This window comes from Rathayibacter sp. AY2B7, assembly GCF_002931635.1.
Lineage (GTDB): Bacteria > Actinomycetota > Actinomycetes > Actinomycetales > Microbacteriaceae > Rathayibacter.
This window is the reverse complement of the sequence record NZ_PSUC01000006.1, coordinates 1-57,100: the sequence shown is the minus strand read 5'-3', so window position 1 is coordinate 57,100 and position 57,100 is coordinate 1. Positions and strand designations below refer to the sequence as shown.

Here is a 57,100-nt window from a genome sequence, read left to right as displayed (position 1 = left end):
CAGCGCGACGGGTTCCCGGCCTTCGTCGTCACCGTGGTCTTCGCCGCGTACGCGGTCGGAGTCGTGGCGAGCCTCTTCCTCGCCGGGCACGTCAGCGACTGGCTCGGCCGCCGCCGGGTCCTGCTCGCGTCGATCCTCGTCGAGGTCCTGGCGGCCGCCGTGTTCCTGCTCTGGCCGGACGTGCCCGGGCTGATCCTCGCCCGCCTGCTGACCGGGCTCGGCGTCGGCGCGCTCACCGCGACGGCCACCGCCCACCTCTCGGAGCTGCGCGCCGTCGCCCGCCCGGAGGAGGGCCCCGGCACCTCCCGCGCCGTCTCCGCCCTCGTCAACATGGGCGGGCTGGCGCTCGGCCCGCTCGTCGGCGGGGTGTTCGCCGTGACGGTGCGCGAGCCCCTGGTCGTCCCGTACGCCGTGTTCCTCGTCCTCCTGGTCGTCCTCGGGATCGGCGTCGCGCTCGTCCCCGAGACGGTCGAGCGGCGCGAGGTCCTCCCGGCCTACCGTCCGCAGCGCCTGGCCGTGCCGGCCGCCTCCCGCGGCGTCTTCCTCTCGGCCGCGGTCGGCGCGTTCGCCGGGTTCGCCGTGTTCGGCCTCTTCACCTCGCTGGCGCCGACCTTCCTCGCCGCGCGCTTCGGCGAGACCTCCCACCTCGAGGCGGGCGAGGTCTCCTTCGGGGTCTTCGCCGCCGGAGCCGTCGCGCAGCTGGTCTCGATCCGGCTGTCCTCGCGGACGGCGCTCCGCCTCGCGGCCGTGGCGCTGACGGCCGGGCTGCTGCTGGTCGCGACCGGCGCCGTGATCGTCTCGGTGTCCGCCTTCATCATCGGCGGGGTGCTCGCGGGAGCGGGCGTGGGCCTGCTCTTCCGCTTGGCGCTCGGAGTCGCCGGCTCGCTCGCCACCGACGAGACCCGCGGCGAGGTGCTCGCGGCCGTGTTCCTCGCCGCCTATCTCGGCCTCGCGGTGCCGGTCCTGGCGATCGGTGCCGCGCTCGCGCTCCTGCCGGCCGTTCCGGTCCTGCTCGGCTTCGTCGCCGTCGTGCTCGTCCTGGTGCTCGCGGCGATCGCCCGCATGCGGCGCACCGCCTGACGCGAGCGGGGGAGGGGCCGCGCGCTGGACAATGGAGGCATGAAGCTCTTCTCGTTCGGACGCGGCGACGCGAACCCCCTCCCCTCCGACGACCGCGGCTCGGGCAAGCTCGACGACTACGACTACGAGCTGCGCCCGAAGTCGCGGCGCGGTGAGACCCTCCTCCGCCTCGCCGACTCCCGGCCGCACCAGGACGAGATCGCGCGGGTGCTCGCCCTCGGCGAGGACGAGGTCACGGCCGTGATCCCGCGCCGCACCGCGGAGGAGGAGCGCGTGGACGCTCCGATGCCGGTCCGCCTGTTCGCGGCCCAGCGCCCCTCGGGGCTCGTCGGCCAGGTGCCGCGCGGTCTCGAGAACGTGGTCGAGGCCGCCCTCGCCCGGCTCTCGGAGGCGGGGAGGTCGCCCCGCGTGCCGGCCCGCATCGTGACGGTGAGGGGCGGGCTGCGCGTCGAGCTGCTGATGCACGAGACGCGGGGCTGACGGGCGGAGGGCCCGCCGGGTCGGCGCGGTCCATGGAGGAACCGCACCGCGGCTGATAGCATGAACCGGTTCCGAATCCGAAAGCGACCGCCGGTCGACCCAGGATTCGAGCCACGGAGCAGGCCGGCAGGAAGCTGGTCCTCGGTGGTGGAGTCCCGGACGGCGGCAGCGTGCGACAGAGCACGGGCCGCCGCGGCACGAGTCGCAGGCGGCACGTCCCGCTCGCGGCACAGGTCGCGACAGCCCGGAGCTCTTCTACTGGTGGCCAGCACGAACGCCCTCCACACGACGGCACGGCGCGAAGCCCTGCCGTGGGATCGTCTCGATTCCTGACCGGACCGCTGCTCCGACGAACGCCGGCGCCCAGAAGGGGCGCCGCTGCAGACGTTAAGGAGACAGACCTCTTGGAAGGTCCTGAAATCACATTCGCCGAAGCCGTTCTCGACAACGGCTCGTACGGCACCCGCACCGTCCGCTTCGAGACCGGCCGCCTCGCGCAGCAGGCTCAGGGCGCCGTCGCCGCCTACCTCGACGAGGACACCATGCTCCTCTCGGCCACGTCGGCCTCGAAGAACCCGAAGGACAACTTCGACTTCTTCCCGCTGACCGTCGACGTCGAGGAGCGCTCCTACGCCGCCGGCAAGATCCCCGGCTCGTTCTTCCGCCGCGAGGGCCGCCCCTCCACCGAGGCGATCCTGGTCTGCCGTCTGATCGACCGGCCGCTGCGCCCCTCGTTCGTCGAGGGCCTGCGCAACGAGGTCCAGATCGTCATCACGGTCCTCAGCATCGCACCGGACGAGTTCTACGACGCCCTCGCGATCAACGCCGCGAGCGCGTCCACGCAGATCTCCGGCCTGCCGTTCTCCGGCCCGGTCGCCGGCGTCCGCCTCGCGCTCATGTCCGACGGCTCCGGCAACGACCAGTGGGTCGCCTTCCCCAAGGCCTCCCAGCTGGAGAACGCCGTCTTCGACCTCACCGTCGCGGGCCGCGTCGTCACCAACGAGGACGGCTCCTCGGACGTCGCCATCATGATGGTCGAGGCCGAGGCCACGGAGTCCTCCTGGAACCTCATCAAGGCGGGTGCGACCAAGCCCAGCGAGGACGTCGTCGCCGAGGGCCTCGAGGCCGCCAAGCCCTTCCTCCGCGCACTCGTCGAGGCGCAGGCGAAGCTCGCCGCCGAGACCGCGAAGCCGGTCAAGGACTACCCGGTGTTCCTGCCCTACGCGCAGGAGACCTACGACAACGTCGCCGAGCTCAGCTACGACGAGCTCGTCCGCGTGTACCAGATCGCCGACAAGGTCGAGCGTCAGGACGCCGACGACGCCCTCAAGGCGCGCGTCAAGGAGCAGATCGCCGAGCGCATCGCCTCGGGTCAGCTGTCGGCCGAGGCCTACAACCAGGTCGGAGCGGCGTACAAGTCCGTCACGAAGGTGGTCGTCCGCGGCCGCATCCTCCGCGACGGCGTGCGCATCGACGGACGCGGCCTGGCCGACATCCGCCCGCTCGACGCCGAGGTGCAGATCATCCCGCGCGTCCACGGCTCGGCCATCTTCCAGCGCGGCGAGACCCAGATCCTGGGCGTCACCACGCTGAACATGCTCAAGATGGAGCAGCAGATCGACTCGCTGTCGCCCGTCACCAAGAAGCGGTACCTGCACCACTACAACTTCCCGCCCTACTCGACCGGTGAGACCGGCCGAGTCGGATCGCCGAAGCGTCGCGAGATCGGGCACGGCTTCCTCGCCGAGCGCGCCCTCGTGCCGGTGCTGCCGAGCCGCGAGGAGTTCCCCTACGCGATCCGCCAGGTCTCCGAGGCGCTGAGCTCCAACGGCTCGACCTCGATGGGCTCGGTCTGCGCGTCGACCCTGTCGCTCCTCAACGCCGGAGTGCCGCTGCGCGCCCCGGTCGCGGGCATCGCGATGGGCCTCGTGTCCGACGTCGTCGACGGCCAGACCCGCTACGCGGCGCTGACCGACATCCTGGGCGCCGAGGACGCGCTCGGCGACATGGACTTCAAGGTCGCCGGAACCGCCGAGTTCGTCACGGCCATCCAGCTCGACACGAAGCTCGACGGCATCCCGTCGTCGGTGCTCGACGCCGCGCTCAAGCAGGCCAAGGACGCCCGCACCACGATCCTCGCGGTGCTCACGGCGGCCATCGACCAGCCCGACGAGATGGCCCCGACCGCGCCCCGCGTGATCTCGGTGCAGATCCCCGTCGACAAGATCGGCGAGCTGATCGGCCCCAAGGGCAAGACGATCAACGCGATCCAGGACGAGACCGGCGCCGACATCTCCATCGAGGAGGACGGCACCGTCTACATCGGAGCCGTCGACGGTCCGTCGGCCGAGGCCGCGCGTGCGCAGGTCAACGCCATCGCGAACCCGACCAACCCCGAGGTCGGCGAGCAGTTCCTCGGAACCGTCGTCAAGCTCGCGACCTTCGGCGCGTTCGTCTCGCTCCTCCCCGGCAAGGACGGACTGCTGCACATCAGCGAGGTCCGCAAGCTCGCCGGCGGCAAGCGCGTCGAGAACGTCGAGGACGTCCTCGGAGTCGGTCAGAAGCTGCTCGTCCAGATCACCAAGATCGACGACCGCGGCAAGCTGTCCCTCGCGCCCGTCGTGGCCGAGGAGGCCGAGGTCGAGGCTCCTGCCGAGAGCTGATCCCTCCTGCACGACCGTGACGCCCGTCCCACTCCGGTGGGGCGGGCGTCCGTCGTCGGCGGGGGCATGGGGTACGGTGGCGGGACCGCGCCGCACCGCCCCGACCGGAGGACTCCGTGACCGACCCGACGCCCCTGGCCACCGAGCCGGAGACGCCCCTCCTCTCACGCACCCTGGGTCGGACCGGCCTCCCCGTGCATCCTCTCGCCCTCGACGGCTCCGTCTTCGGCTGGGCCGCCGGGATCGACGACACCACCGAGGTGCTCGACGCGTTCGGCCGTCTCGGCGGCACCCTGATCTCGACCGCGGACCACTACGCGACCGGTCGGAGCGAGTACATGATCGGCCGCTGGCTCGAGCAGAGCGGGCTGCGCGAGCGGATGCTGGTCGCGACGAAGGTCGGCCGGCACCCGGACGCGCCGGGCCTCGCCCCGGAGGACGTCCGCATCGCGATCGAGGGGAGCCTCGAGCGGCTCGGCACCCGGATCGACCTGCTCTCGTTCGACAGCGAGGACCCCGGGATCCCCATCGCCGACAGCCTGGCGGCGGTCGCGCCGTTCCTGGCGGACGGCTCGGTCGGCGCCCTGGGCGCCGCGCACTTCAGCGGAGCCGCGATCACGGCGCTGCACGAGACGGCGACCGCGTTCGCGCTGCCGTCGCTCTCGGCCGTCGTGTCGGAGTACAGCCTGATGGAGCGCCGGACCTACGAGACCGACGTCGCCCCCGAGGTGGTGCGGCTCGAGCTCGGCACCCTCGCGCGGCTGCCCCTGGCGAGCGGTTACCTCACCGGCGCCCTGCGCAGCCGCACGGACGAGCCGGAGTCGGCCCTGTTCGAGGCGGGCCTGGACTACGTCGGCCGCCACGGCTCCCGCGTGCTCGCTGCCCTCGACGAGATCGCCGGGGCCCACGGCACGGAGCCCGGCGTGGTCGCGCTCGCCTGGGTGCTCTCGCACCAGGAGGTCTCGGCGGCGATCGTCCGGGCGCGGAACGCCGCGGAGCTCGAGTCGCTGTTCGCGGCGGCCGCGCTCCCGCTGACCCGGAGCGACATCGCCCAGCTGGACCGCGTCTCCGCCTGAGGCTCTCGCCCGCTGGTCCGCCGCCGTCGAGCGCCGCGCCCCGCGCCGGGCTCGGAGCGGGGCGCGGCGAGGTTCAGCGGCGCAGGATGCGCGCCTCCCACGGGCCGAGCGTCGACCCGGTCGCACCGGCGACGTTGCCGAGGACCGTCTCGGCAGCCGCCCACTCCTCGAGCAGCGGCACCTCGAGCGGCTCACCGGACACGTTCCCGACGACGAGCAGCTCGCCCGGTCCGGTGCGCGTGAAGGCGAAGAGCGCGGGGTGCTCGGGCTCCAGCAGCGCGAAGCGGCCCAGCTGCACCGTCTCGTCGGCGTGCCGCAGCGCGATCAGCGCCCGGTAGTACTCGAAGACCGACCGCTCGGCGGCCCGGTCGGCGGCGACGTTCACCTCGGCGGCGTTCGGGTTGACCGCGATCCACGGCTCGCCGGTCGTGAAGCCGGCCTGGAGGCTGTCGTCCCACTGCACCGGCGTGCGGGCGTTGTCGCGGCTCTGCGCGCGCAGCCCGGCGAGCACGGTCGCCGGGTCCTCGCCGCGCTCGCCGACGGCCTCGGCCCAGTAGTTCAGGGACTCGACGTCGCGGAAGTCCTCGATGCCGGCGAACGGGACATTGGTCATCCCGATCTCGTCGCCCTGGTAGATGTACGGCGTGCCGCGCTGGAGGTGGAGGAGCGTCGCCCAGAGGGTCGCGGACTCGTAGCGGTGCGCGCCGTCGTCCCCGAAGCGCGAGACGAGACGCGGCTGGTCGTGGTTGCCGAGGTACAGGCTGTTCCAGCCGCGCTCGGCCAAGCCGTCCTGCCAGCGCGCGAGGTTGGCCTTCAAGGCGACCAGGTCCAGCGGCACCGGGTGGAACTTGTCGACTCCGTGGTCGATGCCGACGTGCTCGAACTGGAAGACCATGTCGAGCTCACGCCGCTCGGGATCGGTCACGAGCACCGCCTCCTCGAGGGTGACCCCGGGCATCTCGCCGACGGTGAGGAAGGAGCCCTCGCGGTGCGCGAACACGGCCTCGTGCATCTCGCGGAGGTACTCGTGGAGCCGCGGACCCACCCCTCCGACGATGCCCGCGCCGCCCTGCTCGCCGTCGACGGCTCCGACGTCCTTCGAGACGAGGTTGATCACGTCCATCCGGAAGCCGTCCACTCCGCGGTCGAGCCAGCGGTTCATCATCGCGTGCACCGCGTGCCGCACTTCGGGGTTCTCCCAGTTGAGGTCCGGCTGCTGCACCGCGAAGAGGTGGAGGAAGTACTCGTCCGTCGCCGGGTCGAGCGTCCAGGCCGGGCCGGAGAAGTAGGAGCGCCAGCCGTTCGGCTCGGCGACGTCGAGGCCGGCGCCGGCGGCCGCATCGAGCTCGCGGCCGGGCTCGGCCGAGCGGCGCCCGCGGCGCCACCAGTACCAGTCGCGCTTCGGGTCCTCCTGCGAGGAGCGGGACTCGACGAACCAGGCGTGCGCGTCGCTCGTGTGGTTGACCACGAGGTCCATCACGATGCGGATGCCGCGCTCGTGGGCCTCCGCGAGGAGCAGGTCGAACTCCTCCAGCGTCCCGAACCGCGGGTCGATGTCCTCGTAGTCCGAGATGTCGTAGCCGTTGTCGTGCTGCGGCGACGGGTAGACCGGCGAGAGCCAGATCACGTCGACCCCCAGGTCGGCGAGGTGGTCGAGCTTCGAGCGGATGCCGCCCAGGTCGCCGATGCCGTCGCCGTTCGAGTCCGCGAACGAGCGCGGGTAGATCTGGTAGACGACGGCGCTCGTCCACCAGGGCGCGGACGTCTCCCGCTCGGGCGAGTCGGAGGTCGGGGCGGCGGTCTCGGAGGGGGTCGGGGCGGCGGAGTCCATGGTCGCGAATCTAGCCCGGACGGCCGACACGGAGGGGCCCGCCGCACCGCTCGCCGGCGCGAGTCGACCCCGCCGGCGGCGCCCGTGTAACGATCTGGTGAACCGTGCGCGACCCGGCGGAGTGGCGGCTCCGGCGCTCGGATACTCTCTCCCCTGGCGGGACCCGAGCCGCCGCAGGGAGAGTGGTGGCGTGCCCAGGGACAGGACCGGCGCCGTCGTGCGGGCTCCCCGTCACAGTGCCGTCCCGCTCCCGCCCGCGGCGTCCCGCGCAGCCTCCTCGCGCGGCGTCCTCGCCGAGACCGGCCCCGTCGAGCCGACCGCCGTCGCACCCTCGCACCGCCGGCCGATGGGCGACTCCGGCCACGACCTCTTCCCCTTCGTGCTCGACGCGGCGGCGCTCGGACGCGACGACGGTGCCGCGCTGCTCGAGCGCTACGCGGCGTGGGGCGGCAACGGCGTCGTCGTCACCGACTCGAGCCTCGCGGAGGGCGTCGGCGGCTGGCCCGCCGGACACCGCGACCGGGACCGCTTCCTCCTGATCGGCCGCTTCGCCGCTCCGGTCGGCGCGCCCGCGACGCCGCGTGCGCTCGTGGACCGTGTCGAGGGGGCGCTGCGCCGCCTCCGCACCGATCGCCTCGACGTGCTGGCGGTCCGCCCCGACGGGGCCGGACGCCTCGACGAGCTCCTCAGCGCCGTCGACGTGCTGCTGGCGCGCGGGCTGGTGCGGTCGGTGGTCGCCTCCGGATTCACGCCCGAGGAGCTGTTCGAGGCGCGCGTCCTGGCCGCCCACGGGCTGCCCCGCCTCGCCGGCGCGGAGGTCCGCTGGAACCTGCTGGAGCGGCCCGGCTCGGAGGGCGATCTCGGCCTCGTCGCCGCCGGCCAGGGACTCGCCCTGCTCGCGACCGTCCCCCTCGCCCACGGGTTCCTCCGCGGCGCCGAGCGCACCCGCCGCGAGCTCGGCCGCCTGCCCGACGGGGCACTCGCCGCCGCCCACCTCGGGCGCCGCGGACGCCGGGTCCTCGCCGTCCTCGACGCGATCGGTGCCGAGCTCTCGGCCGCTCCCGCCGCCGTCGCCCTGGCCTGGCTGCTCGGCCGGCCGCGGCTGACCGCCGCGACGGTCGCCCCGCGCTCACCCGCCGACGTGGACGCGCTGGTGCGCGCGGTCTCGCTCGAGCTCGACCCCGGACACCTGGCCGCGCTGGAGCGCGCGCGCCGCTGACCGCGCCCGTCCGCGACGCCCCCTGCACCTCTCCCGCCACGGCGCGACAGCCCGGCTCGGGCCGCCGTCGCGGTGGCCTAGGGTGGGCACGATGAATCACGGAGTCGCACTGCCCCTCGACCAGCCGGAGACGTCAGTCCGGGCCGCAGGCGGATCCACGGTCCGCCGCTCCGTCCTCCCGAGCGGTGTCCGCATCCTCAGCGAATCGGTGCCCGGCGCCCGCAGCGCCACGATCGGCTTCTGGGTCGCCGCGGGTTCTCGCGACGAGCGGCCCGGCCGCCCCGCGACCGCGGGCGAGCCCGCCGTGCCCTCCAACGTCGGCTCGACGCACTTCCTCGAGCACCTGCTGTTCAAGGGCACGCAGAAGCGGTCCGCCCTCGACATCGCCGTGTCCTTCGACTCCGTGGGCGGGGAGCACAACGCTCTCACCGCCAAGGAGTACACCTGCTACTACGCCAAGATCCAGGACCGCGACCTCCCGATGGCGGTCGAGGTGATCGCCGACATGGTGACCTCGAGCCTGATCGATCCGGACGAGTTCGAGACCGAGCGCGGGGTCATCCTCGAGGAGCTGGCGATGGCGGACGACGATCCGGCCGACGTGGCGGGCGAGAAGCTGTTCGAGGCCGTGTTCGGCGACCACCCGCTGGGCCGCCCGATCGGGGGCACCGCCGCGACCATCGGCGAGGCCACCCGGGATGCGGTCTGGGCGCACTACCGCGCCGCCTACCGCCCGCGAGACGTGGTGATCACCGTCGCCGGCGCCGTCGACCACGAGGCGCTCGTCGCGCTGCTCCAGCGGGTCCTCGTCGCCGACGGCTGGGACCTCGGCACGGCGGCCCCGCCCGTCGAGCGGCGCGTCGGCGGCCGTGCGTCCTACACCCGCGGCAGGGCCCTGTCGGTGGTGCACCGCCCCACCGAGCAGGCGAACCTGCTGGTCGGCTTCCCCGGTCTCGCCGCGGGCGACGAGCGGCGGATGACGATGGGCGTCCTCAACTCGATCCTCGGCGGCGGCATGTCCTCGCGGCTGTTCCAGGAGGTGCGCGAGAAGCGCGGCCTGGCGTACTCCGTCTACTCCTTCGCCCCGTCCTACTCGGACGCGGGCCTCTTCGGGCTCTACGCCGCGTGCACCCCGGCGAAGGCGGGGACGGTCGCCGAGCTCCTGCTCACCGAGTTCCACCGCCTCGCCGAGGACGGCGTCACCGACGACGAGCTCGCGCGCGCCCGCGGCCAGCTCTCGGGAGCGGCGGCGCTCGCGCTGGAGGACTCCGACACCCGGATGTCGCGCCTCGGACGCGCCGAGCTGACCTTCGGCGAGTTCGTCGACCTCGACGAGAGCCTGCGCCGACTCGCCCTCGTCGGCGCGGAGGACGTCCAGGCACTCGCGGCAGACTTGGCCCGGGGGCCGTCGTCGATCTCGGCCGTCGGCGCGGTCGACGAGTCGGCCTTCGCCGGGATCGCCGGGATCGAGAGCGCCTCCGCGATCTGATCCGATCGTCGAACGCCCGCTGACCGCGCATCGCCGCGCCGCACCAGGGAGGACCCCGTGTCCCACTACATCTACCTCGTCCGCCACGGCGAGCAGCAGGACGCCGAGCACGGCATGCCGGACGGCCCGCTCTCGGCCCGTGGCGAGCGCCAGGCGAGGCTCATCGCCGAGCGGCTCGGCGGAGTCCCCTTCACCGGAGCGTGGCACTCGCCGCTGCGCCGGGCCGAGGAGACGGCCGCGCGCTTCCAGACGCTCCTGCCGAGCCTGCCGCTCCAGCCGTCCTCGCTGCTGTTCGACTGCATCCCCTCGGGGCCGACCCCGGACATGCCCAAGGCGTTCGAGCCCTTCTTCGGCAGCGTCACCGCGGCCGAGATCGAGGCGGGGCACGCGCAGATGCAGGACGCGGTGGCCGAGTTCCTGGCACCGTCGCGCGAGGACCGCCACGACCTCCTCATCACCCACAACTTCGTGATCGGCTGGTTCGTCCGCCACGTGTTCGACGCTCCGGACTGGCGCTGGCTGGGCCTCAACCAGGCCAACTGCGGGCTGACGATCATCCGCGTCCGCTCCCGCAAGCCGCCGGTGCTCGTCGTGCACAACGACCTCTCGCACCTGCCCGTGGAGCTGCGCACCGGCCTGCCCGAGGCCCAGCCGTACTGAGCCGCGGGCTACGCTGAGTCGGTGACTACCTCCGTCGCCGTGGTCGGCGCGTCCGGCCGACTCGGCTCGTTCACCTGCTCGCTCATCGAGGCGTCGAGCGAGTTCTCGCTCGTCGCGCGGCTCGGCTCGCGGAGCGATCCCGCCGAGATGCTCGCGGCCGACGTCGTCGTCGACATGACCGTGCCGGCCGTCAGCCAGCAGATCGTCGACTTCGCCGTGGCCAACGGGAGGAAGGTGCTCGTCGGCACCTCCGGCTGGACCGGCGACCGGATCGCGGCCCTCCGGCGCAGCGTCGCCGAGCAGCCCGAGGCCGGCGTCGTGATCATCCCCAACTTCTCGCTGGGCTCGGTGCTCGCGACCGCGCTGGCCACCGTGGCCGCGCGCTTCTTCGACGCCGCCGAGATCGTCGAGACCCACGGCGCCCGCAAGGTCGATTCGCCCTCCGGGACCGCGGTCCGCACGGCCGAGCTGCTGCTGCGCGCCCGGGCCGAGCTCGGTCCGGTGCAGGCTCCGCACACCGACCAGCGGGCCCGCGGCCAGCAGGTCGCGAGCGTCCCGGTCCACAGCCTCCGCCTGCCCGGAGTGGAGGCGCGCCAGGAGGTCGTCTTCGGCGGCACCGGCGAGACGGTCACCATCAGGCACGACACCACCTCGCAGGCGTCCTACGAGCAGGGCGTCCTGCGCGCTCTCGACGCGGTCCGGACGACCACGGGCGTGGTGGTGGGCCTCGACGCGCTGATCGACCTGCGCGCCGCCTTCGACGCCGCGCCTCTCGACGAGCGGCCGGTCGACGAGCAGCCCGTCATCGACCGGGCTCCGTCCGGCCAGGCCGCCGCAGCGACGAGCACCCCGTGAGGACCCGCATCGGCGTCGTCCTGATGGCGGTCCTGCTCGCCCTCTACCTGTTCGTCTGCCTGCAGTACTCCGTCGTCGCCTTCGCCGCGGCGACGGTGCCCGGCATCGTGATGGGCGTCGGCCTGCTGATCCTCGGCGCCGTCGGCGTCTGGGGGCTCGTGCGCGAGCTGCTGTTCGGGCTCCGCGCCGAGAAGCTGGCCCGTCGGCTGGAGGGCGAGAACGCGCTGCCGCAGGAGGTCCTCGACTCGCGGGCCAGCGGGCGTCCGCTCCGGGAGGAGGCGGACGCGCTGTTCCCGCAGTACGCGGAGGAGGTCGACGCCCAGCCCGGGAGCTGGCGCGCCTGGTACCGCCTCGGCCTCGCCTACGACGCCAGTGGCGACCGCAAGCGCGCCCGAGGCGCCATCCGCCGGGCCATCGCGCTGGAGCACGAGGCTCCGGCCTGACCGCTCGGCCGCGACGCGAGCGCGGCTCTCCGGGCGAGGACCGCTCGGGCGGTTCGGATCAGGCGAGCACCCACTCCAGCGCCTCGCCGACCGTGCGGTGGCGGAACTCGAAGCCGTCGTCGAGCAGCCGCTGGGGGACCAGGCGCTGGCTCGAGAGCAGGAGCTCGTGCCCGGCGTCGCGCAGCGCGAGCTCGATGATCTTCTCGGGGACGGCCAGCTTGAACGGGCGGTGCAGCTGCTCGGCGAGGGTGCGCATCACGTCGTTCGCGGTCGCCGGCACCGGTCCGGCGAGGTTCACCGGGCCCGAGAGCGAGGACGTGAGCAGGTGGCGGATCGCCGCGGCCTCGTCGTAGAGGCTGATCCAGGGCCAGGCCTGGTTGCCGCTGCCGAGCGGCCCGCTGAGGCCGAGCTTCGTCAGGGGCAGGAGCGGCTTGAGCGCGCCGCCGTCGCCGAGGACGAGCCCGGTGCGAGCGGTGACCACCCGCGTGGCCTCGGGCGCGAGGTGGGCGGCCTTCTCCCAGCGGTCGACGACGTCGGCGAGGAACCCGTCGCCGCGCGAGGACTGCTCGGTGAGCTCCTCGCCCGGGCGGTCTCCGTAGTAGCCGACCGCGGAGGCGTTGATCAGCGTCGTCGGCGGGGTCGAGGACATCCGCATCGCGTCGGTGAGGGTCTGCGTGGACTGGATCCGCGAGTCGAGGATCTCCCGCTTGTAGGACGCGGTCCACGGCAGGCGGCTGATCGAGGCGCCGGAGAGGTTGATCACGGCGTCGACGCGGTCGAGCACGCTGAAGTCGAGCATGTGCGAGGTGGGCGCCCAGTGGAACTCGTCCGGGCTCGACGGCGCGTGGCGCACCAGGCGCAGGATCTCGTGCCCCTCGGCGCGCAGCTGGCGGGTCAGCTCGGAGCCGATCATCCCGCTGGCGCCCGAGATCAGGACGCGGAGCCGGGGAGCGGACGCGTCCGGCCGGGCCGAGGGCAGCTCGGACGGCGTCGACACGTGCTCGGCCGGCGTGCGCGCGGCGCGTCGCGGCGAGCCGGAGCCCGTGGTCCCGTCGTGGTCGGAGTGCCGTGCGGATGAGTCGCTCATGGTGCCTCCCGGAGCCGGTCGCGGGCCGCCCGCGAAGCGGACCAAGCCTAGAGCCTCACGCCCGGGAGCCGGCCGAGCGCGTCGCGGGAGCAGCGCTCGCCCGGAGGAGGCGGGAACCGGGGGAGAGGCTGCCGAGAGGAAGAGGGCACGAGGCCGGTGGTCTAGGCTTCGATGCCGTGACCGAGCAGACGAGCCCACGCCCCGAGCCGACGAGCAGCGGATCCGACGAGAACGCGCCCGTCTTCCGCAGCGATGTCGTCGTCGAGCTGGTCCGCGCGAGCGCCCACGACTCCGACGTGCTGTTCGCGGCCCGCGTCTCGACCCAGGGCGAGAAGACGCTCGCCGAGGCGCTCGACGGCGAGGAGTCCGACGCCGAGCTGCAGCGCAAGCGCGACCGCGGCCTGATCAACTACCTCATGCGCGACCGCCACGGCTCGCCGTTCGAGCACAACTCGATGACCTTCTACGTGCAGGCGCCGATCTTCGTCTTCCGCGAGTTCATGCGGCACCGCATCGCCTCCTACAACGAGGAGTCGGGCCGCTACCGCGAGCTCCGCCCGGTCTTCTACGTGCCCGGCCCCCGCCGCAACCTCGTGCAGGTCGGCAAGCCCGGCGCCTACTCCTTCGAGCCCGGCACCGCGGAGCAGGCCGAGCTCGTCGCCGAGGAGACGCGCCGCGTCAGCACGCAGGCCTACGAGTCGTACCGGCGGATGCTCGGCGAGGGCGTCGCCCGCGAGGTCGCCCGGATCGTCCTCCCGCTGAACATCTACTCGTCGATGTACGTCACGCTCAACGCCCGCTCGCTGATGAACTTCCTCTCCCTGCGCACCAAGCGCGAGGACTCGACGTTCCCCTCCTTCCCGCAGCGCGAGATCGAGATGGCGGCCGAGCAGATGGAGACGCACTTCCAGGAGCTGATGCCCCTCACGGCCGCCGCCTTCACGGCGAACGGCCGCGTCGCCCCGTAGCCCGCCGCCCGGCGAGGACGAGCGGGCCGTCCCGCCCGATCCGCCTGCTGCCGTCCGCGCGGGCGGCTCCGGGAACCTCCTCCCGGCGGCGCGGCGGCGACCCGCTACCCTGGCAGCGTGTCAACTCCGGAGAATCCCTTCGGCCAGGTCCTGGTCGCCCTGGTCACCCCGTTCACCGCCGACGGCGAGGTCGACTGGCCCGGTGTCGAGAAGCACATCGACGACTGCATCGCAGCGGGCGCGGACGGCATCGTGGTCACCGGGACCACGGGCGAGACCAGCACCCTGACCGACCCGGAGAAGATCCGCCTCGTCGAGGTCGGCCGCTCGGTCGCCGGGGGCCGCGCGAAGATCATCACGGGAGGCGGCTCGAACGAGACCGCCCACGCCATGCAGCTCGCCCGTCAGAGCGAGAAGGCCGGCGCCGACGGCAACATGATCGTCACCCCGTACTACAACAAGCCCACGCAGGCGGGCGTGCTCACCCACTTCCGGATGATCGCGGATGCGACGGACCTGCCGGTGATCCTCTACGACATCCCCGGCCGCACCGGCGTGCCGATCCGCTACGAGACGATCCTGCGGGCGGCCAAGCACCCGAACATCCTGGCCGTGAAGGACGCGAAGGGCGATCTCTCCGAGGTCAGCCGCGTGCTCAACCAGACCGACCTGATGTACTTCTGCGGCGACGACGCGAACGTGCTCCCCGAGCTCGCCATCGGCGCCACGGGGCTCATCGGCGTCACCGCGAACATCGCCGCCGCGCCGTACCGCACGATCGTCGACGCCGTGAACGCGGGCGACCTCCACGCGGCCACCCGCGCGCACCAGCAGCTCGAGCCGCTCGTGCGCGCCGTGATGACGCACGTCCCCGGGACCGTCGCCGCGAAGTACATCCTGCACGGCCTCGGCCGCATCTCCTCGCCGCGCGTGCGGCTGCCCCTGGTCGGCCCGGAGGAGTCGGAGGCGGCGCTCATCGAGGACGAGCTCGGCCTGGTCCGCGACATCCCGGGCGTCGACTTCCGCAACTTCCGGCCCGACCGCAACGCCGCGGCCGGCGGCGCCCTCCCGAAGGTCGCCGGCACCACCCGCTGAGCCCGAGCGGCACGTCCCGAGAAAGCACCGCTGGAGAAGGAGGGCGCATGCCCGGTCCCGTGATCATCCCCGCCCCGCTCGCTCCGGGAACGCTCCGGATCATCCCCCTCGGCGGCCTCGGCGAGATCGGCCGCAACATGACCGTCTTCGAGATCGACGGCAGTCTCCTGGTCGTCGACTGCGGCGTGCTCTTCCCGGAGGGGGACCAGCCGGGCGTCGACCTGATCCTCCCGGACTTCACGCCCATCCGGGACAGGCTCGACGACATCGTCGGAGTGGTCCTCACCCACGGCCACGAGGACCACATCGGCGCCGTCCCCTACCTGCTCCGCCTGAAGCGCGACATCCCGCTGATCGGCTCCACCCTCACGCTCGCCCTCGTCGAGGCGAAGCTCAAGGAGCACCGGATCACGCCGTACACGCTCACGGTGAAGGAGGGCGACGTCGAGAACCTCGGGCCCTTCGAGCTCGAGTTCGTCGCCGTGAACCACTCGATCCCGGACGCGCTGGCCGTGTCGATCGTCACCGACGCGGGCTCGGTGCTGCACACCGGCGACTTCAAGATGGACCAGCTGCCGCTCGACGGCCGGATCACCGACCTGCGCGCCTTCGCCCGCCTCGGCGAGGAGGGCGTCGACCTGTTCATGGTCGACTCCACCAACGCCGACGTCCCCGGCTTCACGCCGAGCGAGCGCGACATCGGCCCGGTCATCGAGAGCGTCATGGCCAGGGCGACCCGCCGCGTCATCGTCGCGAGCTTCTCCAGCCACGTGCACCGGGTGCAGCAGGTGCTCGACGCGGCCCACGCCACGGGCCGCCGCGTGGCGCTGCTCGGCCGCTCCATGGTCCGCAACATGCGCATCGCCGCGGATCTCGGCTACCTGCACGTCCCTCCGGGAGTCCTGGTCGACATGAAGAAGTCGGGCGACGTCCCCGAGGACAGGATCGTCTACATGTCCACCGGGTCGCAGGGCGAGCCGATGGCCGTCCTCAGCCGGATGGCCAACCTCGATCACCAGATCGAGCCGGGGGAGGGCGACACCGTGATCCTCGCCTCCAGCCTCATCCCCGGCAACGAGAACGCGGTGTACCGGGTCATCAACGGGCTCACGCGGCTCGGAGCGACCGTCGTGCACAAGGGCAACGCGAAGGTGCACGTGTCCGGGCACGCCGCGGCCGGCGAGCTCCTCTACTGCTACAACATCCTCAAGCCGCTGAACGTGATGCCGGTGCACGGCGAGTACCGGCACCTGGTCGCGAACGCGCAGCTCGCGCGCGAGACCGGGATCGCGGAGGAGAACACGATCATCGCCGAGGACGGCACCGTGATCGACCTGCTCGACGGCAGGGCGACCGTCGTCGGACGGCTCGACCTGGGGTTCGTCTACGTCGACGGATCGTCGGTGGGCGAGATCACCGACGCCGACCTCAAGGATCGGCGGATCCTCGGCGAGGAGGGCTTCATCTCGATCATCGTGGTGGTGGAGGCGGGCACGGGGCGGATCGTCGTCGGCCCCGAGATCCACGCGAAGGGCTTCGCGGAGGACGACAGCGTCTTCGACGAGGTCAAGCCGCGGATCGCGGCCGCGCTCGAGGAGGCGGTGCGGAACGGGGCGAGCGATCAGCACGCGCTCTCGCAGGCCGTGCGTCGCGTCGTCGGCCGCTGGGTCAACACCTCCTACCGCCGCCGGCCCATGATCGTGCCGCTCGTCATCGAGGCCTGAGCCTCCCGGCCGGCGGCCGATCGGCGCCGGCCGTCGCGGCGCGGGTCACCGGCCCTGACGGGGGCGGCGGGTACGGTGGCCTCATGGCGACCAGTACCAAGACGACCTCGCGCGGGCGCGGCAGCGCGACTCCGCGCTCCGGCGCGCCGCGATCCGGCCGGGGCTCGGGCAAGGCGGCCGCCGAGACGAAGACGGTGGCCTTCGAGTCCGCCCCGCGCACCAACCCCGCGGTGCGGCTCTGGATGGCGCTGGCCCACCTCGCGGGCGGCGCCGCGCGCGCCCTCGGTCCCGAGCGGCTGGCGAAGGAGGAGCGCCGCGACGGCGTCCCCTTCCTGCTGCTGCTGCTGGCCGTCGCGGGCGCGGTCGTCGAGTGGTTCCTCGCGACCGACCCGGTCGCCCTGGTGCTCGACGCGTGGAGCTTCGGCGGCTTCTTCGGCCGTGTCGCCTACGTGCTGCCGGTCGTCCTGCTCCTCTTCTCCCTCTGGCTCTTCCGGCACCCCCGGTCCGTCGACGACAACGGACGGATCGGCGTGGGCGTCATCACGCTGCTCGTCGCCTCCGCCGGCATCTGCCACGCGCACCTCGGCCTGCCGCAGCCCGGCCAGGGCATCGAGACCATGGCGGCAGCGGGAGGCGTCCTCGGCTGGCTGGTAGGCGCTCCGCTCGCGGCGATCGCCACCGTCCCCGGCGCGACCGTGCTGCTGTCGCTCGTGATCCTGCTGTCGCTGTTCATCATCACCAAGACCCCGCCGAACCGCATCGGCGCGCGCTCGCGGGAGCTCTACGGCTACCTCTTCGGTGCCCCCGTGCTCGACGACGAGGAGCGCGCCCGCCTCAAGGCCGAGCGGGCCGCCGCCAAGGCCGCGGCGAAGGCGGAGGCCGAGCAGGAGGAGGACGCGCAGCAGGACGGCGGAGAGCTGCCCTGGTGGCGGCGCACCGAGTCCGGGCGCGAGGACGAGCCGACCGTGCAGACCGAGCTCCCGATCGACTCCTTCACCGAGGTGCTCGAGGGCACCGCTCCCGCCCGCGGCCGCGCGAAGGGCTTCGACACCGCGCTCGAGGAGCGCGACGACGAGGCCCACCCGCCGACCCGCTCCTACGCCACCGAGGTGCTGGCCGAGGCCGAGACCGCCGAGGCCGCGCTCGCCCGCTTCGAGCAGACGGGCGCTCCCCGCGGCGCGACCGGTGTGGTCGACGACGACGCGACCGAGGTCATCCGGCTCGACCGCCTCGACGTGGCGCCCGCCGTCCCGATCCCGCCCGTCATCGAGACCGGCCCGATCGCGCCCCTCGCCGAGGAGGACCCGACCGCCGGCTTCGACTCCTCGTTCGAGGACGACGCGCCGTACCGCCTCCCCTCGGCGGCCGCCCTCTCGACGGGCACGCCCTCCAAGGCGCGCTCGGCGGCCAACGACGAGATGGTCCGCGCCATCACCGAGGTGCTGCAGCAGTTCAACGTGGACGCGACGGTCACCGGCTTCTCCCGCGGCCCGACCGTCACCCGCTACGAGATCGAGCTCGGCCCCGGCGTCAAGGTCGAGCGCGTCACCGCGCTCAGCAAGAACCTCTCCTACGCCGTCGCCAGCAACGAGGTCCGGATCCTCTCCCCGATCCCGGGCAAGAGCGCGATCGGCGTCGAGATCCCCAACACGGACCGCGAGATCGTCTCGCTGGGCGACGTCCTCCGCTCGCCGGCCTCGACGACGTCCACGCACCCGATGACCATCGGCGTCGGCAAGGACGTCGAGGGCGGCTACGTCGTGGCGAACCTCGCCAAGATGCCGCATCTCCTGGTCGCCGGCTCCACCGGCTCCGGCAAGTCCAGCTTCGTCAACTCGATGATCACGAGCCTGCTGATGCGCGCGCGCCCGCAGGACGTGCGCATGGTCCTGATCGACCCCAAGCGCGTGGAGCTCACCATCTACGGCGGAGTGCCGCACCTGATCACTCCGATCATCACGAATCCCAAGAAGGCCGCCGAGGCGCTGCAGTGGGTCGTGAAGGAGATGGACATGCGCTACGACGACCTGGCGTCGTTCGGGTTCCGTCACATCGACGACTTCAACGCGGCCGTCCGCGCGGACGAGATCAAGCTCCCGGCGGGCAGCAGCCGCGTCCTCAAGCCGTACCCGTACCTCCTCGTGGTGGTCGACGAGCTCGCCGACCTGATGATGGTCGCCCCGCGCGACGTCGAGGACTCGATCGTGCGCATCACCCAGCTCGCGCGCGCCTCGGGCATCCACCTCGTGCTGGCCACGCAGCGGCCGAGCGTCGACGTGGTGACCGGCCTCATCAAGGCCAACGTGCCCAGCCGCCTCGCCTTCGCGGTGACCAGCGTGACCGACTCGCGGGTCATCCTCGACCAGCCGGGAGCCGACAAGCTCATCGGGCAGGGCGACGGCCTCTTCCTCCCCATGGGCACCAACAAGCCGATGCGCGTCCAGGGCGCCTGGGTCCGCGAGGACGAGATCGCGAAGGTCGTCGAGCACGTCACCCGTCAGGCGCAGCCCGAGTACCGCCAGGACATCACCGTGCAGGCGCAGCGCAAGGAGATCGACTCCGACATCGGGGACGACCTCGAGCTGCTGGTCGCGGCGGCCGAGCTCGTCGTCAGCACGCAGTTCGGCTCGACCTCGATGCTGCAGCGCAAGCTCCGCGTCGGCTTCGCCAAGGCCGGGCGGCTGATGGACCTGCTCGAGTCGCGCGAGGTCGTCGGCCCCTCCGAGGGGTCGAAGGCCCGCGACGTGCTGGTCACCGCCGAGCAGCTGCCGGGCGTCCTCGCGCGGATGCGCGGCGAGGACCCGGGCGAGGGGCCGGCCGCGCCGTCCTCGGTCGCCCCGGACCCGTACGCGGATCCGCTGGCCGAGCCGACGGGGCCCGCCGCCACCGACTACCACGACGACGACGAGGGGTCCGGCGAGGACGCCTGGACGCTGACGGGACGCGAGTGACCGTCCCGGTCGCCCGCACTGCGAGGAACGGCGGAGCACGATGACCCACCCCACCGCACCGGCTCCGGCCGCGTCGGGCAACTGGAACCTGCCGAACGCGATCACGGTCGTCCGGATCCTGCTGGCGCCCGTCTTCTTCTGGCTCCTGCTGGCCGACGGGGGGCAGGACGGCGGGATCCGGATCGCCGCGGCGCTCCTCTTCATCGTCGCGATCGCCACGGACGGCATCGACGGGCACATCGCCCGGAGCCGGGGCCTCGTGACCGATCTCGGCAAGCTCCTGGATCCGATCGCCGACAAGGTGCTGACCGGCGCGGCGCTCGTCGGGCTCTCGATCCTCGCGGAGCTGCCGTGGTGGGTGACGATCGTCATCCTGGTGCGCGAGATCGGCATCACCGTCTTCCGGATGGCCGTGCTCTCGGACCGGGTGATCCCCGCGTCGCGGGGCGGCAAGCTCAAGACGATCGTGCAGTCGATCGCGATCTCCCTCGCTCTGCTGCCGCTCTGGGCCGTCCTCGGCGAGTGGGTCCACTGGCTGAACGGCATCACGATGACGGCCGCGGTGGTGCTCACGGTCGCCACCGGGATCGACTACCTCGCCGACGCCGCCCGCCAGAGCCGGGCCGCCCGGTCGACGCGGTGACGGCCGCGCAGCTGATCGCCGAGCTCCGGCGGCGGGGTGTCGACCTCGCCGTCGCGGAGTCGCTCACCGGCGGCGCGCTCAGCTCCGCCCTCGTGGAGGTGCCCGGCGCCTCCGCCGTGTACCGCGGGGGAGTGGTGAGCTATGCCACCGACCTCAAGGACCGGCTCCTCGGGGTCGACGCGCGCGTCCTCGGCGAGCGGGGTCCCGTCGATCCCGGAGTCGCCGTGCAGATGGCGCGCGGAGCGTCCTCGCGGCTCGCAGCCGACGGGCGTCCGACGCTCGGCCTGGCGACGACGGGGGTCGCCGGTCCGGATCCGCAGGGGGATGCGGCCGTCGGCACCGTCTTCGTGGCGGCCGTCCTCGGCGAGGACGAGCTCGTCCGTGAGCACCGGTTCGACGGAGACCGCGCCGCGATCCGCGCCGCCTCGGTCGACGCGGCTCTCGCCCTCGGCGCGGAGCTGATCTCCCGCGGCCCATGAGGCGGATACCCAGCCGGGGCCCTTCGGGAATCGGAATGCGCCGCATTGCGGCCCGGTTACAACTGGTGTCGCTCACACGCAAAGTCCAGTCATCCGGTATTAGAGTCGACACCATACGAACCGGGTAGTGAACAGCTATCCGGTTCTCTCGTCCCAGCCCCCCGATCACCCGCTCCGGAATCTCCGGCGCTCGTGCTCGCGGTGCAGGTGCACGACATGCGGTTGACGTGGAGAAGGAGGGTCCAGTGGTTCTAGTTCGTCAGGAGATCGGCGATGTCCTCAGGGACTTTCGCCTGCAGAAAGGTCGTACGCTCCGTCAGGTGGCGAGCAAGGCGAGCGTTGCGCTCGGCTACCTGAGCGAGGTCGAACGCGGTCAGAAGGAGGCCTCCTCGGAGATCCTCGCCTCTGTCGCCGACGCCCTCGACACCCCCATCTCGGTGATCATGCGCGAGGTCGGCGATCGTCTCGCCGTCATCGAGGGCATCGACACCATCCCCGACACCATCCCGGCCGACATGGTCGCCGGCTTCGACGCGGACCTCGTCACGCAGTAGTCGGATCCCGTCCCCTCCACTCACCGCACCCGTTCCACGCGAAGGGCGCCCAGGCTCCGGCCGGGCGCCCTTCGGCGTTCCCGGGGGAGTGCGGCCTCCGGGCAGCGGCTACCGTGGACGCATGCGCTTGAGCGAGTTCCGGCAGCTGGTGGACGACGAGTTCGGCGGCGCCTACGCCCGTGTCCTGGTCTCGGACCTCGTGCTGACCGAGCTCGGGGGCCGCACCGCCGAGCGCGCCCTCGCGGACGGAGCGGAGCCGCGCGAGGTCTGGCTCGCGCTCTGCCGCGCCAACGACGTCCCGGAGGCCCGGTGGCACGGCGTGGATCCGCGGAAGCGCCACCGTTGACGCTCCCGGCGCCGAAGCCGTGTTCGACACGCCGACGGCTGGTGCTCGAATCCGTGTTCGAACGGGTCTAGGCTCCTCCACAGAAGCAGGAACGGCCCCGTCTCCACGGAGTCGCTCTCGCTCGGCCCCGATGTCGGTGGTCGGGCGTACCGTCGGAGACACCTGAACGGACCTGCTTCACCGCCTTGTCGCAGCCGGCCGGCACTGTCACTCCGACAGTCACCGGCATGTCGCGACAGCCTGTAGGCGACACCACCACGAACACGAGAGCGAGACGGCCATGCCCAGTTCCTCCGACCGCGAGAAGTCCCTCGAGACCGCACTCGCCCAGATCGACCGCCAGTTCGGCAAAGGCGCCGTCATGCGCCTCGGAAGCGACGACCGCGCTCCCGTCGAGGTGATCCAGACCGGTTCGATCGCGCTCGACGTCGCGCTCGGGATCGGCGGGCTCCCCCGCGGCCGCATCGTCGAGATCTACGGCCCCGAGTCCTCCGGAAAGACCACCCTCACGCTGCACGCGATCGCGAACGCGCAGCGCAACGGCGGCATCGCCGCCTTCATCGACGCGGAGCACGCGCTCGACCCCGAGTACGCCAAGAAGCTCGGCGTCGACATCGACTCCCTCCTCGTGTCGCAGCCCGACACCGGAGAGCAGGCGCTCGAGATCGCCGACATGCTCGTGCGCTCGGGCTCGATCGACCTCATCGTGATCGACTCCGTCGCGGCCCTCGTGCCGCGTGCCGAGATCGAGGGCGAGATGGGCGACTCCCACGTCGGCCTGCAGGCCCGCCTCATGTCCCAGGCGCTGCGCAAGCTGACCGGCGGACTGAACACCACGAACACCACGATGATCTTCATCAACCAGCTGCGCGAGAAGATCGGCGTCTTCTTCGGAAGCCCCGAGACCACGGCGGGCGGCAAGGCGCTCAAGTTCTACGCGTCGGTCCGCCTCGACATCCGCCGCATCGAGACGCTGAAGGACGGCACCGACGCGGTCGGCAACCGCACCCGCGTCAAGGTCGTGAAGAACAAGATGGCGCCGCCCTTCAAGCAGGCCGAGTTCGACATCCTCTACGGCGTCGGCATCTCCCGCGAGGGCAGCCTGATCGACTTCGGCGTCGAGCACGAGATCGTCCGCAAGTCGGGCGCCTGGTACACCTACGACGGCGACCAGCTCGGCCAGGGCAAGGAGAAGGCGCGCCAGTTCCTCATCGACAACCCCGATGTGGCCGCCGAGATCGAGAAGCGCATCCTGGTCAAGCTCGGCGTGATCGTCGACCCGAACGCGGCCGTCGAGGCCGCGCCGGTCGCGATCGAGACCAAGCAGCCCGTGCGCAAGGGCGCCTAGCCCGTGGCGGAGAAGGCCGCGGAGGGGGCGAAGGGCCGCCCCGTGGCCTTCCTGCCCTGGGTCGACCGGGGTGCGGCGGGCGACGACGGCTGGGCTCCGGCGGCGCCGGACGCCGACGGGGCCGGGTCGCTTCCGGATCCGTCCGGAGCCGGAACGCCGCGTACCAGTGCTCCCGGGGCGGCCGCAGGCGAGTTGGAAGGCTCCGCCGTCGGGGGCGCCGCGTCTCCGGCCTCCGAGCGGATCGCCGAGCTCTCGGCTCATGTCGCCCGGCGCGCGCCGGCGTTCGTCGAGAACGCGGACGACGAGGACGACGACGACGCGATCGAGATCCCGGAGGAGATCGATCCCGAGCAGGTCGCGGATCGGATCGTACGGGGGCTCTCCCGCAAGAGCCTCTCGGTCGCCGAGGTCGAGGCGCGCCTCTACACGGAGGGCGTCGCCGAGAGGGACGCCCTCGAGATCCTCGAGCGCTTCACGCGCTTCGGCTACCTCGACGACCTCCGCATGGCGGAGCAGCTGGTCGTCTCGCTCCGTGACCGCAAGAAGCTCGGCCGCTCCTCCATCCAGCAGGAGCTGCGCGCGCGGAAGATCGACCCCGAGGCGATCGCGTCAGCGCTCGACGAGCTGGACGGCGACGACGAGTACCGCACGGCACTCGAGCTCGCGCGCAAGCGCCTGCCGAGCCTGCGCTCGCTCTCCGACGAGGTCGCCGAGCGCCGGCTCACGGGATTCCTCGCGCGCCGCGGCTACGCCGGCGGACTCGTGCAGCGCGTCGTCCGCGAGACGATCCGCAAGCCGGGGTCGAGCGTCCGCTTCCGCTGACACGGCGGGCCGGGAGCGGTCCGACCGGAGCGTAGAATCCCACACCATGAGCACGCTCGGTACCGCCCCGTCGCCCGTCGCCGAGACCCGGCCGAGGACCTACGAGGTCCGTACGTTCGGGTGCCAGATGAACGTGCACGACTCCGAGCGGCTGAGCGGTTCGCTCGAGGCGGCGGGCTACGTGTCCGCCGATGGAGCCGAGGCCGACGTCGTCGTCATCAACACCTGCGCGGTGCGCGAGAACGCCGACAACAAGCTCTACGGCAACCTCGGCCACCTCGCGTCGGTGAAGCGCCGACACGAGGGGATGCAGATCGCGGTCGGCGGCTGTCTCGCGCAGAAGGACAAGAACGTCATCCTCGACCGTGCCCCGTGGGTCGACGTGGTCTTCGGCACGCACAACATGGGCGCCCTCCCTAGCCTGCTCGAGCGCGCCCGCCACAACGACGAGGCGCAGCTCGAGATCCTCGAGTCGCTCGATGTCTTCCCCTCCACGCTCCCCACGAAGCGCGACTCGACCTACAGCGGCTGGGTCTCGATCTCGGTCGGCTGCAACAACACCTGCACCTTCTGCATCGTCCCCTCGCTCCGCGGCAAGGAGAAGGACCGGCGTCCCGGCGACGTGCTCGCCGAGATCCAGGCGCTCGTGGACGACGGCGCGATCGAGGTCACCCTTCTCGGCCAGAACGTGAACTCCTACGGCGTCGAGTTCGGCGATCGCCAGGCGTTCTCGAAGCTGCTCCGCGCGGCGGGCACCATCGACGGGCTCGAGCGGATCCGCTTCACGAGCCCCCATCCCGCGGCCTTCACCGACGACGTGATCGACGCCATGGCCGAGACGCCGGCGGTGATGCCGCAGCTGCACATGCCGCTCCAGTCCGGCTCCGACCGCGTCCTCAAAGCGATGCGCCGCTCCTACCGCTCCGAGAAGTTCCTCGGGATCCTCGACCGGGTGCGCGATCGCATCCCGCACGCGGCGATCAGCACCGACATCATCGTGGGCTTCCCCGGCGAGACGGAGGCCGACTTCCAGGAGACCCTGCGGGTGGTCGAGGCGGCCCGCTTCGCCTCCGCCTTCACCTTCCAGTACTCCATCCGGCCCGGCACCCCGGCCGCGACGCTGCCCGACCAGATCCCCAAGGCGGTCGTCCAGGAGCGCTACGAGCGGCTCGTCGCCCTGCAGGACGCGATCAGCGAGCAGGAGAACCGCACGGTCGTCGGCCGAGAGGTCGAGGTCCTCGTCGCGACCGGCGAGGGCCGCCGCGACACGGAGACGCACCGGCTGAGCGGACGCGCCGAGGACAGCCGTCTGGTGCACTTCGACGTGCCCGAGGGCTCCGAGCAGCCGCGTCCCGGAGACGTGGTCTCGGTCTGGGTCACCCGTGCCGCGCCCTTCTACCTCCTGGCGGACTCGCCCGACGGCGCGCCGCTCCGCATCCGCCGCACCCGCGCGGGCGACGCCTGGGACCGGGCGCAGACCGAGTCCTGCGGAGTTCCGGCCGCCCCGGGCGCGAGCGGGGCGCCCCGGGTCTCGCTGGGCCTGCCGTCACTGCGCGTGCGCGACGCCGGCACGCTGACGACGCCGATCTACGACGCCCTCGATGGCGAGCGCTGAGACCGGAGCCCCCGATACCGCGCCGGAGCTGATCGCGGTCGTCGGCGCGACCGGCACGGGCAAGTCCGACCTCTCGCTCGATCTCGCCGAGGCGATCCGGCAGGACGGCGGCGCCGCTGAGATCGTGAACGCCGACGCGATGCAGCTCTACCGCGGGATGGACATCGGCACCGCGAAGCTGCCCGCCGACGAGCGGCGGGGCGTCCCGCACCAGCTGCTCGACGTCCTCGACGTGACGGAGGAGGCGTCGGTCGCCCGCTACCAGAGCGAGGCGCGGCGCGTGATCGAGAGCGTGCTGGCGCGCGGGGCGACGCCGATCCTGGTCGGAGGCTCCGGCCTGTACGTCTCCAGCGTCGTCTTCGAGTTCTCGTTCGCGGGCACCGACCCGGCCGTCCGGCGCCGGCTCGAGGAGACCGCCGAGCGGGAGGGCCTGGGCGCCCTCGTCGAGCGGCTGCGCCGGATCGACGCCGGAGTGGCCGAGCGGATCGGTCCGCACAACGCCCGGCGCATCGTCCGCGCGCTCGAGATCGCGGAGCTCACCGGCGGGAGTACGCACAGCGCGCTGATGTCCGACGCGCCGGTTCCGTGGCGCCCCGCCTCGATCCTGTTCCTCGAGGCTCCGCGGGAGGAGCTGGTGCAGCGCCTCGACCGGCGGGTGGAGCGGATGTGGGCGGCCGGGATGCTCGACGAGGTCGAGCGGCTCGTCCCCCTCGGCCTGGAGCGCGGCGTCACCGCCGGGCGGGCCATCGGGTACGCCCAGGCGCTCGCCCAGCGTGCCGGCGTCCTCCGCGAGGAGGAGGCGATCGCGGCGACGCAGGCGCTCACGCGCCGCTATGCACGCCGGCAGAACAGCTGGTTCCGGCGCTACGCCGGCGCCCACCGGCTCCCGTACGACGCGCCGGACCTGGTGTCGCGGGCGCACGCCGCCGCCCAGGCCGCCGCTCCGGCTCCTCGCTAGGCTGTGCGCCATGACGATCGAGCTGCACTTCACCAAGGGCCAGGGCACCGGCAACGACTTCGTGCTCTTCAGCGACCCGGACGGTGAGGTCGACCTCTCGCCCGCGCAGATCGCGATGATCTGCGACCGCCACTTCGGCGTCGGCGCCGACGGCGTCATCCGTGCCGTCCGCTCGCGCGCGATCCCGGAGGGCGCCGCGGCCCTGGCCGAGGAGAGCGAGGCGGAGTGGTTCATGGACTACCGCAACGCCGACGGCTCGATCGCCGAGATGTGCGGCAACGGCATCCGCGTCTACGCCGCGTTCCTGCTCGCTGGCGGCCTCGCGACGCTCGAGCCCGGCGACACCCTGCCGATCGGCACCCGCGCCGGCGTCCGCGACGTCACCCGCAGCGGTGCCGGGTTCCAGGTCGACCTCGGCCGCTGGGAACTGGCGGGCGGCGAGCCCCTGGTGCGGGCGAAGGAGCTCAAGGTCGCGCGCCCCGGTCTCGGGATCGACCTCGGCAATCCGCACGTGGTCGTCGCCCTCAGCAACGACGAGGAGCTCGACTCCGCCGACCTCTCCTACATCCCGCAGCTCGACCCGGAGCCCGAGGACGGCGCGAACGTCGAGTTCGTGGTTCCCGGCGAGCCCCTGGTCCACGACGGGATCGGGCGGATCCGGATGCGCGTGCACGAGCGCGGCAGCGGCGAGACCCTGAGCTGCGGCACGGGTGCCGCGGCGGCGGCACTGGCGGTGCGCTACTGGGCGGGAGCCCGCGCTCCGCAGGCCTGGCGCGTGGAGGTCCCGGGCGGCACGCTCGGCGTGACGATGTTCGCGGCGGAGGAGGGCGAGCACGTCGGGCTCTCCGGCCCGGCCGACCTCGTCTTCACCGGGACGATCCGGATCGACTGAGGACCCGGTCAGGCCAGGCGGGTCGTCCGGAGCACGCGGAAGCCCTTCGCCGAGGAGACGCGCTCCACGTCGAGCCGCCCGGCGAACGCGGCGCCGAGCCAGGTCTGGAGCGAGTCGGAGCCGAGGTTGCGCTGCACGACGAGCCAGGCGTCCGCGCCCTCCTCGAGCCGCGGCAGCCAGCGCTCGAGCAGGAGGTGCAGCTCCTCCTTGCCGATGCGGATCGGCGGGTTCGACCACACCGTGCGGAAGCGGACGTCGTCGGGAACATCCTCGGGCAGCACGGCGTTGACATTGAGGACGCCGAGTTCCTCGCAGTTGCGACGGACCAGCTCGAGCGCCCGCTGGTTGACGTCGACCGCCCACACCCGGGCGTCGGGGGAGGCGAGGGCGAGCGCGAGGGCGATCGGGCCCCAGCCGCAGCCGAGGTCCAGCAGGTCCCCGTCAGCGGGGGCGTCGGGCACCGCGTCCAGCAGGACGCGCGTGCCGAGATCGACGTGACCGGGGCTGAACACCCCTCCTGCCGTCGTGACCTCGAGGTCGCGGCCGGCCAGGCGGGCCTGGATCCTGCGGGGCCGGAGGTCGCCGTCGGGAGTACTCGAGAAGTAGTGCTCGGCGGCCATGAGAAGTGAACCTATCAAGACCTGAGGAGTTAGTGTTATCCGGATGACGGAAGACCTGAACGAGACCGACACGACCGAGGCCGTGGACGTCGTCTCGAGGGTCCTGGCGAACGCGCAGTCGCGTTCGGCGGGGTACTCGCGCTTCGTCGCGGGTGGAGCCCAGGCGCTGCAGAGCGCCGGCCACGAGGGCGAGAACAGCGACGGCGAGCAGTTCGACCGCGACGATCGGCAGGCGCTGCGACGCGTCGCCGGCCTCTCGACCGAGCTCGAGGACGTCACGGAGGTCGAGTACCGCCAGCTGCGCCTGGAGAACGTCGTGCTCATCGGCGTGTACTCGCAGAACTCGCTGGAGGACGCGGAGAACTCGTTGCACGAGCTCGCCGCGCTCGCGGAGACGGCGGGAGCGACGGTCCTCGACGGCCTGCTCCAGCGCCGCCCGCACCCCGATCCGAGCACCTACCTCGGCAAGGGCAAGGCTCAGGAGCTCGCGGGGCTCGTCGCGGCCCTCGGCGCGGACACGGTCGTCGCCGACACCGAGCTCGCACCGAGCCAGCGCCGCGCGCTGGAGGACGTGGTGAAGGTCAAGGTGATCGACCGCACCGCGGTGATCCTCGACATCTTCAGCCAGCACGCGAAGAGCCGCGAGGGCAAGGCGCAGGTCGAGCTCGCGCAGCTCGAGTACCTGCTCCCGCGACTGCGCGGCTGGGGCGAGTCGATGTCCCGCCAGGCCGGCGGTCAGGTGGGCGCGGGGGCCGGGATGGGTTCGCGCGGTCCGGGTGAGACGAAGATCGAGCTCGATCGTCGCCGCATCCACACCCGCATGGCGCGCCTGCGCAAGCAGATCACGGCGATGAAGCCCGCCCGCGAGGCCAAGCGCGCCAACCGCAAGCGCAACGCCGTCCCCTCGGTGGCGATCGCGGGGTACACGAACGCCGGCAAGTCGAGCCTGCTGAACCGGATGACGCACGCGGGCGTCCTCGTCGAGAACTCGCTCTTCGCGACCCTCGACGCCACCGTCCGCAAGGCCCAGACGAAGGACGGGCGCCTCTACACGCTCGCCGACACGGTCGGCTTCGTGCGAGCGCTTCCGCACCAGCTCGTCGAAGCCTTCCGGTCCACGCTCGAGGAGGTCGCGGACTCCGATGTGATCGTCCACGTCGTGGACGCCTCCCACCCCGATCCGGCCGGGCAGATCGCCACCGTGCGCGACGTGATCGGCGAGGTGGGCGCCCGCAGCATCCCCGAGATCATCGCCTTCAACAAGGTCGATCTGGTGGACGAGGGCACGCGGCTGGTGCTGCGCGGTCTCGCTCCCGACGCGGTCTTCGTGTCGGCGCGCAGCGGCGAGGGCATCGACGAGCTGGAGGCGCGGATCGCCGAGATCCTGCCCGAGCCGGACGTCGAGATCGACCTGCTCGTGCCGTACGACCGGGGCGACGTGATCTCGCACCTGCACCGCAGCGGCCGGATCCTGTCGACGCAGTACGTCGAGGGCGGCACCCACGTGGTCGCCCTCGTGCACGCCGATCTGGCGGGCTCGCTCACCGAGTTCGCGGTTCCGCGCGCGGCCGTCCAGGCCTGATCGCCACCACCCGAGCGCCCGTCTCCCCGTCCGGGAGGCGGGCGCTCGGCGCATCCGGGAGGGGATGCGGCGTCCCGCACCACCGACCGGCGGCGGCGGCCGGAGGGTTCGGCGACGGGGTGTCGGCGGCCCTCCTCCGCCTTCCCGTGACCGCGACGGAGGGGCGCGCGCCCCGATCGCCGGTGCCCGTCGAATGCAGGAGGGGCCCGGCCGGCTGCACGCCGGTCGGGCCCCTCCAGCATGCCCGGAGTCAGACCGAGCGGAGGACCGCCACGATCTTCCCGAGCACCTCTGCCTCGTCGCCGAGGATCGGCTCGAAGTTGGAGTTGCGGGGCAGCAGCCAGGTGTGGCCGTCGCGCTGGCGCAGCACCTTGACGGTGGCCTCGCCGTCGAGCATGGCCGCCACGATCTCGCCGTTCTCGGCGGTGCGCTGCGAGCGGACCACGACCCAGTCGCCGTCGCAGATCGCGGCGTCGATCATCGACTCGCCGACGACCTTGAGCATGAAGAGCTCGCCCTTGCCGACGAGCTGCCGGGGAAGCGGGAACACCTCGTCGATCTGCTGGTCGGCCATGATCGGCACGCCCGCCGCGATCCGGCCGACGAGGGGGACCATCGCCGCGTCGCCGACCGTCGCGGTCGACTCGAACGACCCGTCGTCCTCCGTCGAGCTGGGGACGTCGATGAGGATCTCGAGGGCGCGGGGCCGGTTCGGGTCGCGGCGCAGGTAGCCGCTGAGCTCGAGCTGGTTGAGCTGGTGGGTGACGCTCGACAGCGAGGCGAGGCCGACCGCGTCGCCGATCTCGCGCATGCTCGGCGGGTAGCCGCGGCTCGACACCGAGCGCTGGATCGCGTCGAGGATCGCGAGCTGCTTGGCGCTCAGGCTCTTCCGGCGCCGGCCTGCGGCCGCCTTCGTCTTGGCGGCCGGGGTCCCGGCCATCTGCGCGTCGCTCACGATGCTCCCTCTTCCCGGTGCGCACGCCGCGTGCGCGCCCGCCCGGTCGCGACCCGACAAGGAATGTCGGTGGTCGCTGCTGTACTACGACCAGGCTCTCGAAACTGTATCCGCCGGAACTCCCGACTCGGAACATTCGTTCGAGTGTGTCGCGCGCGAGTCCGCCCGCGGATCCGCCGGAACGGTCCCTTGACCGCTCCGTCGTTCGAAGATATGTTCGGTACAGGCGTTCGGGGCGGCCCTCCCGGCCGAGGGCCTCCCCGAATCCCTGTTGAAAGGAGCGATCCCATGACCGCACAGCTCACCTCCCGCCCGCTCCAGCGCTCGTCCGCGGCTCGGCCCGTCGAGGTCCTGCCGTCCGCTCCCGAGCCGATGAACGCGTTCGGCGAAGCGCGGATCGTCCGCACCCGGCTGCGCCTCACGCGCCGCGGCCGCGCCGTGGTGGCCGCTCTGGGGGCCCTGCCGATCGTGGCAGGCGCCTTCGCCTTCGGGCTCAACGGCGGTGGAGCGGTCGCATCGAGCGACGCCGCTGCGGTCGAGTTCCAGTACGTCACCGTCCACGCGGGCGAGTCGCTCTGGTCGCTCGCCGAGGAGCTCGCCCCGCAGGCGGACCCGCGCGACGTGGTCGACGACATCCTCTCCCTCAACCAGCTCTCGAGCGCGGGCGTCGAGCCCGGGCAGCGCCTCGCGGTTCCGGCCGAGTACGACACCGCTCGCTGAGCCGGGCTGCCCGGTCGTCCGCGACGTGCGCTTCGCTACCATTCCCTGGTGACGACTCTCGACGACCTGCCCCTCCGCGACGACCTCCGAGGCAAGCACCCGTACGGCGCACCCCAGGCGGTCGTGCCCGTCGCCCTCAACGTCAACGAGAACACCCACCCGGTCCCGGACGACGTGATCGCCGACATCGTCGGGCGGGTCTCGGAGGCGCTGCGCACCGTCAACCGGTACCCCGACCGCGAGTTCCGAGAGCTGCGAGACTCCCTCGCCGGCTACCTCAGTCACGGGCTCACCGCGGACGGCGTGTGGGCTGCGAACGGATCGAACGAGGTGCTCCAGCACGTCCTTCAGGCGTTCGGCGGCCCCGGGCGCTCGCTGCTGGGGTTCGCGCCCACCTATTCGATGTACTCGATCCTCGCGTCGGGGAGCGGAACGGAGTGGATCCCCGCTCCGCGCGAGGCGGAGTTCGAGATCGGAGCCGAGTACGCCGCGGAGCAGGTGCGCCGGGCCCGGCCCGACATCGTCTTTCTCTGCGCTCCGAACAACCCGACCGGGACGCCGCTCGACCTCGCCGTGATCGAGGCGGTCTACGACGCGACCGACGGCATCGTCGTCGTCGACGAGGCGTACGCCGAGTTCGCGGGCAGGGGCGCGCCCACCGCGCTGAGCCTCCTCCCCGGGCGACCGCGCCTGCTCGTGTCCCGCACCATGAGCAAGGCCTTCGCCTTCGCCGGCGTCCGCCTGGGCTACCTCGCCGCCGACCCCGCGGTGATCGACGCGCTCCGTCTCGTCCGCCTCCCGTACCATCTGTCGGCCCTCACCCAGGCCGCCGCGACCGCCGCCCTCGCTCACGCCGACGAGATGCTCTCCATGGTCGGCGAGATCATCGTGCAGCGCGACCGGATGATCGACGGCCTGCGCGCCCTCGGCTACCGCCCGTACGCGACCGGCAGCAACTTCGTCCTCTTCGGCGGCGTCGCGGATCCGGCCGCCGTGTTCGAGGGCCTGCTCGCCCGCGGTGTCCTCATCCGCGACGTCGGCATCCCGAACCACCTCCGCGTCAGCGCCGGCACCGAGGAGGAGACGACCGCGTTCCTCGAGGCGCTCGCCTCCCTCCCCGCCCCCTCAGCCGACCCCGCGGTGGCGCTCTCGCGCGAGTGAGCTCCGCCCGGGGGCGGTGACGCGGCGCGAATAGACTGGGAGGCATGACCTCCCCGAGCGCCGCACCCGGGCGCACCGCCTCCCTCAGCCGTGCCACCAGCGAGTCGAGCATCGAGCTCTCCCTCGACCTCGACGGCACGGGCGTCGCCGATCTGGAGACCGGCGTGCCCTTCTTCGACCATCTGCTGACGGCGTTCGCGAAGCACTCGCTCACGGATCTGCGCGTCCGGGCCCGCGGCGACATCGAGATCGACATCCACCACACCGCGGAGGACATCGGCATCGTCCTCGGCACGGCCATCCGTCAGGCGCTCGGCGACAAGGCCGGGATCTCCCGCTTCGGCGACGCGCTCGTCCCCCTCGACGAGGCGCTCGTGCAGGCCGTCGTCGACATCTCGGGGCGCCCCTACCTCGTGCACACCGGCGAGCCGGAGGGCTTCGCGCTGCACCTGATCGGCGGCCACTTCACCGGGTCGATGGTGCGCCACGTCTTCGAGGCGATCGCCTTCAACGCCGGCCTCACCGTGCACGTCACGGTGCTCGGCGGCAGGGACCCGCACCACATCGCCGAAGCGGAGTTCAAGGCGTTCGCCCGCGCCTTCCGTCAGGCCAAGACCCTCGATCCGCTCGTCTCCGGCGTGCCGTCGACGAAGGGCGCGCTGTGAGTGCGGCCCGCCCCTCCGTCGTGGTCTACGACTACGGCTCGGGGAACGTGCACTCCGCCGTCAAGGCGCTCGAGCTCGCCGGGGCCGATGTCGAGCTGACGGGGGACCGGCAGCGGGCGCTGGAGGCGGACGGCCTCCTCGTGCCCGGCGTCGGCGCCTTCGATGCCGTGATGTCGGCGCTGACCCGCGCCCGCGGCGGCGAGATCATCGAGAAGCGCCTCGCCGGCGGGCGCCCCGTCCTGGGCATCTGCGTCGGGATGCAGGTGCTCTTCGAGCGCGGCGTCGAGCGCGGGGTCGAGAGCGAGGGCCTGGGCGAGTGGCCGGGGACGGTCGACCTCCTCCCGGCCGAGGTCGTCCCGCACATGGGCTGGAACACCGTCTCCGCTCCCGAGGGCTCGGTGCTCTTCGACGGCATCGCCGAGGAGCGCTTCTACTTCGTGCACTCCTACGGCGCGCGCGAGTGGTCGCTCGACGTGATGCCCCCGTTCCCGCGTCCCGCGGTCACCTGGGCCGATCACGGAGGCCCCTTCATCGCCGCGGTCGAGAACGGGCCGCTCTCGGCCACTCAGTTCCACCCCGAGAAGTCGGGGGCCGCCGGGCTCCGGCTGCTGGCCAATTGGCTGGGCACCCTCCGCACGAACTAGGATCGGCCGGTGGTCGGCGCCTCCAGGGGCCGGCACCGGCTCCGAGACTGAGGATGACGATGAGCGAGTTCACCAAGGCCCCGGGCCTGGTCCTCCTGCCCGCGATCGACGTGGCGGGCGGCAGGGCCGTGCGGCTCACGCAGGGCGAGGCCGGGACCGAGACCAACTACGGCGACCCGATCGACGCCGCGGGCGACTGGGCCGACCAGGGCGCGGAGTGGATCCACCTCGTCGACCTCGACGCCGCCTTCGGCCGCGGCGACAACCACGGCATCATGAAGAAGGTCATCCGGCAGGTGAAGGGCGTGAACGTCGAGCTCTCCGGCGGGATCCGCGACGACCGCAGCCTCGAGTCCGCGCTGAGCGCCGGCGCGAAGCGCATCAACCTCGGAACCGCGGCGCTCGAGAACCCCGAGTGGGCCGCGAGCGTCATCGCGCAGTACGGCGACCAGATCGCCGTCGGGCTCGACGTCCGGGGCACCACGCTCGCCGCGCGCGGCTGGACCAAGGAGGGCGGCGACCTCTGGCAGGTCCTCGACCGCCTGGAGGAGGCCGGCTGCACCCGCTACGTCGTCACCGACGTCACGAAGGACGGCACGCTCAAGGGCCCGAACCTCGAGCTCCTCGAGCAGGTCATGGCCCGCACCCACCGCCCCGTGATCGCTTCGGGCGGCATCTCGAACCTCGACGACATCGCCGCTCTGCGCGACCTCGTGCCCCAGGGGCTCGAGGGCGCGATCGTCGGCAAGGCGCTGTACGCGGGCGCGTTCACGCTCGCGGAGGCCCTGGATGTCGCATCCGAGTGAGCCCCGCCCGCTCCCGGCGCATCTGACCGACTCGGCCGGCACCCCCTGGGCGGGCCGGCACTTCGAGCCGAGCGCAGCGCCGGAGGACGACGGGAGCGCCCCGGAGGCGCTGGTCGCCGCGCTCGAGTCCTTCGCCCGCGGCACTCGCGGCCCGGAGGCCGTGGTCGACGCGCTCCGCACGTCCCGCCTGCTCATCCCGCTGGTCGCCCGCCTCGGCGAGGAGGCCGAGGGGGTCGGGGGACTCCGGGCGGACAAGACGCAGGAGCTCGCGATCGTCACGGTCGCCGGACCCGACGGCCGCACGGTGCTCCCCGTCTTCAGCGGCGTCGAGAGCATGCGCCGATGGGACCCGGCCGCCCGTCCCGTCCCTGTCGACGGGCGCCGCGCGGCCCTGGCGGCCGTCGCGGAGGGCACCGAGGTGATGGTCCTCGATCCCGCGTCCGAGCGGGAGTTCGCGGTCCGGCGCCCGGCCCTCTGGGCGATCGCGGAGGGCGGCGACTGGCGGCCGGCCCCCGCCGATGCGGAGGTGCTCCTGGCTCTCCGCGCGGCTGCGGACGGGGAGCGGGCGGTCGCCTCGCTCGAGGTGCGCGCGGGAGATCCGGAGCAGCGCCTCGCGGGCCCCGAGCTCGTGGTGGTCCTGAGCCTGCGCCCGGGGCTCGATCAGGACGCGCTCGGCGCCCTCGTCGCGCGATTGGGGGAGCGGTGGGCGGCCGACGAGACCGTCGCGCAGCGCGTCGACTCGATGACGCTGCAGCTCGCCGCCGCCCGCTGACTCCCGATCAGGTGACCGGGCCGGTCCACTTCTCGCCCGGGCCCTTGCCGATCGGGTCGGCGATGGGGGACGCCTCGCGGAACGCGAGCTGGAGGGTGCGGAGGCCGTCGCGCAGGCTCCGGGCGTGCATGTCGCTGATGTCGGGCGCCCCGGCCGTGACCAGGCCCGCGAGCGCGTTGATGAGCTTGCGCGCCTCGTCGAGGTCGACCTGCGCTCCGGGCTCGTCGGCGAGCCCGCACTTGACGGCGGCCGCGCTCATCAGGTGCACGGCGGCGGTGGTGATGATCTCCACCGCCGGGACCTCCGCGATGTCGCGCGCGGCCTCTACGTCGGAGGCTCCGCCGTCCTCGCCGAATCGTCGCGTGTAGTCGTCGTCGTACTGGGCCATGGGTCCTTCGTTCGTCGTCCGTGGTGGAGGGGCGCGGCCGCCGGAGCAGAGGATCGAGGGGCGGCCGGATCCGGTCTGTCGGGCGGGCCGCCGGTCTGCTATGGTAGTCCGGGCTCCGAGGCATGTCCTCGGTTCGAAAGTGGAGATTCTCCCACCCGCGCTTGACCGCTTCACAAGGTTACCGGGTCAGAAGCACTCCGCCCCCGAGGGTCGTCAGACCACCGGAGGCAGGGCTGCGGCTCTCGAGGTCCGCCTCGGGAACCGCGTCACAGGGTGCGAGCGCCGTGCTGCAGGTACGACGTGGACGGGACGATCACCTCTCTCGGGTGCGCTGGAGAAGACTCCGGCAGCGCAGCTGCACTCACCGAGATCAGAGGAGAAACGCAATCAGCGATCCCCGTACCAACGACCGTATCCGCGTCCCCGAGGTCCGCCTCGTGGGTCCCGCAGGAGAACAGGTCGGCGTCGTCAAGATCGAGGTCGCCCTGCGACTCGCGCAGGACGCAGACCTGGACCTGGTCGAGGTCGCCCCCAACTCCAAGCCGCCCGTGGCCAAGATCATGGACTACGGGAAGTTCAAGTACGAGCAGGCTCAGAAGCTCAAGGAAGCCCGTCGCAACCAGGCGAACACGATCCTCAAAGAGGTCCGTTTCCGCCTGAAGATCGACAAGCACGACTACGAGACCAAGCGCAAGCGCGCCGAGGGCTTCCTGAAGGCCGGCGACAAGGTCAAGGCGATGATCCTCTTCCGCGGTCGCGAGCAGTCGCGCCCCGAGATGGGCGTCCGCCTGCTCCAGCGCTTCGCGGAGGACGTCGCCGAGTTCGGCCAGGTCGAGTCCACCCCGACCATCGACGGTCGCAACATGGTGATGGTCATCGGCCCGCTGAAGAACAAGTCCGAGGCGAAGGCCGAGGCCAATGCGGTCCGCGCCGCTCGTCGCGAGGCCAACACCCCCGAGGACACGGCCGAGGCCGAGTCCGTCTAGTACTTCGCCGCCCCGGCCTCGGGGCCGGTGGACGCCCCGCTCGCGGGGCACCGGTTTCGCCCCGCCGAGCGCGGAGTGACGTTCACAAGGAGAGAACATGCCCAAGATGAAGACCCACTCGGGTGCCAAGAAGCGCTTCAAGGTGACCGGCTCCGGCAAGGTCATGAAGCAGCAGGCCGGCATGCGCCACAACCTGGAGTCCAAGTCCAGCGTTCGCACGCGCCGCCTCAACCAGGACCAGGTCCTCGCCCCGCAGGACGCCAAGGTCGCCAAGAAGCTTCTCGGTCTGTAGCCCACCGCCGGCGCAGCCCGCTGCGCCGCGTGGTCGCTACTCAGCCGACACGGATCGATAGGAAGAAACAGCAATGGCAAGAGTGAAGAGGGCCGTCAACGCCCACAAGAAGCGTCGCGTCATCCTCGAGCGCGCCTCGGGCTACCGCGGCCAGCGGTCACGCCTCTACCGCAAGGCGAAGGAGCAGGTCACCCACTCCCTCGTCTACTCGTACCGCGACCGCCGCGCCAAGAAGGGCGAGTTCCGTCGTCTCTGGATCCAGCGCATCAACGCCGCGTCCCGCGCGAACGGCCTGACCTACAACCGCTTCATCCAGGGCCTCGCCCTGGCCGGCGTCCAGGTCGACCGCCGCATCCTCGCGGACCTCGCGATCACCGAGCCGGCCACGTTCGCCTCGCTCGTCGCGACCGCGAAGAGCGCGCTGCCCGCCGACACCTCGGCGCCCAAGGCCGCAGCGTAGTCAGCACGGCTTCCCGGAGGGGGTCGCGACCGAGAGGTCGCGGCCCCCTCCGTCGTCCGCGGGCCCTCCCGCGCCGTGTCTGCGGGGGCGGCGATCACCGCGCCGATAGGCTCGCCGCATGCTCGACAACCCCCGCTCTCCCCGTGTCCGCTCCGTGGCGAAGCTCACCCGCCGCCCGGCCCGGCTCGAGACGGGGCTCTTCCTCCTCGAGGGCCCGCAGGCGCTCTCCGAGGCGCTGCAGTACCGCCCGGAGCTGATCGTCGAGTCGTTCGCGACTCCGACCGCTCTGGAGCGGCACCCCGAGATCGTCGCCGCGGCCGCCGAGGCGGAGGTGGAGATCGAGTACGTGACCGAGGACGTCCTCGACGCGATGGCCGACACCGTCACTCCGCAGGGCTTCGTCGCGGTCTGCCGTCAGTTCCCCACGTCGCTCAAGGACGTCGTCGCCTCCGAGCCGCGCCTCGTGGCGGTGCTCGAGGAGGTCCGCGATCCGGGCAACCTCGGCACGATCATCCGTGCCGCCGACGCCGCCGGTGCTGACGCGGTCGTGCTGTCCGGCCGCTCGGTCGACCTCTACAACCCCAAGGTCGTGCGCTCCACGACCGGCTCGCTCTTCCACCTCCCGGTCGCGGTCGGCGCCGACCTCGCCGACGTGCTGGGCCGGCTCCGCGGGGTGGGCCTCCGCTCCGTCGCGGCCGACGTGAAGGGGGAGGACCTGCTCGACGTCCGCGCCCGCGGGGACCTCGCCCAGCCGACCGTCTGGGTCTTCGGCAACGAGGCGCGCGGCCTCGAGGACGAGTCGCTCGCTCTCGTCGACGGCGTGGTCGCGGTGCCCATCTACGGGGCGGCGGAGTCGCTCAACCTCGCGACCGCGGCCTCCGTCTGCCTGTACGAGAGCGCCTTCGCGCTGCGTTCCTGAGAGGAACCGGGCCGTAGGGACCGCGAACCTGGAGAACAGGGCGCGTTGTTACCCTTCGGTTAAGAATTCCCTCATGATTTGACCGGCCCATCCCCGTGTGCTTCTCTGACGGCATGGTCACAGCCCCGCAAGACGAGCGCGCCGCCGCTCCCGCCGGTGAACCCCTCGTCGTCCTCTCCGGGGTGCAGAAGCACTACGGCGACTTCCAGGCTCTGAAGGACATTGATCTGACGGTGCACCGGGGCGAGGTCGTCGTGGTCCTCGGCCCCTCCGGATCCGGCAAGTCGACGCTCTGCCGCACGGTCAACCGGCTCGAGACGATCTCGGGCGGCACCATCACCATCGACGGGCAGAAGCTCCCGGAGGAGGGCAAGGGCCTCGCCGCGCTCCGCGCCGACGTCGGGATGGTCTTCCAGTCGTTCAACCTCTTCGCGCACAAGACGATCCTCGAGAACGTCACCCTCGGCCCGATCAAGGTCCGCGGGCTCTCCCGCAAGGACGCGGAGGCCCAGGCCACGGCGCTGCTCGACCGGGTCGGCGTCGGCCACCAGGCCGCCAAGACCCCGGCCCAGCTCTCCGGCGGGCAGCAGCAGCGCGTCGCGATCGCGCGGGCGCTGGCGATGAAGCCCAAGGTGATGCTCTTCGACGAGCCGACCTCGGCGCTCGACCCCGAGATGATCAACGAGGTCCTGGACGTGATGGTCGGGCTCGCCAAGGACGGGATGACGATGATCGTCGTCACCCACGAGATGGGATTCGCCCGGAAGGCCGCCGACCGCGTCGTGTTCATGGCCGACGGCGAGATCCTCGAGGACACCGACCCGGAGTCGTTCTTCACCGCGCCCCGCACCGACCGGGCCAAGGACTTCCTCTCCAAGCTCATCACGCACTAGAAGCGCGATCAGCAGCCACCAGGCAGGTCGGACCCGTGACCCGGGAGCCGACCCGACATCGCCCGCTCCGGCGGGCCGAACCCCAGGAAGGACGATCATGCGCACCAGGCTCATGTTCATGACCGCGGGACTCGCAGCAGCGACCCTCGCCCTCGCCGGCTGCTCCGGCGACTCCGGAACCGCCGTCGGCGGCGCCGGTGGAGGCTCCGAGGGAGGGACCTCCGCGTACGAGGTCGCCTCCGACGTCACTCTCGAGGGCAGCCCGACCTTCGACGCGATGACCGCGGACGGCAAGGTCGTCATCGGCGTCAAGGAGGACCAGCCCGGGCTGGGCTACCTCGACGCGGCGACCGGCGAGCGCTCCGGGTTCGACATCGAGATCGCGAAGTGGACCGCCGCCTCGCTCGGCTTCGCGGCCGACGCCATCGAGTTCAAGGCGATCCCGTCGGCCAACCGCGAGGCGTCGATCGTGAACGGCGACATCGACTACTACGTCGGCACCTACTCGATCACCGACAAGCGCAAGGAGCAGGTCGGCTTCGCCGGACCCTACTTCGAGACCGGCCAGCAGCTGCTCGTCGCGGCCGACAACGACACGATCACCGGGCCGGACGACCTCACCGCCGACACCACCGTGTGCTCGGCCACCGGCTCCACCCCGATCCAGAACATCCGCACCAACTACCCCGAGGTGAAGACCGAGGAGTTCGACACGTACTCGCAGTGCGTGGACGCCCTCTCCGACGGCACCGTCGACGCCGTCACCACCGACGGCGCGATCCTGATCGGCTACGCCGCTCAGAAGCCCGACGAGCTCAAGGTCGTCGGCGAGCCCTTCAGCACCGAGCTGTACGGCATCGGCCTGCCGAAGGACGACGACGCCCTGCGACACTTCGTCAACGGCATGCTGACCGACGGCGGCGAGACCTGGAGCGCCATCTACGACGAGACGCTCGGCCAGTCCGGCACGACCGTCACCCAGCCGGCGGTGAACGACTACTAGGAGGCGCCCCGGGCGGCCCGACCGCCGCCCGGGGGTCCCCTCTCCTCGACCACCACCACCGCTCCGACAGAAGGGCCAGCCGCATGGATGTCCTGTTGAACAACCTCGACGTCTACGTCCCGGCCTTCGGCAACACCCTGATCCTCTTCAGCGTCTCGCTCGTGTTCGCCCTGCTGATCGGCACGGTGGTCGGTGCGATGCGCGTCTCGCCCGTCCCGATCGCCCGCGCGGTCGGCACGGTGTACGTGAACACCATCCGGAACACCCCGCTCACGCTGGTGATGTTCTTCTTCGCCTTCGGCTACCCCAAGCTCGACCTGCCGCAGGTGGACTACACGAACCTGGCGATCTGCGCCCTCAGCCTCTACACCGCGACCTACGTCGCGGAGGTGCTGCGGTCGGGCATCAACACCGTGCCGATCGGCCAGGCCGAGGCGGCCCGTGCGATCGGCCTCGACTTCGGCCTCACGATGACGCAGGTCGTCCTGCCCCAGGCCTTCCGCTCCGTGATCCCGCCGCTCATGAGCGTCCTGATCGCGCTGCTGAAGAACACCACCGTCGCCGCCGGCTTCTCGGTCGCGGAGGCGGGCACCATCGTCCGCGTGCTCAACGAGCGCGGCGAGAACAGCCTCATCGTCGTCCTCTGGGTGGCCCTGGTCTTCGTGGTCCTGGTCACCCTGCTCTCGCTCGTCCAACGTCAGCTCGAGAAGAAGTGGAGGGTCGCCCGATGAGCTCCGTCCTCTTCGACAACCCCGGCCCCCGGGCCGTCGTGCGCAACCGCGTCATCGGCGTCGTCGTCGTCCTGCTGATCGCGGCGTTCCTCGGCTTCGTGGTCTGGCGCTTCGCGGAGTCCGGCCAGTTCGACGCCTCCAAGTGGCGCGCGTTCGGCTACCCGCTGGTCTGGCAGAGCATCGGCGGCGCCCTCGGCCGCACGCTCGCGGCCTTCGCCACGGCGGGCGTCGCCAGCCTCGTCCTCGGCCTCCTCCTGGCGATCGGCCGGCTCTCGGACCGGCGCTGGATCAACGTCCCCGTCACGCTCTTCATCGAGCTGTTCCGGGCGATCCCCGTCCTGATCCTGATGATGCTGATGTACTACGGCCTGCCGTTCGCGGGCCTCAAGCTCAGCCCCTACCTCGCCGTCGTCATCGCCCTGACCCTCTACAACGGCTCCGTCTTCTCCGAGATCTTCCGCGCCGGCATCGAAGCCCTCCCGCGAGGACAGAAGGAGGCGGGCTACGCGATCGGCCTGCGCAAGTCCGGCGTGATGCGGCTCATCCTGTTCCCCCAGGCGATCCGCTCGATGCTGCCCGTGATCATCGCCCAGCTCGTCGTCGCCCTCAAGGACACGGCGCTCGGCTCGATCATCACCTACAACGAGCTGCTGTACTACGCGCGCTACCTGGGCAACCAGTCGAGCCTCGACAGCCCGATCATCCCGGCGGCGATCGTCATCGGAGCGATCTACATCGGCATCTGCCTCCTCCTCTCGGGGCTGGCGAAGTGGATCGAGATCCGCACGAAGAGCGGCGGACGCGGCGGCCGCACCATCGGCGGCCACCCAGCAGCCCGCGCGCAGACGGACACGCAGCTGATCGCTGTGCAGGACTGAACTGTGAGGATCGCCCGAGGGCGATCCTCACCGCGGTCGGCTTCCTGACGGGGTCGGGTTCCGCAGAGCGTCCTGCGTCCGGCTACGGAGAATCGCTGACACGCGATTCTCCTGTTCGCCTCGAGGGTCCGGCGATCGCTCAGCGCATCGAGCGGTGGTGCTCCGCTCCGGCGTCGTCGACGCGGAGGCGGTGGTGATCGGGGAGTCGCGATCGATCCGGGCGTCTTCCCGTCCGGCGGCGCCCCGCCTCCTGCCGGTCGAGCAGCCTCCGACCCCGGCGTAGCGAGAACCCGCCCCTGCTGGTCGAGCAGCACCGGCGGCGAGGCTTCGAGGGCCGTCGGCGCAGACGGTGGCCTGGCCGCGGGCGAGCGCGACGAGCACCGCGCGCGGGCGGCGGGAGGGGGCGGAGGCCCTCGCCTACACTGGGGGATCGTGTCAGACAGCAACCCGATCACCGATGAGGCCGTCTCCGCGGCGGTCGCCGACGCCCTCGCCGCCATCGGCGCGGCGGGCGACTCCGCCGCTCTGAAGTCCGCCCGAGCCGCCCACCTCGGCGAGGGGTCCGCCCTCGCCCGACTCAACGCGCAGATGCGCTCCGTCCCGCCCGAGCACAAGGCGGCGTCCGGCAAGCTCGTCGGCGGTGCCCGCAAGCAGGTGGGCGACGCCTACGCCGCCCGCGAGGCCGGGCTCGTCGAGGCCGAGGACGCGGCCGCCCTCGAGGCCGAGCGCGTGGACGTCACCGCCGGTGCCAGCTTCGTGCGCCGCGGCGCCCGCCACCCCCTCTCTCTGCTCCAGGAGTCGATCGCCGACGTGTTCGTCGGGATGGGCTGGGAGATCGCGGAGGGGCCGGAGCTCGAGAACGAGTGGTTCAACTTCGACGCCCTGAACTTCGACGAGGACCACCCGGCCCGCGCCATGCAGGACACCTTCTTCGTCGACCCCGTCGACTCGCACCTGGTGCTGCGCACGCACACCTCGCCGGTGCAGATCCGCTCGATGCTCGAGCGCCCGCTGCCGCTCTACGTGATCGCTCCCGGCCGGGTCTACCGCACCGACGAGCTCGACGCGACGCACACGCCCGTGTTCACGCAGTTCGAGGGTCTCGCCGTCGACCGCGGCCTGACCATGGCGCACCTGCGGGGCACCCTCGAGCACGTCGCGCGGATCCTCTTCGGCGACGACGCGCGCATCCGCCTGCGCCCGAACTACTTCCCCTTCACCGAGCCCAGCGCCGAGCTGGACGTCTGGCACCCGACCTTCGTCGGCGGTGCCCGCTGGATCGAGTGGGGCGGCTGCGGCATGGTCAACCCGAACGTGCTGCGCGCGGCCGGGATCGACCCGGAGGAGTACTCCGGGTTCGCCTTCGGCATGGGGATCGAGCGGACCCTGATGTTCCGCAACGACGTGAAGGACATGCGCGACATGGTCGAAGGCGACGTCCGCTTCAGCGAGCAGTACGGGATGGTGATCTGATGCGCATCCCGCTGAGCTGGCTGGGGGAGTACGTCGACCTCGAGCAGGACGTCACGACGGAGTCCGTGCACGCGGCTTTGGTGTCGGTCGGCCTGGAGGAGGAGGACGTCCACCGCTTCGAGGTGACCGGCCCCGTCGTCGTCGGCGAGGTGCTCGACCTCGCTCCGGAGCCGCAGAAGAACGGCAAGACCATCAACTGGTGCCACGTCCGCGTGGCACCGGAGGGCGGGCGGGCCGCCGACGGCGGAGAGGACGTCCGCGGCATCGTCTGCGGAGCCCACAACTTCGCGGCCGGCGACAAGGTCGTCGTGTCCCTGCCGGGCGCGGTCCTGCCCGGGCCGTTCCCGATCTCCGCGCGGAAGACCTACGGGCACGTGTCCGACGGGATGATCGCCTCGAGCCGCGAGCTCGGCCTCGGGGACGACCACGACGGCATCCTCCGCCTCGCCTCGCTCGGGCTCGATCCGGAGCCGGGCACGGACGCCGTCGCGCTCCTCGGTCTCGACGACGCCGCGGTCGAGGTCAACGTGACGCCCGACCGCGGCTACGCCTTCTCGATCCGCGGCATCGCCCGCGAGTACGCCCACGCCACCGGAGCCGCCTTCCGCGACCCCGCTCGGGCGCTCCCTCCGCACCGGCGCACGGAGACGGCGCCCGTCTTCCCCGTGTCCGTGGCCGACGAGGCGCCGATCCGCGGCCGTGTCGGCGCCTCCGTGTTCGTCACGCGCGTCGTCCGGGGCGTCGACGTCTCGCGACCGACGCCGCCGTGGATGCTCGCGCGACTGCGCCTGGCCGGCGTCCGCTCGATCTCGCTCGTCGTGGACATCACCAACTACGTGATGTTCGAGCTGGGCCAGCCGCTGCACGGCTACGACCTGGCGACCCTGCAGGGAGGCATCGTGGTGCGCCGCGCCGCACCGGGGGAGACCCTCGAGACGCTCGACGGACAGACCCGGCGCCTGCACGCGGAGGACCTCGTCATCGCCGACGACGGCGGGACGATCGGCCTCGCCGGAGTGATGGGGGGCGCGCGCACCGAGATCTCGGACGCCACGTCCGACGTCCTGCTCGAGGCGGCGAACTTCGACCCGGTCTCGATCGCCCGGACGGCTCGCCGGCACAAGCTGCCGAGCGAGGCGTCGCGGCGCTTCGAGCGCGGCGTCGACCCCGAGGTGGCCTCGGTCGCCGCGGCCCGCGCGGTGCAGCTGCTCGTGGAGCTCGCCGGCGGCACGGCGGACGAGCTCGGCTCGGTCCTGGCCGACCCGCGCACGGCGGAGCCGGTCGAGCTGCCGGACGGCTACGTCGCAGGCCTCATCGGCGTGGAGTACACCCCGGAGGAGATCCGCGGCGCGCTCGTCGAGATCGGCGCCTCCGTCGAGGCCGGCGGAGCGGGCCTGCTGGTGACTCCGCCGAGCTGGCGCCCCGACCTCGTCGACCGCGCCTCGCTCGCGGAGGAGGTCGCCCGCATCACCGGGTACGACCGCATCCCGGCGATCCTGCCCGTCGCGCCTCCCGGCCGCGGTCTGACCCCGGGCCAGCGGCTCCGCCGCACCCTCGCCCAGGCGCTCGCCGCCGCGGGTCTGACCGAGGTGCTCTCGTACCCGTTCCTCTCGCGCTCGATCAACGACCGGCTCGGCTCGGTCGACGGGGAGCCGCAGGAGCAGATCACGCTCGCCAACCCGCTCGACGCGACGGCGGGCCAGCTGCGGATCTCTCTGCTGCCGGGTCTCGTGCAGGTCGCGGCCCGCAACCGCTCGCGCGGCCTGACGGATCTCGCGGTCTACGAGCTCGGCTCCGTCTTCCTCCCGGCCGCTGGCCGCCCGTTCGGCTCCGGGGCGCTCCCCGCGGGCGGGGCGCGTCCGTCCGCGCAGGTCGAGGCCGAGCTGAACGCGGGCATCCCGCCGCAGCCGCGGCACCTCGCGGCGCTGCTCACGGGTGCCGCCGTCGTGCGCCAGCCCGGTGTCGCCGGGCGTGACGTCGACTGGCGCGACGCCCTCGACGTGGTCCGCGAGGTCTCCGCGGCGACCGGCACCGAGCTGGTGCTGCGCCAGGGGGCCCACGCCGCGCTGCACCCGGGCCGCACCGCCGAGGTCGTGCTCGACGGCGCGGTCATCGGGCACGCGGGGGAGCTGCTCCCGGCGCTCGCCGAGGAGCTCGACCTCCCGCGCCGCGTCGCCGTGGTCGAGCTCGACCTGGAGCCGCTGCTCGCGCGGGCCGGGAGGGTCGTCGTGGCACGTCCGGTGGGCGCGCTGCCCGCCGCGACCCAGGACCTCTCGCTCGTCGTGCCGGTCGGCACTGCGGCAGCCGACGTGCGTGCCGCCGTCGCCGAGGGGGCGGGCGAGCTGCTCGAGGCGATCCGCCTGGTCGACGACTACCGCGGCACCGGGCTCTCCGAGGGGACGAAGTCGCTGACCTTCGCGCTGCGCTTCCGCGCACCGGACCGCACGCTCACCGCGGCCGAGGCGACGGCCGCGAAGGAGAACGGCGTGGCCGTGTCGGCGGAGCGCTTCGGCGCCCGACTCCGCGAATGAGGCCGGGGGTCCCGTCCGGCTCGGCCGGGCGGGGCCCCGCACCCGCACCGGCTAGGCTCTCGGGCATGACTTTCTCCGTGGCGGTGGCCGGTGCGAGCGGCTACGCGGGCGGCGAGCTGCTGCGACTGCTCGCCGACCACCCCGAGTTCGAGGTGCGCACGGTGACGGCGCACGCCAACGCGGGTCAGCCCCTCATCGCCGTGCACCCGCACCTCCGCTCGCTCCGCGACCTCGTCCTCGTCGACACGACGACCGGGAACCTCGCCGGGCACGACGTCGTCTTCCTCGCCCTCCCGCACGGGAAGTCGGGCGAGATCACCGCGACCCTTCCCGAGGACGTCCTCGTCGTCGACTGCGGCGCCGACCACCGCTTGACCGACCCGCAGGACTGGGCCGACTTCTACGGGGGCGACTTCGCCGGGGCCTGGCCCTACGGGCTCCCGGAGCTGCTGATCGGCGGCGGCGGACGCAAGCAGCGCGAGGCGCTCGCCGGAGTGCGGCGCATCGCCGTCCCCGGCTGCAACGTCACGGCGATCACGCTCGGCCTGGCCCCCGGCCTGCACGCCGGTGTGATCGAGTCGTCGGACCTCGTCGCGGTCCTCGCCGTCGGCCCCTCGGGTGCGGGCAAGAGCCTGCGGACCGACCTCCTCGCCAGCGAGCTCCTCGGCTCCGCGCACGCCTACGGCCTCGGCGGAGCGCACCGCCACAATCCCGAGATCCGGCAGAACCTCCTGCTCGCCGGAGCGGGACCCGTCTCGATCTCGTTCACGCCGGTCCTCGTGCCGATGTCCCGGGGCATCCTGGCGACCTCGACCGCGCGCCTCGCCCCCGGCGTCTCCGCGCAGGACGTGCGCGCCGCATGGGAGACCGCCTACGGCGACGAGACCTTCGTCCAGCTGCTGCCGGAGGGCTCCTTCCCCCGGACGGCCGACGTGGTGGGGGCGAACACCGCTCTGATCGGACTCGCCGTGGACGAGCGGGCCCGCCGGGTCGTGGTCGTCTCGGCCATCGACAACCTGGTGAAGGGCACCGCGGGCGCGGCCGTCCAGTCCACCAACATCGCCCTGGGACTCCCGGAGTCCCTCGGCCTGAGCGTGAACGGAGTCGCGCCGTGAGCGTCACCGCAGCAGCAGGGTTCCGGGCGGCCGGAGTCGTCGCCGGGCTGAAGTCGACGGGAGCGCGCGACGTCGCGCTCGTGCAGAACCTCGGCCCGATGCAGAGCGCCGCTGCGGTCTTCACGAGCAACCGCTGCAAGGCGAACCCCGTCCTCTGGAGCGAGCAGGTGATCGGCGACGGCGTCGTCTCGGCGATCGTCCTCAACTCCGGCGGCGCCAACTGCTACACGGGTGCTCAGGGCTTCCAGGTCACCCACCGCACCGCGGAGCTCGTGGGCGAGAGCCTCGAGGTGTCCGCCGGCGACGTGCTGGTGTGCTCCACCGGGCTGATCGGCGACCAGCTCGATCTCGCGAAGCTCACCGCCGGCGTGACCGGCGCCTCCGCCGAGCTCGCCGGGGGACTCGAGGCGGGCGAGGCGGCCGCCCGCGCGATCATGACCACCGACACGGTCCCGAAGCAGGCGGTGGTCCGATCCGAGCAGGGCTGGATCATCGGCGGCATGGCCAAGGGCGCGGGGATGCTCGCGCCGGGTCTGGCGACGATGCTGGTCGTGATCACGACCGACGCGGCCCTCGAGTCCGCCGCTCTCGACACCGCCCTGCGTGCCGCGACCCGCGTCACCTTCGACCGCCTCGACTCGGACGGCTGCATGTCGACGAACGACACCGTCGCACTGCTCGCGAGCGGCGCCAGCGGCGTCGAGGCCGACGCCGACGAGTTCACCGCGGCCCTGACCGCGGTCTGCCGCGACCTCACCCTGCAGCTGCAGGCCGACGCGGAGGGCGCCGCCCACGACGTCGCGATCCGCGTGCTGAACGCCGCGACCGAGGACGAGGCCGTGGTCGTCGCCCGCGCCGTCTCCCGCAGCAACCTGTTCAAGGCCGCGATCTTCGGCAAGGATCCCAACTGGGGCCGCGTCCTCGCCGCCGTGGGCACGACCGATGCGCAGTTCGACCCGTACGGCATCGACGTCGCGATGAACGGGGTGCAGGTCTGCCTCGCGGGCGAGCCGCACGAGAGCCGCGACCTCGTCGACCTCGCCCCTCGGGAGGTCGCCGTCGACATCGACCTGCACGCCGGCGACGCGACGGCCACGATCTGGACCAACGACCTCACGCACGACTACGTGCACGAGAACTCCGCGTACTCGAGCTGAGGCGGCCATGAGCGACGACACCACCCTGTCGGCCGAGAGCCGCGCCGAGCGCGACGCCGCGCCCGGGAAGGCCGCGACGCTCATCGAGTCGCTGCCCTGGCTGCAGAGCTTCCACGGGCGCACGATGGTGATCAAGTTCGGCGGCAACGCGATGGTGTCGGAGGAGCTGCAGCGCTCCTTCGCCCAGGACATGGTCTACCTGCGCTACGCCGGGATCCGCCCCGTGGTCGTCCACGGCGGCGGGCCCCAGATCTCGCGGATGCTCGACCGGCTCGGGATCGAGAGCGAGTTCCGGGGCGGCTACCGGGTCACGAGCCCCGAGGCGATGGAGGTGGTGCGGATGGTGCTCACCGGCAGCATCAGCCGCGACATCGTCCGCCGGATCAACGAGCACGGCCCCCTCGCCGCCGGCATCTCCGGTGAGGACGCGGGCCTCTTCGTCGGCCGCCGCCGCGGTGTCGTGATCGACGGCGAGGAGCACGACCTCGGACTCGTCGGAGACGTGATCGCCGTGGACCCCGCCGCCGTCCTCGCTCAGCTCGAGGCCGGCCGGATCCCGGTCGTGTCCTCGATCGCCCCCGACTCGGACGACCCCACGCAGTCGCTGAACGTCAACGCCGACGCCGCCGCCGCCGCGCTGGCCGTCGCGCTCGGCGCCGAGAAGCTCGTCGTCCTCACCGACGTGGCCGGCCTCTACTCCGACTGGCCCGACCGCGAGTCGCTCGTCTCGCACATCCGCTCGGACGATCTCGCGGCTCTGCTGCCCTCGCTCGAATCGGGCATGATCCCCAAGATGACCGCCTGCCTCGACGCCGTGCGCGGGGGAGTGCCCAAGGCCGCCATCATCGACGGCCGCATCCCGCACTCGATCCTGCTCGAGGTGTTCACCTCGGAGGGCATCGGCACCGAGGTCGTCGCCTCGCTCGACCCCCGCGACCGGGAGCGAATGTCGGGCCGCTGATCCTCAGCGGCCCCGGCTCCGAGCGCCCGTCCCGTCCGGGACGCGCGCACCGTCGGCCCTCGCGGCCGGACCGCTCCGATCGAAAGGCCACCATGTCCACCCCCACGACCGCGTCCCGCACCGGCTCGGCGCGCGACCGCTACTCCGCCGCGATGATGCAGACCTTCGCGCCGCCGCTCGCCGTGCTCGAGCGCGGCGAGGGCTGCCGGGTCTGGGACGTCGACGGGCGGGAGTACCTCGACTTCCTCGGCGGCATCGCGGTCAACTCGCTCGGCCATGCGCATCCCGTGTTCGTCGAGGCCGTGACGCGCCAGGCCGGTGCGCTCGCCCACGTCTCCAACTACTTCGCGACCGCCCCGCAGATCGAGCTCGCCGAGACCCTGCGCCGCCTCACCGGGGCCGGGGAGACGGGCCGCGTCTACTTCGCCAACTCGGGCACCGAGGCCAACGAGGCGGCCTTCAAGCTGGCGCGGCTGAACGCGGCCGGCGGCCGGCACCGCGTCCTGGCGCTGCAGAACGCGTTCCACGGGCGGACGATGGGCGCGCTCGCTCTGACCGGCAAGGCGGCCATGCGCGCGCCGTTCGAGCCGATGCCGGGAGGGGTCGAGCACCTCGAGGCGAGCATCGAGGCCCTCGAGGCGGCTCTCGACGAGTCCGTCGCCGCGCTGATCGTCGAGCCCATCCAGGGGGAGGCGGGCGTCATCCCGCTGCCGGCCGGCTACCTCGAGCGCGCGCGCGAGCTCACCCGCGAGCACGGCGCGCTGCTCATCGTCGACGAGATCCAGACCGGGGTCGGGCGGACCGGACGCTGGTTCGCCTACCAGGAGGCGGGGATCCTGCCCGACGCCGTCACCCTGGCCAAGGGGCTCGGCGGAGGCTTCCCCGTCGGAGCGCTGGTGACCTTCGGCGAGGCGTCCGACCTCCTGCAGAAGGGCCACCACGGCAGCACGTTCGGCGGCAATCCGCTCGCGACCGCCGTGGCCGGAGCCGTGCTCGCCGAGATCGAGCGCGCCGACCTTCTCGGCAACGCGCGGGAGCGCGGGGCGCAGATCGTCGACGCGCTGACCGCTCTCGACTCGCCCCTGATCGGAGGGGTCCGCGGCGCGGGCCTCCTCCTGGGCATCGCCCTGACCCGGCCGGTCGCCGCCGAGCTCGCCGCCGCCTGCCTCGACGCCGGCCTGATCGTGAACGCGGCGAACGACTCGAGCGTCCGGCTCGCGCCTCCGCTCGTGGTGACCGCCGCCGACGTCGCCGAGTTCGCCGAGCGCTTCGGCCGCGCACTGCAGACCCTCTGACCCCGTACCTCCACCGAAAGCGACCAGCACCGTGACCCGCCACTTCCTCCGCGACGACGACATCACTCCCGCCGAGCAGGCCGAGATCCTCGACCTCGCCCTCGAGCTCAAGCGCGACCGCTTCTCCCGGAAGCCCCTCGCCGGGCCGCAGACCGTCGCCGTGATCTTCGACAAGTCCTCCACGCGCACCCGCGTCTCCTTCGCGGTCGGCATCGCCGATCTCGGCGGCAGCCCCCTGATCATCTCGACCGCGAGCAGCCAGCTCGGCGGCAAGGAGACCGCCTCCGACACGGCGCGGGTCCTGGAGCGCCAGGTCGCCGCCATCGTGTGGCGCACCTACGCGCAGTCGGGCCTGGAGGAGATGGCGCGCAGCACGCGCGTGCCGGTCGTCAACGCGCTCTCGGACGAGTTCCACCCGTGCCAGCTCCTCGCCGACCTGCTGACCATCCGCGAGCACCGCGGTCACCTCGCGGGACTCACGCTCACGTTCTTCGGCGACGGAGCGAGCAACATGGCGCACTCGTACCTCCTGGCGGGGGCCACGGCCGGCATGCACGTCCGCATCGTCTCCCCGGAGTCGTACTCGCCGGACGCGGCGGTCCTGGCCGATGCGCAGCGCATCGCCGCGACCACCGGCGGATCGGCGATCACCACGACCGACCCCGACGAGGGCGCGGCCGGCTCCGACATCGTGATCACGGACACGTGGGTGTCGATGGGCAAGGAGGACGAGAAGGCGGCGCGCGTCGCGACCTTCGGCGCCTACCGGGTCGACGCCGCCACGATGGCCGCTGCCGCTCCCGACGCGCTGTTCCTGCACTGCCTGCCCGCGGACCGCGGCTACGAGGTGACCGCCGACGTGATCGACGGCCCGCAGAGCGTGATCTGGGACGAGGCGGAGAACCGCCTGCACGCGCAGAAGGCCCTGCTCGTGTGGCTCCTGGAGCGCGCCGGCACCGCCGACGCCGCTCAGTAGACTCGACAGCCGAACCCGAGGAGAACCATGACGGAACGACCCTCCGCCCGCGCGGGCGAGGCCGGAGCCCTGTGGGGCGGCCGCTTCGCCGGCGGCCCCTCGCCCGAGCTCGCCGCGCTCTCGAGGTCGACCCACTTCGACTGGCAGCTCGCCCCCTACGACCTCGCCGGCTCCCGCGCCCACGCCCGGGCGCTCGCCGGAGCGGGCTACCTCGACGACGCCGAGCTCACCGCGATGCTCGCGGCCCTCGACCGGCTCGAGGCTGCCGTCGCCGACGGGAGCTTCGCCGCCGACGAGTCGGACGAGGACGTGCACGGCGCCCTCGAGCGCGGCCTGATGCTCGAAGCCGGTCCCGAGCTCGGCGGCAAGCTCCGCGCGGGGCGCTCGCGCAACGACCAGATCGCCACCTTCGTCCGGATGTACCTCCGCGACCACGCGGCGCTCGTCTCGGAGCTGGTGGTGCAGCTCATCGACGCCCTCGCCGCGCAGGCGTCGGCGCACCCGACGGCGATCATGCCCGGGCGCACCCACCTCCAGCACGCTCAGCCCGTGCTCCTCGCGCACCATCTGCTCGCCCACGGCTGGGCGCTGCTGCGCGATCTGGAGCGCCTGCGGGACTGGGCCGTCCGGGCGGACGTCTCGCCCTACGGCTCGGGCGCCCTCGCCGGCTCGACCCTCGGCCTCGACGCCGAGGCGGTCGCCCGCGATCTCGGCTTCGCGTCGAGCGTGCCGAACTCGATCGACGGGACGGCCAGCCGCGACCTCGTCGCCGAGTTCGCTTTCGTCACCGCCATGATCGGGATCGACGTCTCGCGCATCGCGGAGGAGGTCATCCTCTGGAACACGCGGGAGTTCGCCTTCGTCACGCTCGACGACGGCTACTCGACCGGGTCCTCGATCATGCCGCAGAAGAAGAACCCCGACATCGCCGAGCTCGCCCGGGGGAAGTCCGGCCGCTTGATCGGCAACCTCACCGGGCTGCTCGCGACCCTCAAGGCGCTGCCGCTCGCCTACAACCGCGACCTGCAGGAGGACAAGGAGCCGGTCTTCGACTCGGTGACGACCCTCGAGGTGCTGCTGCCCGCGTTCAGCGGCATGATCGCGACCCTCACCTTCCACACCGACCGGATGGCGGAGCTCGCGCCCCAGGGCTTCTCCCTCGCGACCGACGTGGCCGAGTGGCTCGTGAAGAAGCACGTGCCCTTCCGGGACGCCCACGAGATCACCGGCGAGCTGGTCAAGCTGGCGGAGTCGCAGGGGAGGGGGCTCGAGGATCTCGACGACGCCGCGCTCGCCTCGGTGTCGCCGCTGCTCACGCCCGACGTGCGGTCCGTCCTCAGCATCGAGGGATCGGTGGCGAGCCGGGACGGTGTCGGCGGCACGGCTCCCGACCGCGTCGCGGAGCAGCTCGCCCGGCTGACCGAGCGCGTCCGGGTCGTGCGCGGATCCCTCCGAGGGGAGCGCCCGTGACCCTTCGAGGAGCGCCGGGCGACGACGGCCGTCCGCCGCTGCGCCCCTGGCAGCAGCGGACTCTGGTGCTCGTCGCCGCAGTCGTCATCGTCGCGGTGATCGTGATCACCCTCGTGTCGGGCCAGAGCTTCTTCTGAGCGCCGACCTCCCCGACCTCGCGCGCTCGGCCCTCGAGGTGGCACCGGAGCTGCTCGGCCGCGTCCTCCTGCACCGCACGCCGGAGGGCGTGGTCGGCGTCCGGCTGACCGAGGTCGAGGCGTACCTCGGAACCGGTGAGGATCCGGGCTCGCATGCGCACCGCGGACCGACACTCCGGACGGCTCCCATGTTCGGTCCGCCCGGGTCCGTGTACGCGTACTTCACGTACGGGATGCACACCTGCGTGAACATCGTCTGCTCCCCGGCGGGCACGGCGTCGGCGGTGCTGCTGCGCGCCGGCGAGGTCGTATCGGGGGAGGATCTCGCGATGATCCGGCGCGGACCCGTTCGCAGCCGGGATCTGGCCCGCGGACCCGCACGGCTGGCGAAGGCCCGTCTCACCGAGTCGGGCGACCCGCTCGAGGCGGCGTTCGAGCTGCTGCCGGGGGAGAGGCCGTCCTCCGTGGCGGCGGGCCCGCGCACCGGCGTCTCGGGCCCGGGCGGCGGGGACGACTTCGCGTGGCGCTTCAGCATCCCGGGCGACCCCACCGTCTCGCCCTACCGGAGAGCAGTGCCCCGGCGGCGGCCCGGAGCTCAGCCCGCGAGGTAGAGCCGGGCGAGCACGCCGAGAGCCGCCGACCAGGCGAGGCTCGCCAGCGTGCCGATGATGAACCGCTCGCGCGCCTCCGGGGAGGCGAGCTCGCTGAAGCGGCCGACGCCCTTGATCGCCACCACGACCGCGATCCCCTCGGGGAGACCGCTCATCAGTGCGCCGGCCGTCGCGATCCGCTCGAGGACCCCGATCGTCGTCCCTCCGCGGAGCACCTCGATCGGCTGGCCGATCGCCGAGGGCGCGCTCCCGGCGGCGGGGCGGGAGGATCCGGCGACCATGATGCCGCCGTGGCTGCCGCTGCGGGAGTCGACCGTCGCGAGCCGGAGGGTGAGCAGCACGACCGGCCCGCCGCCCGCGACCGCCAGCGCGAAGGCCAGCACCGCCACCAGGACGGAGTGGATCGGGGGCGCGGACGGTCCGGCGACCGCCGTGAGGAGGAAGGCGGCGGCCGCCGCCGCGAGGGGGATCCAGGCGAGCTGCGGACGGCGCAGGCGCACGGCCAGCACCGCACCGGCGAGTCCGGCGAGCAGCACGAGCACCACGCCCGTCCACGAGGCGGACTGCAGCGCGGACGCGAGGAGCAGGGCGGGGGATCCGGGGGGTGCCGTCATCGGGGTGTCCTCTCGTCGGTGGGGTCGAGCGTACGGTCGACCACCGTCAGCAGGCGCGCGAGCGCGTCACGGGCGGGAGCGTCGACTCGAGCACTCGCCGCGCGGACCCGGAGGCTGACCGCCTGCGGGCTGACGGCGAGGCGCTCGGCCGCATCCTTCTGGGAGAGGCCGCTCTCGAGCAGGTCGACGATCTGCCAGCCGGCCTCGGAGCGCGCGTCGCGCAGCAGGAGGAGCGGATCGATCAGCGCCTGGACGTCCGCCGGTGCCGGCGCCGCCGTTCCCGGTGCGTCCGGATCGAGGGAGAAGCGCGTCGGCCTGCCCTTGGCCGCCTCGACCGCCCGGCGCGCCGCGAAGTACGCCTCGCCGGTCGCCGCTCTCGTGGTCGCCGGGAGCGGCCGGTCGACGGGACCGATCCCGAGGCCGATGCTCCAGTGGCCGGTCCGGTGCAGCTCGAGCACGAGCGCGACGACGGCATCGGCCCGGTCGAGCACGCACTGGAACTCGTCGCCCGCCGTCCGCTCCGGGGGCAGGACGAACGACGCCCGATCGTCGACGATCAGGCTCGCGATCGCCTGGTCCACGCGGTCGTGGTCGTGCCTGCTGTCGCGCTGATCCGCGGTGACGACGAACATCGGACCTCCCCGATCAAGTATCCGCACTTGATCGCCCGAGATCAAGCCTGTGCGCTTGACCGGCGGAGACCGGCTCCTTCCCGCCACGGTAGCCTGGTCGGGTGATCGACCAGCACCTCCCCGGGTCCGCGACGAGCCCGCAGCTCGACCCCGCCTTCGACTCCGTGTGGGACGAGCTGGTCTGGCGAGGCTCGGTGCACGTGTCGACCGACGCCGGAGCGCTGCGCGAGCTGCTGTCGGGGGAGCCGATCACCTACTACTGCGGGTTCGACCCGACCGCGCCCAGCCTCCACCTCGGGAACCTGGTGCAGCTGATCGTCATGCGCCGGCTCCAGCTGGCCGGGCATCGGCCGCTCGGGCTCGTCGGCGGCTCGACCGGGCTGATCGGGGATCCGCGTCCGACGGCCGAGCGGACGCTGAACTCGCGCGAGACGGTGACGGCGTGGGTCGAGCGCCTCCAGGCGCAGGTGTCCCGGTTCGTTCCCGCGGGCGGCGACAACGGGCTGCGTCTGGTCAACAACCTCGACTGGACCGCTCCGCTGTCGGCGATCGACTTCCTGCGGGAGATCGGGAAGCACTTCCGCGTGGGGACGATGCTCAAGAAGGACGCGGTCAGCGCCCGCCTCAACTCCGATGCGGGGATCAGCTACACCGAGTTCAGCTACCAGATCCTGCAGGGACTCGACTATCTGGAGCTCTACCGGCAGTACGGGTGCGTCCTGCAGACCGGCGGCAGCGACCAGTGGGGCAACCTGACGAGCGGGACCGACCTGATCCACCGCACGGAGGGCGTGTCGGTCCACGCGATCGGCACACCCCTGGTGATGAACTCCGACGGCACCAAGTTCGGCAAGAGCGAGGGCAACGCCGTCTGGCTCGACTCCGAGCTCACCAGCCCGTACACGTTCTACCAGTTCTGGGTCAACACGGACGACCGTGACGTCGCCGACCGCCTGCGGATCTTCACCTTCCTGCCGCGCACGGAGATCGAGCGCCTCGAGAAGGCCGCTGCCGACGAGCCGTTCCGCCGGGAGGCGCAGCGCGCGCTCGCCTGGGAGGTCACGTCGCTGGTGCACGGAGCGGAGGCGACGCGTTCGGTGATCGACGCCTCGGCCGCGCTCTTCGGCAAGGGCTCGCTCGAGGGGATCGACCCGGTCATCCTCCGTGGCGCGCTCGAGGCGGTGCCCTCGATGGAGGCGACACCGGAGACGCCGGCGCTGCAGGCGTTCGTCGAGACCGGACTCGTCGCCAGCACGGGGGAGGCGCGACGGGCACTCGCTCAGGGAGGGCTCTCGGTGAACAACACCGCCCTCCCGTCCGAGACCGTCACGCTCGGCGAGCTCCCGTTGATCGACGGGATCGCCGTCCTCCGTCGCGGCAAGAAGAGCTTCGCCGGGGCCTTCGTCCGCTGACCGCGTGCCCGCTCTCCTCGAGCGGACGCGGACGATGACGGCGTCGGCGGTCCCATCAGCTCGGTGTCCCGTGTCCGGTAGCCGGTAGCCGGTAGCCGGTAGCCGGTAGCCGGTAGCCGGTAGCCGGTAGCCGGTGTCCGGTGTCCGGTGTCCGGTAGCCGGTGTCCGGTGTCCGGTGTCCGGTGTCCGGTGTCCGGTGTCCGGTGTCCGGTGTCCGGTGTCCGGTGTCCGGTGTCCGGTGTCCGGTGTCCGGTACCGAGTCGGACATTCAGCGACGCAAGACCCCTGAATCCCGACACGCCCGGGACGCAGGCGATTTGCCGCTCGGCCGAGGCCCGACGTAATGTAACTCCTCGTCACCCCAAAGGAGCGGCAAGCGGGAGTCAGGCGCAGAGCGTCGAGACCAGCTGGCCCACCTCAAGCGGGGACCATCCCCTCGCTCCCAGGCCTGTTAGAGATTCGTCTCTTGAAGACTGCGGGATCGCGAGCGTAAGATGCAAAGCCTCCACGGGACACGGTCCCGGCTTCGTTGCAAGGCCTCACGGCCGAGCCCGGTGCAGCGGTGCGGTCCTCGACCGTGCAGCGAACACCACGAAGAAGCCGGACTTGACACGGCCTGCGGATGTGCTAAGTTAGTCGAGTTGCCACGGAGGCGACCGGGACTTCAGTTCTGGCAAGCCTAACCGGTCTCGGCAAGCAAGACAAATCGAGTGGCTCACGCCCTCGTACAGCAAACTTCGATCACTCTCGTTGTGAAGCACCGTTCTGGTGTGGAGGCGGGGTGTGTCCGATTCTTGAGAACTCAACAGCGTGCACTATGTTCAATGCCAATTTTATACCTCGGCCTTGATCTTCGGATCGGGCTGGGATTCCTTTGGAAATTGATGTCAGCTTCCGGCTTTCGGGTCGGAGAGATGTCTTATTTGCTAGAGGTCAAACTTGACTCTCCTTCTCTTCGGGGTT

The 57,100-nt window shown here is 72.2% G+C and carries 55 protein-coding genes (1 of these 55 cut by a window edge); 48 read left to right on the top strand and 7 right to left on the bottom strand.

Annotation, left to right across the window (positions count from 1 at the left end):
• The 4 genes from C5C27_RS02390 to C5C27_RS02375 form a co-directional block, all read left to right on the top strand.
• A protein-coding gene (locus C5C27_RS02390; RefSeq protein ID WP_258066476.1) for an MFS transporter crosses the window boundary here: on the top strand, positions 1-1,080 show its 3' portion. The gene continues 141 nt to the left of window position 1, outside the view; only the last 1,080 of its 1,221 coding nucleotides appear in the window; its start codon lies beyond the left edge, outside the window; it ends in the stop codon at positions 1,078-1,080.
• Positions 1,081-1,119: 39 nt separating this feature from the next.
• Positions 1,120-1,560, top strand: a complete 441-nt coding sequence (locus tag C5C27_RS02385) for a hypothetical protein (RefSeq protein ID WP_104313502.1) — start codon at positions 1,120-1,122, stop codon at positions 1,558-1,560.
• Between the two features lie 404 nt (positions 1,561-1,964).
• On the top strand, positions 1,965-4,223 hold the full coding sequence (locus C5C27_RS02380; protein ID WP_104313500.1) for a polyribonucleotide nucleotidyltransferase: 2,259 nt from the start codon (positions 1,965-1,967) through the stop codon (positions 4,221-4,223).
• A 116-nt stretch (positions 4,224-4,339) separates the two neighbouring features.
• Positions 4,340-5,299: an aldo/keto reductase gene (locus C5C27_RS02375; protein WP_104233259.1), complete on the top strand. Its 960-nt coding sequence runs from the start codon at positions 4,340-4,342 to the stop codon at positions 5,297-5,299.
• 73 nt (positions 5,300-5,372) lie between these two features.
• Here C5C27_RS02375 and C5C27_RS02370 read toward each other — a convergent pair whose 3' ends face one another.
• A complete protein-coding gene (locus C5C27_RS02370) occupies positions 5,373-7,130 on the bottom strand; it encodes an alpha-glucosidase (protein ID WP_104313498.1) in 1,758 nt (585 codons plus the stop codon).
• A gap of 190 nt (positions 7,131-7,320) precedes the next feature.
• On the opposite strand from C5C27_RS02370, the gene C5C27_RS02365 reads away from it, so the two are divergent.
• From C5C27_RS02365 to C5C27_RS02345, 5 genes are all read left to right on the top strand, one after another.
• Complete coding sequence (locus C5C27_RS02365) at positions 7,321-8,349, top strand: aldo/keto reductase (protein ID WP_146079588.1); 1,029 nt, start codon at positions 7,321-7,323, stop codon at positions 8,347-8,349.
• 91 nt (positions 8,350-8,440) lie between these two features.
• On the top strand, positions 8,441-9,838 hold the full coding sequence (locus C5C27_RS02360; RefSeq protein ID WP_104239048.1) for a pitrilysin family protein: 1,398 nt from the start codon (positions 8,441-8,443) through the stop codon (positions 9,836-9,838).
• Positions 9,839-9,895: 57 nt separating this feature from the next.
• Positions 9,896-10,498 carry a histidine phosphatase family protein gene (locus tag C5C27_RS02355; RefSeq protein ID WP_104224462.1) on the top strand — a complete coding sequence of 201 codons (603 nt, stop codon included), beginning with the start codon at positions 9,896-9,898 and terminating at the stop codon, positions 10,496-10,498.
• A 21-nt stretch (positions 10,499-10,519) separates the two neighbouring features.
• Positions 10,520-11,353, top strand: coding sequence for a 4-hydroxy-tetrahydrodipicolinate reductase (gene dapB, locus C5C27_RS02350; protein ID WP_104250174.1), 834 nt, complete (start codon positions 10,520-10,522; stop codon positions 11,351-11,353).
• Positions 11,350-11,796, top strand: coding sequence for a hypothetical protein (locus C5C27_RS02345; RefSeq protein WP_104250175.1), 447 nt, complete (start codon positions 11,350-11,352; stop codon positions 11,794-11,796). Before dapB ends, C5C27_RS02345 begins: the two co-directional genes overlap by 4 nt.
• A 58-nt stretch (positions 11,797-11,854) precedes the next feature.
• Here C5C27_RS02345 and C5C27_RS02340 read toward each other — a convergent pair whose 3' ends face one another.
• On the bottom strand, positions 11,855-12,883 hold the full coding sequence (locus C5C27_RS02340) for a TIGR01777 family oxidoreductase (RefSeq protein WP_104313494.1): 1,029 nt from the start codon (positions 12,881-12,883) through the stop codon (positions 11,855-11,857).
• Between the two features lie 266 nt (positions 12,884-13,149).
• On the opposite strand from C5C27_RS02340, the gene thyX reads away from it, so the two are divergent.
• The 13 genes from thyX (at position 13,150) to dapF (ending at position 27,278) form a co-directional block, all read left to right on the top strand.
• Positions 13,150-13,851 carry an FAD-dependent thymidylate synthase gene (thyX, locus tag C5C27_RS02335; protein WP_258060561.1) on the top strand — a complete coding sequence of 234 codons (702 nt, stop codon included), beginning with the start codon at positions 13,150-13,152 and terminating at the stop codon, positions 13,849-13,851.
• A gap of 117 nt (positions 13,852-13,968) precedes the next feature.
• The gene (dapA, locus tag C5C27_RS02330; RefSeq protein ID WP_104224469.1) at positions 13,969-14,946 is read left to right on the top strand and encodes a 4-hydroxy-tetrahydrodipicolinate synthase; all 978 of its coding nucleotides are present in this window, start codon (positions 13,969-13,971) and stop codon (positions 14,944-14,946) included.
• A gap of 47 nt (positions 14,947-14,993) precedes the next feature.
• Positions 14,994-16,670, top strand: coding sequence for a ribonuclease J (locus tag C5C27_RS02325; RefSeq protein ID WP_104313492.1), 1,677 nt, complete (start codon positions 14,994-14,996; stop codon positions 16,668-16,670).
• An 83-nt stretch (positions 16,671-16,753) separates the two neighbouring features.
• Positions 16,754-19,621 carry a DNA translocase FtsK gene (locus tag C5C27_RS02320; protein WP_104313490.1) on the top strand — a complete coding sequence of 956 codons (2,868 nt, stop codon included), beginning with the start codon at positions 16,754-16,756 and terminating at the stop codon, positions 19,619-19,621.
• Between the two features lie 40 nt (positions 19,622-19,661).
• Complete coding sequence (gene pgsA / locus C5C27_RS02315; RefSeq protein ID WP_104226303.1) at positions 19,662-20,264, top strand: CDP-diacylglycerol--glycerol-3-phosphate 3-phosphatidyltransferase; 603 nt, start codon at positions 19,662-19,664, stop codon at positions 20,262-20,264.
• Complete coding sequence (locus C5C27_RS02310) at positions 20,261-20,743, top strand: CinA family protein (RefSeq protein ID WP_104313488.1); 483 nt, start codon at positions 20,261-20,263, stop codon at positions 20,741-20,743. Before pgsA ends, C5C27_RS02310 begins: the two co-directional genes overlap by 4 nt.
• 245 nt (positions 20,744-20,988) lie before the next feature.
• Positions 20,989-21,297 carry a helix-turn-helix domain-containing protein gene (locus C5C27_RS02305; RefSeq protein ID WP_068207524.1) on the top strand — a complete coding sequence of 103 codons (309 nt, stop codon included), beginning with the start codon at positions 20,989-20,991 and terminating at the stop codon, positions 21,295-21,297.
• A 121-nt stretch (positions 21,298-21,418) separates the two neighbouring features.
• A complete protein-coding gene (locus C5C27_RS02300) occupies positions 21,419-21,643 on the top strand; it encodes a DUF3046 domain-containing protein (RefSeq protein WP_104224474.1) in 225 nt (74 codons plus the stop codon).
• 280 nt (positions 21,644-21,923) lie between these two features.
• Positions 21,924-22,991, top strand: coding sequence for a recombinase RecA (gene recA / locus C5C27_RS02295; protein WP_104224475.1), 1,068 nt, complete (start codon positions 21,924-21,926; stop codon positions 22,989-22,991).
• 3 nt (positions 22,992-22,994) lie between these two features.
• Positions 22,995-23,813, top strand: a complete 819-nt coding sequence (locus C5C27_RS02290; RefSeq protein WP_104313486.1) for a regulatory protein RecX — start codon at positions 22,995-22,997, stop codon at positions 23,811-23,813.
• 46 nt (positions 23,814-23,859) lie between these two features.
• On the top strand, positions 23,860-25,428 hold the full coding sequence (gene miaB, locus C5C27_RS02285; RefSeq protein WP_104313484.1) for a tRNA (N6-isopentenyl adenosine(37)-C2)-methylthiotransferase MiaB: 1,569 nt from the start codon (positions 23,860-23,862) through the stop codon (positions 25,426-25,428).
• Positions 25,415-26,386: a tRNA (adenosine(37)-N6)-dimethylallyltransferase MiaA gene (gene miaA, locus C5C27_RS02280; RefSeq protein WP_104313482.1), complete on the top strand. Its 972-nt coding sequence runs from the start codon at positions 25,415-25,417 to the stop codon at positions 26,384-26,386. The genes miaB and miaA overlap by 14 nt, the downstream gene beginning before the upstream one ends.
• A 10-nt stretch (positions 26,387-26,396) precedes the next feature.
• A complete protein-coding gene (dapF, locus tag C5C27_RS02275) occupies positions 26,397-27,278 on the top strand; it encodes a diaminopimelate epimerase (RefSeq protein ID WP_104313480.1) in 882 nt (293 codons plus the stop codon).
• A gap of 8 nt (positions 27,279-27,286) precedes the next feature.
• Here the strand turns inward: dapF and C5C27_RS02270 are convergent, their stop codons facing one another.
• A complete protein-coding gene (locus C5C27_RS02270; protein WP_104224480.1) occupies positions 27,287-27,898 on the bottom strand; it encodes a class I SAM-dependent methyltransferase in 612 nt (203 codons plus the stop codon).
• 43 nt (positions 27,899-27,941) lie between these two features.
• On the opposite strand from C5C27_RS02270, the gene hflX reads away from it, so the two are divergent.
• Complete coding sequence (hflX, locus tag C5C27_RS02265; RefSeq protein WP_104313478.1) at positions 27,942-29,480, top strand: GTPase HflX; 1,539 nt, start codon at positions 27,942-27,944, stop codon at positions 29,478-29,480.
• A gap of 250 nt (positions 29,481-29,730) precedes the next feature.
• Here the strand turns inward: hflX and lexA are convergent, their stop codons facing one another.
• A complete protein-coding gene (gene lexA / locus C5C27_RS02260; protein ID WP_104313523.1) occupies positions 29,731-30,420 on the bottom strand; it encodes a transcriptional repressor LexA in 690 nt (229 codons plus the stop codon).
• 303 nt (positions 30,421-30,723) lie between these two features.
• Between lexA and C5C27_RS02255 the strand changes: the two genes are divergently transcribed.
• The 6 genes from C5C27_RS02255 to C5C27_RS02230 are packed head-to-tail and all read left to right on the top strand — an operon-like array spanning position 30,724 to position 35,203.
• Positions 30,724-31,155 (top strand): LysM peptidoglycan-binding domain-containing protein, encoded by a 432-nt coding sequence (locus C5C27_RS02255; RefSeq protein ID WP_308470901.1) that lies wholly within the window; start codon positions 30,724-30,726, stop codon positions 31,153-31,155.
• A gap of 45 nt (positions 31,156-31,200) precedes the next feature.
• Positions 31,201-32,316, top strand: coding sequence for a histidinol-phosphate transaminase (locus tag C5C27_RS02250; RefSeq protein ID WP_104313476.1), 1,116 nt, complete (start codon positions 31,201-31,203; stop codon positions 32,314-32,316).
• Positions 32,317-32,360: 44 nt separating this feature from the next.
• A complete protein-coding gene (hisB, locus tag C5C27_RS02245; RefSeq protein ID WP_104238636.1) occupies positions 32,361-32,981 on the top strand; it encodes an imidazoleglycerol-phosphate dehydratase HisB in 621 nt (206 codons plus the stop codon).
• Entirely contained in the window at positions 32,978-33,625 is a 648-nt protein-coding gene (hisH, locus tag C5C27_RS02240) for an imidazole glycerol phosphate synthase subunit HisH (RefSeq protein ID WP_104313474.1), read from the top strand. The genes hisB and hisH overlap by 4 nt, the downstream gene beginning before the upstream one ends.
• A gap of 59 nt (positions 33,626-33,684) precedes the next feature.
• Positions 33,685-34,431: a bifunctional 1-(5-phosphoribosyl)-5-((5-phosphoribosylamino)methylideneamino)imidazole-4-carboxamide isomerase/phosphoribosylanthranilate isomerase PriA gene (gene priA, locus C5C27_RS02235; RefSeq protein WP_104224506.1), complete on the top strand. Its 747-nt coding sequence runs from the start codon at positions 33,685-33,687 to the stop codon at positions 34,429-34,431.
• Entirely contained in the window at positions 34,415-35,203 is a 789-nt protein-coding gene (locus tag C5C27_RS02230) for an SseB family protein (RefSeq protein ID WP_104313472.1), read from the top strand. The genes priA and C5C27_RS02230 overlap by 17 nt, the downstream gene beginning before the upstream one ends.
• Positions 35,204-35,210: 7 nt before the next feature.
• Here C5C27_RS02230 and C5C27_RS02225 read toward each other — a convergent pair whose 3' ends face one another.
• Complete coding sequence (locus C5C27_RS02225; RefSeq protein WP_104313470.1) at positions 35,211-35,591, bottom strand: DUF1844 domain-containing protein; 381 nt, start codon at positions 35,589-35,591, stop codon at positions 35,211-35,213.
• Positions 35,592-36,028: 437 nt separating this feature from the next.
• Between C5C27_RS02225 and infC the strand changes: the two genes are divergently transcribed.
• The 18 genes from infC (at position 36,029) to C5C27_RS02140 (ending at position 53,479) form a co-directional block, all read left to right on the top strand.
• On the top strand, positions 36,029-36,577 hold the full coding sequence (gene infC, locus C5C27_RS02220; protein WP_374952931.1) for a translation initiation factor IF-3: 549 nt from the start codon (positions 36,029-36,031) through the stop codon (positions 36,575-36,577).
• 97 nt (positions 36,578-36,674) lie between these two features.
• Positions 36,675-36,869, top strand: coding sequence for a 50S ribosomal protein L35 (gene rpmI, locus C5C27_RS02215; RefSeq protein WP_055793295.1), 195 nt, complete (start codon positions 36,675-36,677; stop codon positions 36,867-36,869).
• Positions 36,870-36,942: 73 nt separating this feature from the next.
• The gene (rplT, locus tag C5C27_RS02210) at positions 36,943-37,329 is read left to right on the top strand and encodes a 50S ribosomal protein L20 (RefSeq protein ID WP_104224487.1); all 387 of its coding nucleotides are present in this window, start codon (positions 36,943-36,945) and stop codon (positions 37,327-37,329) included.
• Positions 37,330-37,447: 118 nt separating this feature from the next.
• The gene (locus C5C27_RS02205; protein ID WP_104224488.1) at positions 37,448-38,248 is read left to right on the top strand and encodes an RNA methyltransferase; all 801 of its coding nucleotides are present in this window, start codon (positions 37,448-37,450) and stop codon (positions 38,246-38,248) included.
• A 113-nt stretch (positions 38,249-38,361) separates the two neighbouring features.
• Positions 38,362-39,141: an amino acid ABC transporter ATP-binding protein gene (locus C5C27_RS02200; protein ID WP_104224489.1), complete on the top strand. Its 780-nt coding sequence runs from the start codon at positions 38,362-38,364 to the stop codon at positions 39,139-39,141.
• Positions 39,142-39,238: 97 nt separating this feature from the next.
• Complete coding sequence (locus C5C27_RS02195; protein WP_181133420.1) at positions 39,239-40,144, top strand: glutamate ABC transporter substrate-binding protein; 906 nt, start codon at positions 39,239-39,241, stop codon at positions 40,142-40,144.
• Positions 40,145-40,227: 83 nt separating this feature from the next.
• Positions 40,228-40,875 carry an amino acid ABC transporter permease gene (locus C5C27_RS02190; RefSeq protein ID WP_104224491.1) on the top strand — a complete coding sequence of 216 codons (648 nt, stop codon included), beginning with the start codon at positions 40,228-40,230 and terminating at the stop codon, positions 40,873-40,875.
• Positions 40,872-41,753 (top strand): amino acid ABC transporter permease, encoded by an 882-nt coding sequence (locus tag C5C27_RS02185; RefSeq protein WP_104224492.1) that lies wholly within the window; start codon positions 40,872-40,874, stop codon positions 41,751-41,753. The genes C5C27_RS02190 and C5C27_RS02185 overlap by 4 nt, the downstream gene beginning before the upstream one ends.
• Positions 41,754-42,185: 432 nt before the next feature.
• On the top strand, positions 42,186-43,226 hold the full coding sequence (pheS, locus tag C5C27_RS02180) for a phenylalanine--tRNA ligase subunit alpha (protein ID WP_104238640.1): 1,041 nt from the start codon (positions 42,186-42,188) through the stop codon (positions 43,224-43,226).
• Positions 43,226-45,757 carry a phenylalanine--tRNA ligase subunit beta gene (pheT, locus tag C5C27_RS02175; protein ID WP_104313466.1) on the top strand — a complete coding sequence of 844 codons (2,532 nt, stop codon included), beginning with the start codon at positions 43,226-43,228 and terminating at the stop codon, positions 45,755-45,757. Before pheS ends, pheT begins: the two co-directional genes overlap by 1 nt.
• Positions 45,758-45,822: 65 nt before the next feature.
• Positions 45,823-46,872, top strand: coding sequence for an N-acetyl-gamma-glutamyl-phosphate reductase (argC, locus tag C5C27_RS02170; RefSeq protein ID WP_104226315.1), 1,050 nt, complete (start codon positions 45,823-45,825; stop codon positions 46,870-46,872).
• On the top strand, positions 46,869-48,029 hold the full coding sequence (gene argJ, locus C5C27_RS02165; protein WP_104313464.1) for a bifunctional glutamate N-acetyltransferase/amino-acid acetyltransferase ArgJ: 1,161 nt from the start codon (positions 46,869-46,871) through the stop codon (positions 48,027-48,029). The genes argC and argJ overlap by 4 nt, the downstream gene beginning before the upstream one ends.
• 7 nt (positions 48,030-48,036) lie before the next feature.
• Positions 48,037-48,990 carry an acetylglutamate kinase gene (argB, locus tag C5C27_RS02160; protein WP_104224497.1) on the top strand — a complete coding sequence of 318 codons (954 nt, stop codon included), beginning with the start codon at positions 48,037-48,039 and terminating at the stop codon, positions 48,988-48,990.
• A gap of 92 nt (positions 48,991-49,082) precedes the next feature.
• Positions 49,083-50,285 carry an acetylornithine transaminase gene (locus tag C5C27_RS02155; RefSeq protein ID WP_104313462.1) on the top strand — a complete coding sequence of 401 codons (1,203 nt, stop codon included), beginning with the start codon at positions 49,083-49,085 and terminating at the stop codon, positions 50,283-50,285.
• A gap of 31 nt (positions 50,286-50,316) precedes the next feature.
• Positions 50,317-51,261 (top strand): ornithine carbamoyltransferase, encoded by a 945-nt coding sequence (gene argF / locus C5C27_RS02150; protein ID WP_104238645.1) that lies wholly within the window; start codon positions 50,317-50,319, stop codon positions 51,259-51,261.
• 27 nt (positions 51,262-51,288) lie between these two features.
• Positions 51,289-52,731, top strand: coding sequence for an argininosuccinate lyase (gene argH / locus C5C27_RS02145; RefSeq protein ID WP_104250193.1), 1,443 nt, complete (start codon positions 51,289-51,291; stop codon positions 52,729-52,731).
• Positions 52,728-52,868, top strand: coding sequence for a hypothetical protein (locus tag C5C27_RS17840; protein WP_160034127.1), 141 nt, complete (start codon positions 52,728-52,730; stop codon positions 52,866-52,868). The genes argH and C5C27_RS17840 overlap by 4 nt, the downstream gene beginning before the upstream one ends.
• Complete coding sequence (locus C5C27_RS02140; protein WP_104313460.1) at positions 52,865-53,479, top strand: DNA-3-methyladenine glycosylase; 615 nt, start codon at positions 52,865-52,867, stop codon at positions 53,477-53,479. Before C5C27_RS17840 ends, C5C27_RS02140 begins: the two co-directional genes overlap by 4 nt.
• Here the strand turns inward: C5C27_RS02140 and C5C27_RS02135 are convergent.
• Complete coding sequence (locus C5C27_RS02135; RefSeq protein ID WP_104238647.1) at positions 53,464-54,093, bottom strand: hypothetical protein; 630 nt, start codon at positions 54,091-54,093, stop codon at positions 53,464-53,466. The genes C5C27_RS02140 and C5C27_RS02135 overlap by 16 nt on opposite strands.
• Positions 54,090-54,725: a DNA-binding protein gene (locus C5C27_RS02130; protein ID WP_104313458.1), complete on the bottom strand. Its 636-nt coding sequence runs from the start codon at positions 54,723-54,725 to the stop codon at positions 54,090-54,092. The genes C5C27_RS02135 and C5C27_RS02130 overlap by 4 nt, the downstream gene beginning before the upstream one ends.
• Before the next feature lie 101 nt (positions 54,726-54,826).
• Between C5C27_RS02130 and tyrS the strand changes: the two genes are divergently transcribed.
• Positions 54,827-56,137, top strand: a complete 1,311-nt coding sequence (gene tyrS, locus C5C27_RS02125) for a tyrosine--tRNA ligase (protein ID WP_104313456.1) — start codon at positions 54,827-54,829, stop codon at positions 56,135-56,137.
• The last annotated feature ends 963 nt before the right edge of the window (positions 56,138-57,100 follow it).

Coding starts and splice junctions, on each gene's coding strand:
- C5C27_RS02385 (WP_104313502.1), top strand. CDS start 1,120: ATGAAGCTCTTCTCGTTCGGACGCGGCGACGCGAACCCCCTCCCCTCC.
- C5C27_RS02370 (WP_104313498.1), bottom strand. CDS start 7,130: ATGGACTCCGCCGCCCCGACCCCCTCCGAGACCGCCGCCCCGACCTCC.
- C5C27_RS02360 (WP_104239048.1), top strand. CDS start 8,441: ATGAATCACGGAGTCGCACTGCCCCTCGACCAGCCGGAGACGTCAGTC.
- C5C27_RS02340 (WP_104313494.1), bottom strand. CDS start 12,883: ATGAGCGACTCATCCGCACGGCACTCCGACCACGACGGGACCACGGGC.
- C5C27_RS02325 (WP_104313492.1), top strand. CDS start 14,994: ATGCCCGGTCCCGTGATCATCCCCGCCCCGCTCGCTCCGGGAACGCTC.
- C5C27_RS02320 (WP_104313490.1), top strand. CDS start 16,754: ATGGCGACCAGTACCAAGACGACCTCGCGCGGGCGCGGCAGCGCGACT.
- pgsA (WP_104226303.1), top strand. CDS start 19,662: ATGACCCACCCCACCGCACCGGCTCCGGCCGCGTCGGGCAACTGGAAC.
- C5C27_RS02300 (WP_104224474.1), top strand. CDS start 21,419: ATGCGCTTGAGCGAGTTCCGGCAGCTGGTGGACGACGAGTTCGGCGGC.
- recA (WP_104224475.1), top strand. CDS start 21,924: ATGCCCAGTTCCTCCGACCGCGAGAAGTCCCTCGAGACCGCACTCGCC.
- miaB (WP_104313484.1), top strand. CDS start 23,860: ATGAGCACGCTCGGTACCGCCCCGTCGCCCGTCGCCGAGACCCGGCCG.
- miaA (WP_104313482.1), top strand. CDS start 25,415: ATGGCGAGCGCTGAGACCGGAGCCCCCGATACCGCGCCGGAGCTGATC.
- dapF (WP_104313480.1), top strand. CDS start 26,397: ATGACGATCGAGCTGCACTTCACCAAGGGCCAGGGCACCGGCAACGAC.
- C5C27_RS02270 (WP_104224480.1), bottom strand. CDS start 27,898: ATGGCCGCCGAGCACTACTTCTCGAGTACTCCCGACGGCGACCTCCGG.
- hflX (WP_104313478.1), top strand. CDS start 27,942: ATGACGGAAGACCTGAACGAGACCGACACGACCGAGGCCGTGGACGTC.
- lexA (WP_104313523.1), bottom strand. CDS start 30,420: ATGGCCGGGACCCCGGCCGCCAAGACGAAGGCGGCCGCAGGCCGGCGC.
- C5C27_RS02255 (WP_308470901.1), top strand. CDS start 30,724: ATGACCGCACAGCTCACCTCCCGCCCGCTCCAGCGCTCGTCCGCGGCT.
- hisB (WP_104238636.1), top strand. CDS start 32,361: ATGACCTCCCCGAGCGCCGCACCCGGGCGCACCGCCTCCCTCAGCCGT.
- priA (WP_104224506.1), top strand. CDS start 33,685: ATGAGCGAGTTCACCAAGGCCCCGGGCCTGGTCCTCCTGCCCGCGATC.
- C5C27_RS02230 (WP_104313472.1), top strand. CDS start 34,415: ATGTCGCATCCGAGTGAGCCCCGCCCGCTCCCGGCGCATCTGACCGAC.
- C5C27_RS02225 (WP_104313470.1), bottom strand. CDS start 35,591: ATGGCCCAGTACGACGACGACTACACGCGACGATTCGGCGAGGACGGC.
- rpmI (WP_055793295.1), top strand. CDS start 36,675: ATGCCCAAGATGAAGACCCACTCGGGTGCCAAGAAGCGCTTCAAGGTG.
- rplT (WP_104224487.1), top strand. CDS start 36,943: ATGGCAAGAGTGAAGAGGGCCGTCAACGCCCACAAGAAGCGTCGCGTC.
- C5C27_RS02205 (WP_104224488.1), top strand. CDS start 37,448: ATGCTCGACAACCCCCGCTCTCCCCGTGTCCGCTCCGTGGCGAAGCTC.
- C5C27_RS02200 (WP_104224489.1), top strand. CDS start 38,362: ATGGTCACAGCCCCGCAAGACGAGCGCGCCGCCGCTCCCGCCGGTGAA.
- C5C27_RS02195 (WP_181133420.1), top strand. CDS start 39,239: ATGCGCACCAGGCTCATGTTCATGACCGCGGGACTCGCAGCAGCGACC.
- C5C27_RS02190 (WP_104224491.1), top strand. CDS start 40,228: ATGGATGTCCTGTTGAACAACCTCGACGTCTACGTCCCGGCCTTCGGC.
- C5C27_RS02185 (WP_104224492.1), top strand. CDS start 40,872: ATGAGCTCCGTCCTCTTCGACAACCCCGGCCCCCGGGCCGTCGTGCGC.
- pheT (WP_104313466.1), top strand. CDS start 43,226: ATGCGCATCCCGCTGAGCTGGCTGGGGGAGTACGTCGACCTCGAGCAG.
- argC (WP_104226315.1), top strand. CDS start 45,823: ATGACTTTCTCCGTGGCGGTGGCCGGTGCGAGCGGCTACGCGGGCGGC.
- argB (WP_104224497.1), top strand. CDS start 48,037: ATGAGCGACGACACCACCCTGTCGGCCGAGAGCCGCGCCGAGCGCGAC.
- C5C27_RS02155 (WP_104313462.1), top strand. CDS start 49,083: ATGTCCACCCCCACGACCGCGTCCCGCACCGGCTCGGCGCGCGACCGC.
- argH (WP_104250193.1), top strand. CDS start 51,289: ATGACGGAACGACCCTCCGCCCGCGCGGGCGAGGCCGGAGCCCTGTGG.
- C5C27_RS02135 (WP_104238647.1), bottom strand. CDS start 54,093: ATGACGGCACCCCCCGGATCCCCCGCCCTGCTCCTCGCGTCCGCGCTG.
- C5C27_RS02130 (WP_104313458.1), bottom strand. CDS start 54,725: ATGTTCGTCGTCACCGCGGATCAGCGCGACAGCAGGCACGACCACGAC.